Origin of the sequence: Streptomyces sp. Ru72, from assembly GCF_002920635.1 — a bacterium.
GTDB lineage: Bacteria > Actinomycetota > Actinomycetes > Streptomycetales > Streptomycetaceae > Streptomyces.
Genome location: NZ_PQSR01000040.1, coordinates 1 through 56,918 on the forward strand (window position 1 = coordinate 1; position 56,918 = coordinate 56,918).

Genomic DNA, 56,918 nt, shown 5'->3' on the forward strand with positions numbered 1-56,918 from the left:
CCATGCGGAGGCCCTTGAACACACGGCCCGGGGTGGCGCAGCCACCGATGGAGCCGGGGGAGCGGTGCTTGCGCTGGGTGCCGTGACCGGCGCCGAGGCCCTTGAAGTTGTGACGCTTCATGACACCGGCGAAGCCCTTGCCCTTGCTCTTGCCGGTGACGTCGACCTTCGTACCGGCCTCGAACACCTCAGCGGTGATCTCCTGGCCGAGCGTGTACTCGGAGGCGTCCGCGGTGCGGATCTCGACGAGGTGACGACGGGGGGTGACGTCGGCCTTGGCGAAGTGACCCTTGAGGGGCTTGTTCACCTTGCGCGGGTCGATCTCGCCGAAGGCGATCTGGACGGACTCGTAGCCGTCGACGTCGTTCGTACGGACCTGGGTGACGACGTTCGGCCCGGCCTTGACGACGGTGACCGGGACGACACGGTTGTTCTCGTCCCACACCTGCGTCATACCGAGCTTCTCGCCCAGGATGCCCTTGATCTGCTTAGCCATCTCTTCAGATCACCGGCCTCAGAGCTTGATCTCGATGTCGACACCGGCCGGGAGGTCGAGTCGCATCAGAGAGTCAACGGTCTTGGGGGTCGGGTCGAGGATGTCGATCAGGCGCTTGTGCGTGCGCATCTCGAAGTGCTCGCGCGAGTCCTTGTACTTGTGCGGCGACTTGATGACGCAGTACACGTTCTTCTCAGTGGGCAGCGGCACCGGGCCCGCGACCGACGCACCAGTGCGGGTCACCGTCTCGACGATCTTCTTCGCCGAGGAGTCGATGACCTCGTGGTCGTAGGCCTTGAGCCGGATGCGGATCTTCTGTCCCGCCATGGCTACTTCGTAGTCCTGTCTCTCTTACGCTCTGGAACCCGGTGTTCCCTGCCCTCGACCTCCGACCCACGCGGTCGGGCGTGTCGCACCCCCGCTGACACAGATGTCCCTTGTTCGAACATCCCTGCGGGATTGCGCACGGCCCTGCGAACCGCGCCGACCGGGACCGAAAGGCCCACCGGGTGCCTGGTCGGTGCCGCGCCCACGCTTCCCGGAAGATTCCCGTACGTCCGCCCCAGCGCTGCCGTGAGGCAGTTAGGGCGACGAGTACTGTGGGACTCGCTTCCGGTCCTCCCGGCGGGAGGCGCGCAGCATCAACACTCGACCGAGCAACTCCGACAGTCTGCCATAGGGGGCGGGGGGCTGGCCAATCGGGCCGGAGAGAATACCCGGAGGGTGACACAGGTCAAACCCGGGCGGGCGACCACCCAGGAGATGCCGGCGGTCCGGAAACGGACCACGACCGGGATCGGCGACGCGCTGGACGCCAGGGTACGGTGCCCAGCCTCGCCATCCCCGGGGTGACCCGTCTCTCCGAGCGCCGGGACTTCATGGAGAGGCTGTCGTGCCGGTGGCGTCCGGGCGACGGATCGTCCCCCTGAAGGAGGCGACGGGCGGGCGCGACAGCGCCGCCGACACGCCGACCGCACCGAGGGCCGCCACGCTCGGGCCGCGCCGAGCAGTCCCTCGCCGGGGTGGGTCCTGACGTCCACCGATCCCGTCAGGGTCTGTGCCGTGTCCGCTGTCACTGAGCCCGCGCCCGCTCACACCTTGCGCCCCGCGATGCCGCACTGGGCTTCGTACGCAGCCGCGAAGGATTCAAGCCGGCGCTTTGAGCGGTCGCCGGCATTGCACGGAGCGGATCCCCTGCTGGACCCTCGCGTTCATGTTTGTGAATAAGAATCAAGTACACGCCCATTGACGCGTCCACGGCAAGCGCTTACGTTCACTGGAGAAAGCGCTTTCTCTTGCACGGAACCGCTGGTCACGGAAACCCCACATGAACCCGGAGGCAGCACCATGCAAGTGAGACCCGTCATCGCGTGTGTCAGCATGCTGGCCGGCGCACTGGTCGCGCTGTCCGGCCCGACCGCGCAGGCCGCACCCACGGCGAGCACCACGCTCTACGTGTCGCCGAGCGGCAGTGACAGCGCGGCCGGCACACAGTCGGCCCCCACGACCCTCACCTCGGCGATCAGCCGCATCGCCCCCGGCGGAACGATCTACGTACGCGGCGGGACGTACAAGTACTCGTCGACGATCACCATCCCGCAGGGCAGCAACGGCACCTCCAGTGCCCGCACCAACCTGACCGCCTACCCGGGCGAGAAGCCGGTGCTGGACTTCTCGGGGCAGACCGAGAGCTCGTCCCACCGGGGCATCCAGCTGAACGCCAACTACTGGCACCTGTACGGCCTGACCGTCCAGCACGCCGGTGACAACGGGATCTACGTCGGCGGCAGCAACAACGTCGTCGAGCGCACGGTCACTGCGTACAACCGCGACACAGGACTGCAGCTCGGCCGGATCTCCTCCAGCACACCGAGCAGCCAGTGGCCGTCCAACAACCTGATCGTGAGCTCGGAGTCGCACGACAACATGGACTCCACCGGCGAGAACGCCGACGGTTTCGCCGCGAAGCTCACCACCGGCACCGGGAACGTGTTCCGCTACGACGTGTCCCACCACAACATCGACGACGGCTGGGACCTCTACACCAAGACCGACACCGGTCCCATCGGTCCGGTGACCATCGAGTACTCCCTGTCCTACAACAACGGCACCCTGAGCAACGGCACCCAGAACAAGAACGGCGACCGCAACGGCTACAAGCTCGGCGGCGAGGACATCGCGGTCAACCACGTGGTCCGGCACGACATCGCCTACCGCAACGGCCATCACGGGTTCACGTACAACAGCAACCCCGGCAGGATGACCGTCTCGAACAACGCGAGTGTCGACAACGCCGAACGCAATTTCTCCTTCGACGCCGGCACCTCGGTGTTCCGGAGCAACACGTCATGCCGGTTCAGCGTCAGCGGGTCGAACGACAAGACCGTCGGCGACGCCGACAGCTCGAACCAGTTCTGGACCGGCTCCAACGGCTCCCGGTGCTCCTCGTACTCGGGCGCCCTGGGCTGGTCCTTCGCCTCCGACGGCTCGCTCGTGGTCACGTTCGGGGGCAAGGTCGTGACGCCGTAGCGATCGGTACTGCGTCAACGCGCCCCGCTCCCGGTTGCGATCGGGAGTGGGGCGCGTGGTGATTGGGGCGTCAGCTTCCGGACGCGTACATCACGAAGTCGGTCCAGGCACCCGGGGAGAGCGCGAGCTGAGGGCCACCCGGGGTCTTGGAGTCGCGGACGTGGATAGTGCGGGGGGCTATGGCGACTTCGACGCAGGAGTCGCCCTCGGTTCCGTCGCTGTAGCTGCTCTTGAACCACGCCAGCTCAGAGGTCTCTCCGGCGGAGGCTTCGGCGATCATGCTTCTCCTCGTACTTGCTCGATGAACGCGAGCGACTCTTCTGGCGTGAGAGCCTGGGCCCGGATGATGCCATAGCGCAGTTCGAGGATCCGGAGCTGTTTCGGGTCGGAGATCGGACGGCCGTTGAACGCACCGTCGGAACGCCCCACAGCCGTCCCGTCAACGAACTTCAACACCTCGATCTTGCCGTCCACGCCGGGGTGAGCATCGGTGTCCGTCGGCATCACCTGCAAGGTCACATTGCGCAGTTTCGCCACCTCCAGCAAATGTTCGAGTTGGCGGCGCCGGACCATTGTGCCTCCAACGCGGCGTCGCAGTAGGCCCTCTTCCAGCACGAAGCTGAGTGATGGGCCAGGAGAGCGTTCGAAAATCGCCTTTCGTGCCATACGAGCGGCCACCATGCGCTCCACCTCCTCCTCCGAGTAGGGAGGCTGGCGTGCCTCGAACAATGCTCTGGCGTGCTCTTCGGTCTGCAGCAGGCCGTGGACGCTCAACCCGACGTACACCCCGATCTCGACGGCCTGCGCCTCCAGCTTCGCCAGCTCCCGCACCTTCCTCGGGTACCGGACCTTGGCCACGTCCTCCTTCATCGCCGAGAGCAGTCCACCCGCCCCGAGCACCTCGTCCGCTCTGTCCAGATACTCGGGCCGCGGGATCCGCTTCCCGCCCTCGATCTTGTAGACCAGGTCCTCGCCGTACCCGACGGCCTTCCCGAAGTCGGCTGCCCGCATCCCCACCGCCTCCCGCCGCAGCCTCAGCTGCCGCCCGACGGTGGCGACGACGGCCACTCCCCACTCGTCGTCCGGATCCACCTCCCATCCCGACTCGTCGGCCTCGCCTTTGAGCCGACCCGCGTCACCGTCCACGAGCACCCCGCGCCCCTCCCTCTCCCGACAGCCCGGACACCACCGGACAAGCATCGGACAGTCACCGTACGCAACAGCGTCGTCACTGTTCACGTTAGGCAGGTGCGGCCACTCTGAGTGATGTGAATCAGGAAATCGCCGAACCCACCGACCAACTCGGCCGCGCCGTCCGGAACTTCAGCGTGCTGCTCTCCTCCACCCCGCGCGGAGCACGCCTCGCCCGTCTGCTCGCCACCGAACAACTGCGCACCTGGGGACTCCCGTTGGAGGCGCCGGGCCATGTCGTCGCCGAGCTGGCGGCCAACGCGGTCACCCACGGCCGTGTCCCGGGACGGGATTTCCGGCTCATGCTCTACGTGGTCGCCGACACCCTCCGCATCGAAGTGACCGACACCCGCTGCGAACGGCTCCCCCAGCTCCAGCACCCGAATCCCGGAGCCGAGTCCGGCCGTGGACTGCTCGTCGTGGACGCACTCGCGGACCGCTGGGGCGTAAGGGAGGACCGCTTCCCGCGCAAGACCGTATGGGCGGAACTGCGCTGCTCAGAGCCGGAACCCGCCCCCACGGGCTGCGGTGGCGAAGGCGATCTCCACTCAAAGAACTCGGGGACGAAATGACCCCGCCAAGCCCCACCGATCCGCCCGGGGCCCCCGCTCACTCGGGCGGGTGAACATCCCCGGCTCGGCTGGATTCCGAGGCCCCCGACTCCCCTACTCTCAGCGCAAACAACCGCACACATGCATCGGCCCCCGGCCGGGAGTAGCGATCCCGATCGAGGGCCTGGCCACCGAGGAAGGTAAGGACTTCCCGATGGGTACCGACGACCCTAGCGTGCCCCCGCACGCCCAGTCAGCCGTTGTCGCGAACGAACCCCACTCCCGGGCGAATCCACGCACGCGTGCCCGCCGCAGCGCTTACGGCGTCATCCACGAGAACACCCGCCACACCACCCGCTTCACGGTGATCGGCAACCACCTCGCCCAGCACCCGGAGCTGTCGCTGGTCGCCATCGCGCTGGCGGTGCACATCCAGTCCCTGCCGAGCAACGCCCCCGTGGACATCAGGACGCTCGCCGAGCGCTTCCCGGAGGGCCGCGACCGCATCGCCGCCGGGCTGCGTGAGCTGGAGGTCCACGGCTACCTGCGCCGCGTACGCGAACGCACCCCCGCCGGCCGGATCGTCACCCGCACGATCAGCTGCAACCAGCCGAAGGCCCCGCGCCACCAGGAGTCCGGCCACGCACCGGTTCCGGTCGTTCCCCCGGGGGTGGTGGACCCACCGAACTGCAACACTCCCGGGAAATGTGTCGCACCGGCGGACTCGGCCCCCGAGGAGCCCACCTCCCGCAGAAAGCCCCGCGAACCCCGCAGGAAGCACCCCCTCCCGCCCGTTCCCCAGCCGGCGCATCCCTCCCCCGCTCTCCTCCGGACGGCCACCGACCTCCTTGCCGGTCTGCACCACCAGGACCCCCGCCTGCTGCTCAGCGCCTGCGACACGGCCCACCTCGCCCCCGGCGTCGCCGCCTGGCTGCAACGCGACGTGTCCCCGGCCGCCGTACACCACGCCCTGACCACCGACCTCCCGCCCGAGGGCCCGCGCCGCCCGGCCGCCCTCCTGGCCCACCGCCTCACCGCCCAGCTGCCGCCCCCACCCCCGTTCCGCGCACCGACCGAGCCCTCACCCGTCCGGCACCCCCTGCGCAACTGCGACGGCTGCGATCGCGGCATCCGCGCCCCCGAGCCCGGAGCCCTCTGCCGCGACTGCCGCCCGGCAGCCTCCGCCCACGCCTGAAACCGCAAGGAACTCCATGGTCAGCCCGCCCCACGAGGCGATGCACCGCATCTTCCAGCAGCGGGCCGCCCCAACTGCCCACCCTCACCACACACACGCTGCCGACCCAGCCGTCGAAGCGATACCGAACGCCCTGTCCGCAGCACAATTCACCGCACAGGGTCTGGGCAACCGCCCGGCCAAGCACCTCTGGAGGAACCTGGTGGCCGTGGACCTCTCCTTCTACAAGTCCTACATCTCCGAAGAGATCCGCGACGAGGGCCGTGCCCAGGGCCGTGCCGAGGACATCCTGGTCGTCCTGGAACTACGTGGCCTCGACGTCTCCGGGGACGTTCGCCGGCGCATCACGGACTGCACCGACCCGGACGTCCTCCGCCGCTGGCTCATCCGCGCCGTCACCGCTCCGAAGGCCGAAGAGATCTTCGAAGACGAGTGACCGAACTCGTTCCCCGCGCCGAGCAGTCCCCGGACAGCACACCTAGCCTCCCGCCAACCTCTCCCCCAACCAGTCGAACACCACTTCGCAGTGCTGCTGCGGAGCCATCGGTGAGCAGTGCAGTTGGGCGCCCGTCGCCGCCGTGAGCTTCACGTAGTCCTTGGGGGCCCTCAGCCTGTCGTACATCTGGGGTGCCTGGCCCGGATAGAACTGCTCGTCCTGGTAGTCGAGGACCAGGGTGGGGGCCTTGATACGGCCCACGACGTCCGTGATCCTCAGCGACCGGACGAGGCTCGCCGGGGTGTGGAAGTCCGTGAACATCCTGCCCTTGCGGGCCGCCAGCATCGCCGGGGCCGAGAACGGTTCGAAGCGTTTCTTCAGCGTCGCCGCGTCGGCCGGGGACAGCTCCGGTACGACCTCCTTGTTCCAGACGGCGTTGGTCTCCGCCCTGTTCGGGGTGAGGATCTTCCGCAGCTCCGGGGGGAAGCCGAGCCACGGCTCCAGGCAGCCGGGCATCGCCACCAGGGCCGCGATCCGCCGCTCGAAGGCCGCCGCGCGGGGAGCCAGGCAGCCACCCATGCTCAGCCCCGTGAGGGCGATTCTGCGGGTGTCGACGTCGGAGCGGGCGACCAGCCAGTCGACGAGCGGCCTGACCACGTTCTCCCAGCGCGGTGTGAACACCACCCGTTCGATGAAGATCAGCTGCCCCTGGCCCGGCCCCTCGTAGACCAGGGCGTTCCACCCCCGGACCAGGGCGGCGGACACGCCGTACGTCCACATGTCGACGTTCTGTCCGTCGCTGCCGTTGGTGAGGATCACGGTGGGGCGAGCTCGTCCCGACGCGTCCGGGCGGAAGAGCCACACGGGCAGCCCGGTCCTCCCGTACGGGACCTTCGCCGTCACCGGCGCCGGGTCGCACAGCCGGCAGAAGGTGTCCCAGGCGCCGCGCCCGGCCCTGTACAGCGCCTCCTCGCTGTCGGGGTCGTTGGAGCCGAGGACGAAGAACAGTGCCTGGGCGTAGTACTGCGAGGCCCGAAGGGCACGGAAGCGCCGGGTCGCCCGGTCGGGTCCGCCGCCCTCCGGCGCCTTCATCAGCTGGTCGCCGAGGTTTCTGAAGGTCTGGACGTACGTCTGCGCGGACAGGCCGGCCTTGTTGATCGCGTTCACGGCGGTGAGCACCTCGCCCACCTCGCTGCTGCGCTGACCGGCCGCGCCGAGCGCCAGGAGCCCGCTGAAATTGAACTCCGGGTTGTCGAAGAGCGTCATCGCACCGGGGGCCGGGGCGGCTGCCGTCGCGGAGGCCGATGCTCCGGCCACCGGCCCGCGCCCCGGCGAGGTGTCCGTGGCCGTGCATCCGGCGGCCAGCAGGGCCCCGGCGGCACCGGCGAGCCCGGCCAGGGTGCTGCGCCTGCTGGGTCCGGTCCCCGGGGCAGCCGTTGGGTTCTCCATGCCGCAGGAAGGTAGGACCGCGCCCGTCCCGCCTCTTCGCACGACACCTGCCGTTCCCCCGAACAGCCTCGGGGATCAGCTCGGCCAGGGCACCATCGAGGCGAAGACGAGCACGGAGAGCACGACGGTGCCGGGTGCGAGGGCGGCGAGGACCCAGCGGGGGACGACGTTCCGTTCGGTCCGGGGCAGGCACCAACTGATCAACAGGAGCACGAATGCGGCGGTGAGGCCGGCGTGCAGGACCGTGTGGGCGCTGTTGAAGCCCCTGGTGAAGCGCTCGGCCTCGGCTCCGTCGCAGGTGTCGCAGGCCATGGGCGCGAGCCCGCCGAAGACGAAGGCGAAGAAGGCCCCGGGAAGGGTGAGCACGGTCGCGATCAGCGGTCCGGCCCACGCGCGCCGCGCGGGCCCACCCTGTGTGGTGTCCAGCATGGGACCACCCCATCGCAGTGCGGGCGGTACGCACATGAGCGCTCGTACTCAGTGAAGCGGGGGCTCTGGTAGGTCGGCGTACCGACAACACGAAGAGGCCCGCACGACCGAAGTCGTGCGGGCCTCTTCAGGTCAGCTGACCCAGGGGGTCAGACCCTCAAGCAAGCGGAACTTACTTGACGATCTTGGTGACCTGGCCGGCGCCCACGGTCCGACCACCCTCACGGATGGCGAACTTGAGGCCCTCCTCCATGGCGACGGGCTGGATGAGCTCCACCTTCATCTCGGTGTTGTCACCCGGCATGACCATCTCGGTGCCCTCGGGGAGGGTCACGACGCCGGTCACGTCCGTCGTACGGAAGTAGAACTGCGGGCGGTAGTTGTTGAAGAACGGCGTGTGGCGGCCACCCTCGTCCTTGGACAGGATGTAGGCCTGCGCCTCGAACTCGGTGTGCGGGGTGACCGAGCCCGGCTTGATGATGACCTGGCCGCGCTCGACGTCCTCGCGCTTGATGCCGCGAAGCAGCAGACCGACGTTCTCACCGGCCTGGCCCTCGTCGAGCAGCTTGCGGAACATCTCGATGCCGGTGACCGTGGTGGAGGTCTTCTCCGGCTTGATGCCGATGATGTCGACCGTCTCGTTGACCTTCAGGACACCGCGCTCGATACGGCCGGTGACGACCGTACCGCGACCGGTGATCGTGAAGACGTCCTCGATCGGCATCAGGAACGGCTTGTCGACGTCACGCTCGGGCTCCGGGATGGAGGTGTCGACGGCGTTCATGAGGTCGAGGACCGACTGGGTCCACTTCGGGTCGCCCTCGAGCGCCTTCAGAGCGGAGACCTGGACGACCGGAACGTCGTCGCCCGGGAACTCGTACTCGGTGAGGAGCTCACGAACCTCGAGCTCGACGAGCTCCAGGATCTCCTCGTCGTCCACCATGTCGGCCTTGTTCAGGGCGACGACGATGTACGGCACGCCGACCTGGCGAGCCAGGAGCACGTGCTCCTTGGTCTGCGGCATCGGGCCGTCGGTGGCGGCGACCACCAGGATGGCGCCGTCCATCTGCGCCGCACCGGTGATCATGTTCTTGATGTAGTCCGCGTGACCCGGGCAGTCGACGTGGGCGTAGTGACGCGACTCGGTCTGGTACTCGACGTGCGCGATGGAGATGGTGATACCGCGCTGGCGCTCCTCAGGAGCCTTGTCGATGTTGTCGAACGGGGTGGCCTCGTTCAGGTCCGGGTACGCGTCGTGCAGCACCTTGGTAATGGCGGCCGTGAGGGTCGTCTTACCGTGGTCGATGTGACCGATGGTGCCGATGTTGACGTGCGGCTTAGTCCGCTCGAACTTCGCCTTCGCCACTGGGGTCCTCCTGTGGAGTGGTTCTGTACGCCTTACTCATCGGCGCCAGGTGATCTTTGCTGGGGTGCCGGCCGCCGGGGTCGCTCCCACCCGGGTGAAACGGGGGTTTGAAACCCCGGCGGTCGGTGTCAAGCCTAAAGCGTGTGAACGGGGTGCGTTACTCGCCCTTGGCCTTCGCGATGATCTCCTCGGCGACGTTCCGCGGAACCTCGGCGTAGGAGTCGAACTGCATCGAGTAGCTCGCGCGACCCGACGTCTTGCTGCGGAGGTCGCCGACGTAGCCGAACATCTCCGACAGCGGAACCAGGCCCTTCACGACACGGGCGCCGGCACGCTCCTCCATGGCCTGGATCTGGCCACGGCGGGAGTTGATGTCACCGATGACCTCGCCCATGTAGTCCTCGGGCGTGGTGACCTCGACGGCCATCATCGGCTCGAGCAGCACGGGCTTGGCCTTGCGCGCGGCCTCCTTGAAGGCCTGCGAACCGGCGATCTTGAAGGCGAGCTCGGAGGAGTCGACCTCGTGGTAGGCACCGTCGAGCAGGGTGACGCGGACGCCGGTCATCTCGTAGCCCGCGAGGATGCCGAACTGCATCGCCTCCTGGCAGCCGGCGTCGACCGAAGGGATGTACTCCTTCGGGATGCGACCACCGGTCACCTGGTTCACGAACTCGTACGACATGTCGCCGCTCTCGATCGGCTCGACCGAGATGATGACGCGACCGAACTGACCGGTACCACCCGTCTGCTTCTTGTGGGTGTACTCGACCTTCTCGACCTTCTGGCGGATGGTCTCACGGTACGCGACCTGCGGCTTGCCGACGTTGGCCTCGACCTTGAACTCACGGCGCATACGGTCGACCAGCACCTCGAGGTGAAGCTCGCCCATACCGCCGATGACGGTCTGGCCGGTCTCCTCGTTGGTGTGCACCTGGAAGGAGGGGTCCTCCTCCGCGAGACGCTGGATGGCGACACCCAGCTTCTCCTGGTCACCCTTGGACTTGGGCTCGATCGCGACCTCGATGACCGGCGCCGGGAAGTCCATGGACTCCAGGATGACCGGGTTCTTCTCGTCGCAGAGCGTCTCACCGGTGGTGGTCTGCTTCAGGCCCATGACGGCGACGATGTCGCCGGCGCCCACCGACTCGATCTCCTCACGCTTGTTGGCGTGCATGCGGTAGATCTTGCCGATGCGCTCCTTGCGGCCCTTGACGGAGTTCAGCACGGCGGTGCCGGACTCCAGGCGGCCGGAGTACACGCGGACGAAGGTGAGCTTGCCGAGGTGCGGGTCGCTCATGATCTTGAACGCCAGCGCGGACAGCGGCTCTTCGTCGGACGGCTTGCGCTTGACGACCGTCTCCGGGTCCTTGACGTCGTGGCCCTCGATGGCCTCGATGTCGACCGGGGACGGCAGGTAGCGCACGACCGCGTCGAGCAGGGGCTGAACGCCCTTGTTCTTGAACGCGGTACCACAGAACACCGGGGTGACGGTGGTGCCGGTGCCCTTGCCGGACGCGATGGTGATACGACGGATCGCCGCGTACAGCTGCTCCTCGGTGGGCTCCTCGCCCTCGAGGTACAGCTCCATCAGCTCCTCGTCGTTCTCCGCGACGGCCTCGAGCAGCTTGCCGCGCCACTCCTCGGCGGCCTCGGTGTGCGTGGCCGGGATGTCGACGACGTCGTACATCTCGCCCTTGGTCGCCTCCGCGGACCAGACCAGGGCCTTCATGCGGACCAGGTCCACAACGCCCTTGAAGTCGGCCTCGGCACCGATCGGCAGCTGCATGACCAGCGGCTGCGCGCCCAGACGGTCGGAGATCATGTCGACGCAGCGGTGGAACTCGGCACCGGTGCGGTCGAGCTTGTTGACGAAGCAGATGCGCGGAACGCCGTAGCGGTCCGCCTGACGCCACACCGTCTCGGACTGCGGCTCAACGCCGGCAACGCCGTCGAACACCGTCACGGCACCGTCGAGCACGCGCAGGGAGCGCTCCACCTCGACCGTGAAGTCGACGTGGCCCGGGGTGTCGATGATGTTGATGGTGTGGTCGACGTTCTCCAGCGGCCAGTGACAGGTGGTGGCAGCAGAGGTGATCGTGATGCCACGCTCCTGCTCCTGCTCCATCCAGTCCATGGTGGCAGCGCCGTCGTGGACTTCACCGATCTTGTAGGAAACGCCGGTGTAGAACAGGATCCGCTCGGTGGTGGTCGTCTTGCCCGCGTCGATGTGGGCCATGATGCCGATGTTGCGCACCCTGGCCAGGTCAAGCGAAGTGGTAGCCATAAGGCTTCAGTCTTCTCTCGGTTCTCGATGGGGTAGCGACTACCAGCGGTAGTGCGCGAAGGCCTTGTTGGACTCGGCCATCTTGTGCGTGTCCTCGCGCTTCTTCACAGCGGCGCCGAGGCCGTTGGACGCGTCGAGGAGCTCGTTCAGCAGACGCTCGGTCATGGTCTTCTCGCGACGGGCGCGGGAGTAACCGACCAGCCAGCGCAGCGCCAGGGTGTTGGCACGGCCGGGCTTGACCTCGACCGGGACCTGGTAGGTGGCGCCACCGACACGGCGGGACTTGACCTCGAGGGTCGGCTTGATGTTCTCGAGAGCGCGCTTGAGCGTGATGACCGGGTCGTTGCCGGTCTTCTCGCGCAGGCCCTCCATGGCGCCGTAGACGATGCGCTCGGCGGTGGAGCGCTTGCCGTTCAGCAGCACCTTGTTGATCAGGGAGGTCACCAGAGGAGAGCCGTAGACCGGGTCGATGATGACCGGACGCTTCGGGGCGGGGCCCTTACGAGGCATTCTTACTTCTCCTTCTTGGCGCCGTAACGGCTGCGGGCCTGCTTGCGGTTCTTGACACCCTGGGTGTCGAGGGAGCCGCGGATGATCTTGTAGCGAACACCCGGCAGGTCCTTCACACGGCCGCCGCGCACGAGCACGATGGAGTGCTCCTGCAGGTTGTGTCCCTCACCCGGAATGTAAGCGGTGACCTCGATGCCGCTGGTCAGACGCACACGCGCGACCTTGCGGAGGGCCGAGTTCGGCTTCTTCGGGGTGGTCGTGAACACACGCGTGCAGACGCCGCGGCGCTGAGGGGAACCCTCGAGTGCGGGCGTCTTGTTCTTCTCGACCTTGTCCTGCCGGCCCTTGCGGACCAGCTGCTGGATCGTAGGCACTACTTCTCCGGTTTCTGTGTGCCGATGGGTACAGCTAACCTGGAACGTCGCCGACCCACGCGGTCGGGTGTGTCGAATCCCGCAGACTCCCGCCGCTAGGCGAAAAGGGCGCAGATTACGGTGGCCGGTCGCGGCTCCCGGTGCGGTGTGAAGGCACGCACGAGAGCCAGGGCACACCCCAGGCACAAGGTCTGAGCGTACCTATCGCATTCGCTCCGGTCAAAACAAATGGGGTGGGCTGCGACACGCCGCCCTTGACAGGTCCGGGCTTCAGCCCCCCGGGTGCGCCAGGTAGTCACGGATCAACTTGATGTCTTCTTGATCCTTTTCCCTACCCAGCCTCTCCTTCCAGCTCAGGACCTCCCGGAGAGGAGAGAACGGGATCCCCTGCACCCATTCCGCAGCCTCGATCATCTCATCGGGTCCGGGAGACCCCGGGAGCCAGCGGTCGAAGACCTCTATGTCTCCGTCGAAGAGCGACACAAGGCGACCGCACCCGGAGGGTGGCGTTTCGGGATTGCCGAGCTGCAGGACGGTCTTCCAGGCATCCCCGCGGGCGACGATGTCGAGATCATGCACGACCCTGCGCAGGCCGTGCGCGAGAAGCGGGCCGCTGCCTGCCACCACATAGTCGACGGTGGACAGCTCGAGTGAGCAGAGCTCACGGATCAGAGGGTGCCCGGCCAGCTCCAAGGCATCTCCCCGGCTCTCAGAGGACAGGCAGCCCGATCGCCGAGCGTGCCGCCATGCTCATCGTCAACGCTGCTATGACACTGGCCAGCGTACCGATCAGAAAGTATTCGGACGCGTGCTTGCCGTGTTCGGCGCTCGGAACCCGGGCCAGGGACTTCGCTGCCAGGACCAGAGCGGCCGCTTCCGGCTGACCTGCCGCCAGGAAGGCGAACAGAAGCCCCCGTTCGAGTCGGCCGATGGCCGGCCCGCCATTCATGAATTCCATCGCGGCCGATCGTTGCGGCCCCTCCTGGAGCGCCTCTATCTCACGCCGCACCGGCCGTGTGGCGGCCTTTGCGAGCGTACCGCCGCCGAAGACCGCGATGAGCAGCGCGGAGACGAACACGGCGGTGCGGTCACTTCTCAACAACTCCAGCAGCAGGGACCACGTCCTTTCACCGGCGGTCCAGGCGGACAGGAGCAGGGCCGCTCCAAGAGCGCCCAGACCGAACCGCCTGCGCGCGGCGAGCGCTCCGGAGGCCCAGGGCCGTAGGTCCGGGAATCCCGGACTCCAAGTGCCCTCTGGACGGTGCCAGAGCATGGCGCCCAGGGCCACAAGAGCGGTGGCACAGAGTGCGATCCACGGCCGCGCGCGATCCATGTAGGGGAAGACCGCGTATGCGCTCCAGGCAAGCACCACAAGGGCTGTCGGGCCGGGCCGCGTACGGTGCCAGTCCATGCCCAGGGGCACCACCAGGGCGGCCGTCAAGCCGAAGAAGACACGCGCCGTCTCCACCAGATGCTCCCCCAACACCTTTGTTCCACCGGTCAGTTGACCGTGCGGAACATAGTGCCCCAACACGCCGAAGGGCGGCCACCCACTCGGGGTGACCGCCCTTCGGCTCATGCTGCTCGCTTACTGGTTGTACGGACCGTAGTCGTAGTCCTCCAGCGGCACGGCCTGGCCGGAGCCAGTGCCGAACGGCGAGTAGTCGATGTCGTCGTAGCCCACGGCCGAGTACATCGCGGCCTTGGCCTCCTCGGTCGGCTCGACCCGGATGTTGCGGTAGCGGGCGAGGCCCGTACCGGCCGGGATGAGCTTACCGATGATGACGTTCTCCTTGAGGCCGATCAGGGAGTCGGACTTGGCGTTGATCGCCGCGTCCGTGAGGACCCTGGTCGTCTCCTGGAAGGACGCCGCCGACAGCCAGGACTCGGTCGCCAGCGAGGCCTTGGTGATACCCATGAGCTGCGGACGACCGGAGGCCGGGTGACCGCCCTCCTGGACCACACGACGGTTCTCCTGCTCGAACTTCGAGCGCTCGACCAGCTCGCCGGGCAGCAGCTCGGCGTCGCCGGACTCGATGATCGTCACACGGCGGAGCATCTGCCGGATGATGATCTCGATGTGCTTGTCGTGGATCGACACACCCTGCGAGTTGTACACCTTCTGGACCTCGCCGACCAGGTGGACCTGGACGGCACGCTGGCCCAGGATGCGCAGCACGTCGTGCGGGTTGGTGGCACCCACGGTGAGCTTCTGGCCCACCTCGACGTGCTCGCCCTCGCTGACCAGGAGTCGGGCGCGCTTCGAGATCGGGTAGGCCGTCTCGTCGCTGCCGTCGTCCGGCGTGATGACGATCTTCTTGGTCTTCTCGGTCTCCTCGATCCGGACGCGGCCGGAGGCCTCGGAGATCGGGGCGACACCCTTCGGGGTACGGGCCTCGAAGAGCTCGACGACACGCGGCAGACCCTGGGTGATGTCGTCACCGGCCACACCACCGGTGTGGAAGGTACGCATCGTCAGCTGGGTGCCGGGCTCACCGATGGACTGGGCGGCGATGATGCCGACCGCCTCACCGATGTCGACCAGCTTGCCGGTGGCCAGCGAACGGCCGTAGCACATGGCGCAGGTACCGACCGCGGACTCGCAGGTCAGGACCGAACGGGTCTTGACCTCCTCGACGCCGCGCGAGACGAGCTCCTCGATGAGCACGTCGCCCAGGTCGGTGCCGGCCGGGGCCAGGACCTGACCGTCGACGACGATGTCCTCGGCGAGGCAGCGCGCGTACACGGACGTCTCCACGTTGTCCGCCTTGCGCAGCACGCCGTCGGCGCCGCGCTCGGCGATGTGGAGCTTGAGGCCGCGCTCCGTGCCGCAGTCCTCCTCGCGGATGATGACGTCCTGCGACACGTCCACCAGACGACGGGTCAGGTAACCCGAGTCGGCGGTACGCAGAGCGGTGTCCGCGAGACCCTTACGGGCACCGTGCGTGGAGATGAAGTACTCCAGCACGGACAGACCCTCACGGAACGACGCCTTGATGGGCCGCGGGATGGTCTCGTTCTTCGCGTTCGACACCAGACCACGCATACCGGCAATCTGACGCATCTGCATCATGTTGCCTCGTGCACCCGAGTTCACCATCATGAAGATCGGGTTGGTCTTCGGGAAGTTCTCGTTCATGGCCTCGGCGACCTCGTTGGTCGCCTTGGTCCAGATCGCGATCAGTTCCTGGGTGCGCTCGTCCTTGGTGATCAGACCGCGCTCGTACTGCTTCTGGACCTTCTCGTCCTGCGCCTCGTAGCCGCGGACGATCTCCTTCTTCGCCTCGGGAACGACGACGTCGGAGATGGCGACGGTGACGCCGGAACGGGTGGCCCAGTAGAAGCCGGCCGTCTTCAGGTTGTCGAGCGTGGCCGCCACGACGACCTTCGGGTAACGCTCGGCGAGGTCGTTGACGATCTCGGAGAGCTGCTTCTTGCCGACCTCGTAGTCGACGAACGGGTAGTCCTCGGGCAGCAGCTCGTTGAAGAGCGCGCGGCCCAGCGTGGTCTTCAGCGTGAAGCTGTCACCCTGCTGCCACTCCGGCTCGCCCTCCTCGCGGACCGGCGGGGTCCAGCCGCGCGGCGGGATGGTGCCCACCGGGAAGCGGATGTCCACGCGCGACTGCAGCGAGAGCTCGCCGGCGTCGAACGCCATGATCGCCTCGGCCACGGACGCGAACGAGCGGCCCTCGCCCTTCACGTCGCGCATCTCGCCGTCGGTGGTGAGGAAGAACAGACCGAGGACCATGTCCTGGGTCGGCATCGTCACCGGACGGCCGTCGGCCGGCTTGAGGATGTTGTTCGAGGACAGCATCAGGATGCGGGCCTCGGCCTGCGCCTCCGCGGACAGCGGCAGGTGCACGGCCATCTGGTCACCGTCGAAGTCCGCGTTGAACGCGGTGCAGACGAGCGGGTGGATCTGGATGGCCTTGCCCTCGACCAGCTGCGGCTCGAAGGCCTGGATGCCGAGGCGGTGCAGGGTGGGCGCACGGTTCAGCAGAACCGGGTGCTCGGCGATGACCTCTTCGAGGACGTCGTACACGACCGTGCGGCCGCGCTCCACCATGCGCTTGGCCGACTTGATGTTCTGCGCGTGGTTCAGGTCGACCAGGCGCTTCATCACGAACGGCTTGAACAGCTCCAGCGCCATCGCCTTCGGCAGACCGCACTGGTGCAGCTTCAGCTGCGGACCGACGACGATCACGGAACGCGCCGAGTAGTCGACACGCTTGCCGAGCAGGTTCTGACGGAAGCGGCCCTGCTTGCCCTTCAGCATGTCGCTGAGGGACTTCAGCGGGCGGTTACCGGGACCGGTCACCGGGCGGCCGCGACGACCGTTGTCGAAGAGGGCGTCAACGGCCTCCTGAAGCATGCGCTTCTCGTTGTTGACGATGATCTCCGGGGCACCGAGGTCCAGGAGCCTCTTCAGACGGTTGTTGCGGTTGATGACACGGCGGTACAGGTCGTTCAGGTCGGAGGTCGCGAAGCGGCCACCGTCCAGCTGCACCATCGGGCGGAGGTCCGGCGGGATGACCGGGACGCAGTCCAGGACCATGCCCTTGGGGCTGTTGGACGTCTGCAGGAACGCGGAGACGACCTTCAGGCGCTTGAGGGCACGGGTCTTCTTCTGGCCCTTGCCGGTACGGATGATCTCGCGGAGCTTCTCCGCCTCCTCCTCGAGGTCGAAGGACTCCAGGCGCTTCTGCAGCGCCTGGGCACCCATCGAGCCGTCGAAGTACGTGCCGAAGCGGTCGCGCAGCTCGCGGTAGAGCAGCTCGTCGCCCTCGAGGTCCTGGACCTTGAGGTTCTTGAACCGGGTCCACACCTCGTCGAGGCGGTCGATCTCGCGCTGCGCACGGTCGCGCAGCTGCTTCATCTCGCGCTCGGCACCCTCGCGCACCTTGCGGCGCACGTCGGCCTTGGCGCCCTCGGCCTCCAGCTCGGCGAGGTCCGCCTCGAGCTTCTTGGCGCGGGCCTCCAGGTCGGCGTCGCGGCGCTGCTCGATCTGCTGACGCTCGACGGAGACGTGGGCCTCCAGCGAGGGCAGGTCGCGCTGACGGCGCTCCTCGTCGACGTACGTGATCATGTACGCCGCGAAGTAGATGACCTTCTCCAGGTCCTTCGGAGCGAGGTCGAGCAGGTAACCCAGGCGCGACGGGACGCCCTTGAAGTACCAGATGTGCGTGACGGGCGCGGCCAGCTCGATGTGGCCCATCCGCTCACGACGCACCTTCGCGCGCGTGACCTCGACGCCACAGCGCTCGCAGATGATGCCCTTGAAGCGGACGCGCTTGTACTTGCCGCAGTAGCACTCCCAGTCCCGGGTGGGGCCGAAGATCTTCTCGCAGAAGAGGCCGTCCTTCTCGGGCTTGAGGGTGCGGTAGTTGATGGTCTCGGGCTTCTTGACCTCGCCGTGGCTCCACTGACGGATGTCGTCAGCGGTGGCCAGGCCGATCCGGAGCTCGTCGAAGAAGTTGACGTCGAGCACTATGCGTCAATCCCTCTCAGGGTCGTTAAGTCTTTGGTCTGAAACGGGGGCCTGGGGGTCGGCGGGCCTCCTGGTCAGGAGGCCCGCCGGACTCCCGTCAGACCTCTTCGACGCTGCTCGGCTCGCGCCGGGACAGGTCGATGCCGAGCTCCTCCGCAGCGCGGAAGACGTCCTCGTCGGTGTCGCGCATCTCGATGGACATACCGTCGCTGGACAGCACCTCCACATTCAGGCAGAGCGACTGCATCTCCTTGATGAGCACCTTGAAGGACTCGGGGATGCCGGGCTCGGGGATGTTCTCGCCCTTGACGATGGCCTCGTAGACCTTCACGCGGCCGGTGACGTCGTCGGACTTGATGGTCAGCAGCTCCTGGAGGGCGTACGCGGCGCCGTAGGCCTCGAGGGCCCACACCTCCATCTCGCCGAAGCGCTGGCCACCGAACTGGGCCTTACCACCCAGCGGCTGCTGGGTGATCATGGAGTACGGACCGGTCGAGCGGGCGTGCAGCTTGTCGTCGACCAGGTGGTGCAGCTTCAGGATGTACATGTACCCGACCGAGATCGGGTCCGGGAACGGCTCACCGGAGCGGCCGTCGAACAGCCTGGCCTTGCCGGACGGGAGGACCATGCGGTCGCCGTCGCGGTTCGGCAGCGTGTGCTGCAGCAGACCGGCCAGCTCGTCCTCGCGGGCACCGTCGAACACCGGGGTGGCGACGTTGGTGCGCGGCTCGACCTGGTCGGCGCCGATCGCCTGCAGGCGCTGCGCCCACTCGTCCGCCAGGCCGGAGACGTCCCAGCCCTGGCTGGCGAGCCAGCCGAGGTGGATCTCCAGGACCTGTCCCGGGTTCATTCGGGACGGCACACCCAGCGGGTTGAGGATGATGTCGACCGGGGTGCCGTCCTCCAGGAACGGCATGTCCTCGATCGGCAGGATCTTCGAGATGACGCCCTTGTTGCCGTGACGGCCGGCGAGCTTGTCACCGTCGGTGATCTTGCGCTTCTGCGCCACGTAGACGCGGACCAGCTGGTTCACGCCCGGCGGCAGCTCGTCGCCCTCCTCGCGGTCGAAGACGCGCACGCCGATGACCTTGCCGGTCTCGCCGTGCGGCACCTTCAGCGAGGTGTCACGGACCTCACGGGCCTTCTCACCGAAGATCGCGCGCAGCAGGCGCTCCTCGGGGGTCAGCTCGGTCTCACCCTTCGGGGTCACCTTGCCGACGAGGATGTCGCCCGCGATGACCTCGGCACCGATGCGGATGATGCCGCGCTCGTCGAGGTCGGCGAGGACCTCCTCGGAGACGTTCGGGATGTCCCGGGTGATCTCCTCGGGGCCGAGCTTGGTGTCACGGGCGTCGACCTCGTGCTCCTCGATGTGGATCGAGGAGAGGACGTCGTCCTGGACCAGGCGCTGGCTGAGGATGATCGCGTCCTCGTAGTTGTGGCCTTCCCAGGGCATGAAGGCGACCAGCAGGTTCTTGCCGAGCGCCATCTCGCCGTTCTGGGTGGCCGGACCGTCGGCGAGGACCTGGCCCTCGATGACGCGGTCGCCCTCGTTGACGATGACCTTCTGGTTGACCGAGGTGCCCTGGTTGGAGCGGGCGAACTTGGCCAGGCGGTACGTGATGTACGTGCCGTCGTCGTTGGCGGTGGTGATGTAGTCCGCGGAGACCTCCTGGACCACACCGGCCTTCTCGGCCTTGACGACGTCGCCGGCGTCGACGGCGGAGCGGTACTCCATGCCGGTGCCGACGAGCGGGGCCTCCGACTTAATCAGCGGAACGGCCTGGCGCATCATGTTCGCGCCCATGAGCGCGCGGTTGGCGTCGTCGTGCTCGAGGAAGGGGATCATGGCGGTCGCGACCGACACCATCTGGCGCGGCGAGACGTCCATGTAGTCGACGTCCTCGGGGCTGACGTAGTCGACCTCGCCGCCACGGCGGCGGACGAGCACGCGGTTCTCCTCGAAGCGGAGGTCGCTGGTCAGCGGCGCGTTGGCCTGCGCGATGACGAAGCGGTCCTCCTCGTCGGCGGTCAGGTAGTCCACCTCGTCGGTGACCTGGCCGTCGATGACCTTGCGGTACGGGGTCTCGACGAAACCGAACGCGTTGACGCGGCCGTAGGAGGCGAGCGAGCCGATCAGACCGATGTTCGGGCCTTCGGGCGTCTCGATCGGGCACATGCGGCCGTAGTGCGAGGGGTGCACGTCACGGACCTCGAAGCCGGCCCGCTCACGGGACAGACCACCCGGACCAAGAGCCGACAGACGGCGCTTGTGGGTGAGACCCGACAGCGGGTTGTTCTGGTCCATGAACTGCGACAGCTGGCTGGTGCCGAAGAACTCCTTGATGGAGGCGACGACCGGCCGGATGTTGATCAGGGTCTGCGGCGTGATCGCCTCGACGTCCTGGGTCGTCATGCGCTCGCGGACGACACGCTCCATACGCGCCAGACCCGTGCGGACCTGGTTCTGGATGAGCTCGCCGACGCTGCGCAGACGACGGTTGCCGAAGTGGTCGATGTCGTCGGTCTCGACCACGACCGTCTCGCCGTTGTCACCGGTGGTCTCGGTCTCGCCGGCGTGCAGCTTCACCAGGTACTTGATCGTCGCGATGATGTCCTCGACGGTCAGGATGCCCGCGTCCAGCGGGGTGTCCGTACCCAGCTTCTTGTTGACCTTGTAGCGGCCGACCTTGGCGAGGTCGTAGCGCTTGGGGTTGAAGTAGAGGTTCTCGAGCAGCGTCTGCGCGGCCTCACGCGTCGGGGGCTCGCCCGGGCGCAGCTTGCGGTAGATGTCGAGCAGCGCGTCGTCCTGGCCCTGGGTGTGGTCCTTCTCCAGGGTGGCGCGCATGGACTCGTACTCGCCGAACTCCTCGAGGATCTGCTCGGTGGTCCAGCCGAGCGCCTTCAGGAGGACGGTGACGGACTGCTTGCGCTTGCGGTCGATGCGCACACCGACCATGTCGCGCTTGTCGATCTCCATCTCCAGCCAGGCACCCCGGGACGGGATGATCTTGGCGGAGAAGATGTCCTTGTCGGACGTCTTGTCGATGGTGGAGTCGAAGTAGACACCGGGGGAACGGACCAGCTGCGACACCACGACACGCTCGGTGCCGTTGATGACGAAAGTGCCCTTGTTCGTCATGAGCGGGAAGTCGCCCATGAAGACGGTCTGGGACTTGATCTCACCGGTCTCGTTGTTGGTGAACTCGGCCGTGACGAAGAGCGGCGCGGCGTAGGTGAAGTCGCGCTCCTTGCACTCGTCGATCGAGTTCTTCGGCGGCTCGAAGCGGTGGTCCCGGAACGTCAGCGACATCGACCCGGAGAAGTCCTCGATCGGGGAGATCTCCTCGAAGATCTCCTCGAGGCCGGACTTGGTGGGGACGTCCTGACCGTTCTCCAGAGCCTCCTCGACGCGAGCCTTCCACGCGTCGTTGCCGAGCAGCCAGTCGAAGCTCTCGGTTTGCAGCGCGAGAAGGTTCGGAACCTCGAGGGGCTCCTTGATCTTTGCAAAGGAGATGCGCAGCGGGGCGGTGCTGGCGCCGTTGTTCGTATTCGCGGTCGAGGCGTTGCGCGAGGCGGCCAAGAGGGGGTCCTTCCGAGGGCTCGGACTCACTACGCGCGTCCCGGTCCCGGCCGGGCACAGAGATGGAAAGCCTCAGGTCAGAGACTCCATATGCTCGGTGCTCAAGCGTGGGGCGTGCTCCTGGTGACGGGCAGGAGGCAGCTAACAGGCAGCGCAAAGGGTCAGTGTAGCCACAAGGCACACTGATGTCCAGTGCGGGTTTTCAGGCTTCCGCTGGAGGCCCTCGTTGTCCCTCAACACCTGCGGCACGCCACGCCTTCGATGCACATCGATACTGCCCTCTTCGTCGTCGATCCATGCCTCGGATCCGGATCGTAGTGACGACGCGTCCTGAGAATTGCGCGCTGCGTGCGGTTCGTCAAGGCCCCCCTTGCCCAAACCGGGTGCTGCCATCGTCACGTTCGACCTGTCACCGGGGCCCTCGGGAGGCACGACCGAAGATCACCATACCCCCCACGGCGACGCACGCAAGGCAGCCGCCACCGGACCCCCCGGAACGCCGAAGAGCGACCACCCGGATGGATGATCGCACCTCGCCGCGTTCGCGTTACAGCCTTGAGGGTGAGGCGTTCGGGAGATCGGGGACGAGGCGTTACGGCGTCCGGGTGATGGCGTTCGGAGGGGCTCGGCGAGAGCGCCACCGCATCCGGGTGGGCATCAGGGCGGCCCGGGCCCCCGGCCCAGGCACCGCCGGGCAGAGGCCCCGGGCGCCCGGCTCCGGGGCCGGAGCAGAGCCGGGCGGCGCCCGTTGGTGCCGGGTGTGCCCCGACGGAGCCGGGCGGTGGCCGCCCCGCTTCCGCGCCACCGACCCGGCCGGGCGCCGGCAGCCGTCGCCGCCGGCGGGCTCCACCGGCCGCAAAGGGTGTCGGCACATGCGAAAGGGGGCCGTACGGAGCATCGCTCCGTACGGCCCCCTCGGGTCCTGTACGGACCCGGAGTCCTGGTGGACCCGCGGGAGGTCTTACTTGACCTCGACCGAGGCGCCGGCGCCCTCGAGGGACTCCTTGGCCTTGTCCGCGGCCTCCTTGTTGACCTTCTCGAGAACCGGCTTCGGCGCACCGTCGACCAGGTCCTTGGCCTCCTTCAGGCCCAGGGAGGTCAGCTCGCGCACGACCTTGATGACCTGGATCTTCTTGTCGCCGGCACCGGTGAGGATGACGTCGAACTCGTCCTTCTCCTCCTCGGCCTCGGCAGCGGCGCCACCAGCGGCACCACCGGCGACGACGACCGGCGCGGCAGCGGCGGCGGTGACGTCGAACTTCTCCTCGAAGGCCTTCACGAACTCGGAGAGCTCGATGAGGGTCATCTCCTCGAACTGGGCAAGCAGCTCGTCCTGGGTGAGCTTCGCCATGATGGCGGTCCTTCCACTCAAATCGGCAGGTGCCGGATGTACTGGATAAGGCGGGCGTACGTCGGCCCGCTGCGACCCTCGCCGCGTCAGACGGCCAGGATCAGAAAGCGAGCCGAGTTACTCGGCACCGCCCTGCTCGGCCTGCTTGGCGCGCAGCGCGTCCACGGTGCGGACGAGCTTCGACGGCAGCGCCTGGAAGACGGAGGCAGCCTGGGACTGCTTCGCCTTGAAGGCACCGGCCAGCTTGCTGAGCAGAACCTCGCGGGACTCGAGGTCCGCAAGCTTCTTGATCTCGTCGGCGGACAGCGCCTTGCCGTCAAGGACACCGCCCTTGATGACGAGATTCGGGTTGTCCTTGGCGAAGTCACGGAGACCCTTCGCCGACTCCACCGGGTCACCGGTGACGAAGGCGACGGCCGTCGGACCAGCGAAGAGCTGGTCGTCCAGCGTGATCCCGGCCTCGTTGGCCGCAATCTTGGTCAGCGTGTTCTTCACCACGGCGTACTGGGCGTTCTCACCGAGCGACCGGCGCAGGTTCTTGAGCTGCGCCACGGTGAGACCGCGGTACTCGGTCAGCACGGCGGCGTTGGAGCTGCGGAACTTGTCCGTCAGCTCCGCAACCGCGGCAGCCTTGTCGGGCCTCGCCATAGAGCCTCGGCCTCCTTCCGGGTGATTCGGACCGCGCGGACCCGAAGGAGGACTGGGGAAAACGAAACGCCCCGGCGCAGGCGCACGGGGCGGACTCGACCGGCCGTACGCACGTCACGACGCACGCACTCCGGGAGCTCTTCCACTGTCACCTGCGCGGGTCGTCCGCAGTTCAGCGGATCCTTCGGCCACCGCGCCCTCGTTCGAGCGCACGGCAACGACCAGCGGTCTTTGGCTTCTGTAGGAGAGTACGGGAACGGATCGCCGCCAAGCAAATCGGCTCCCGCGGTTCAGCTCCGTGCACGGTCTCCCGTCATGAGCCCTGGGTCTTCATCAGGTCCTTGAAGTCGGCCGTGTCCGCCGCCGGCGGCTTCGTCGTCGAGATCTTCGTGCCGTAGTCCCGGTAGTACGCCGTCGAGGACATCCGGCCGCTCGACAGCTCGCCCCGCTCGGTCTTCTTGACCAGCAGATCGTGGTCGTCGACCCAGACGTCGACCGTCTCCTCGGTGACACCGGCCTGCTCCAGTTGCTCCCTGAGGCCGCCCGTGAGGGACGCCGGAGTGACCGTGCCCGAGTAGTGCGTGGTACGGCGGCCGCGCACCGTCTCCTCGCCGACCCTGCGCACGTCCCCGGCGGCCAGCAGCAGCCTGACCGGCTGCAGCGGCGCGGTGTTGCGCAGCTGGTCCGTGAGATACGCCCCCGAGCCGCCCGGCAGGGACGCCAGGTCGTCGTAGGCGTACCTGATCCAGTGCCGGCCGTGCAGGCGCCGCGCGAACGCGTCGCCCACCTTCGCGTAGTAGGCGTCCGGCAGCAGCCGGGCCTCCATCGACGTACTGCCCAGCGCGCGCATCGTCTCGGCGAGCTGCCCGCCCGTGTAGGTGATCCGGAGCGTGCCCACCGACTCGCCGGCCCAGCCGAGCAGGCCGCCCGTCTCCAGGGCGAGCATGCCGCCCATGGACGTCGTGGACTCCACCCGCGCGGAGCCGGCCTTCTCGGTGGCCTTCTCGACGGCTCGCAGGGCCGCCAGTGACCGTGGGTCCACGTGGGCGGCCCGGCCGCCGGACGGCTCCGCGGAGGGCCGGGATGAGTCACCGTCTCCGAAGTGGCCGCACGCCGTCAGTGCGAACAGGGCGAGGGCCACCGAGACGGGGAGGACCCCACGCCTGAAGATGCCGTCCTTCATACGTTCCCCCCTGGTGCGCTCAGTGATCTTCACGCTAACTCCGGCCCAGGGGGTTCGGCACGCACCTCCGGCGAAACGGCATGTGCCCCATGTCTCAGACGCCGACGGGCCCCGCACCTCGAAGGTGCGGGGCCCGTGACCGACTGGGTGAGCCTTAGGCTCAGACCGCGGCCGGGTCCTCCTCGACGAGGAGGTTGCGGGTGCGGTTCGGGTCGACCGGGATGCCGGGGCCCATCGTGGTGCTGACCGCGGCCTTCTTGATGTAGCGACCCTTGGCGGCGGACGGCTTCAGACGGAGGATCTCCTCCAGCGCCGCGCCGTAGTTCTCCACCAGCTTGGTGTCGTCGAAGGACGTCTTGCCGATGATGAAGTGCAGGTTCGAGTGCTTGTCGACGCGGAACTCGATCTTGCCGCCCTTGATGTCGTTGACGGCCTTCACGACGTCCGGGGTCACGGTGCCGGTCTTGGGGTTCGGCATCAGACCACGGGGACCGAGCACGCGGCCGAGGCGGCCGACCTTGCCCATGAGGTCCGGGGTGGCGACGACGGCGTCGAAGTCCAGACGGCCCTTCGACACCTCGTCGATCAGCTCGTCGGCGCCGACGATGTCGGCGCCCGCGGCACGAGCGGCCTCGGCACGGTCACCGGTCGCGAAGACCAGGACCCGGGCGGTCTTACCGGTGCCGTGCGGGAGGTTCACGGTGCCACGGACCATCTGGTCGGCCTTGCGCGGGTCGACACCCAGACGCAGGGCGACCTCGACGGTGCCGTCGAACTTGGTCGTGGAGGTCTCCTTGGCGAGACGGACGGCCTCGAGCGGGGCGTACAGCTTCTCCCGGTCGATCTTGGCGTCCGCAGCGCGGAGAGCCTTGCTGCGCTTGCTCACAACTGCTCCTGTGGGTTCTGAAGGAGTCGTGGTACGGGCCGAGCAGGCCCTGCCACGTGCGGCTGTGGCCGCATGGTTCTACGAAGGTGGGGGTCAGCCCTCGACCGTGACGCCCATGGAGCGCGCGGTGCCGGCGATGATCTTCGCGGCAGCGTCCAGGTCGTTCGCGTTGAGGTCGGGCATCTTGGTCTGGGCGATCTCGCGGACCTGCGCCTCGGTGATCTTGGCGACCTTGGTCTTGTGCGGCTCGCCGGAGCCCTTCTCGATGCCCGCGGCCTTGAGGATCATCTTCGCGGCCGGCGGAGTCTTGGTCACGAAGGTGAAGGAGCGGTCCTCGTAGACCGTGATCTCCACCGGGATGACCCAACCGCGCTGCGACTCGGTCGCGGCGTTGTAGGCCTTGCAGAACTCCATGATGTTGACGCCGTGCTGACCCAGCGCCGGACCGACCGGCGGGGCCGGGTTGGCGGCACCGGCCTGGATCTGGAGCTTGATGAGCCCCGTGACCTTCTTCTTCTTGGGAGGCATAGCTCTCTCCGGGTCCTTAGTGAGAGTTTTCCGCCGCCATCCTTGGGCGTGATCGCCCGGATCACCGTGGGCGCGATCGCCCGGATCATCCGGATGGAGGCATACCGCACAACGATAACGGGTACTGTTGCGCGGCCAAAAACCGACAGGTCAGACGGCCCCCAGGGGGAGCCCGTCCGACCTGACCGGTGGCTGGTGCGGCAGTGGAGCCAGACGGAACCAGACGGAACTAGTTCTTCTGGATCTGGTCGAAGGAGAGCTCGACCGGCGTCTCGCGGCCGAAGATCTCCACCAGGCCCTTGACCTTCTTCGAGTCGGGGTTGATCTCGTTGATGGTCGCCTGCAGCGTGGCGAACGGGCCGTCGGTGACGGTGACCGAGTCGCCGACCTCGAAGTCCAGCACCTGGACCTCGACCTTGCGCTGCGGGGCCGGCTTGCCCTCGGCCTCGGCTGCCTCGCGGGCGGCCTTGGCCTCGGCCTCCGGGGCGAGCATCTTGACGACCTCGTCGAGGGACAGCGGGTAGGGGTCGTAGGCGTTGCCGACGAAGCCCGTGACACCGGGCGTGTTGCGGACGACGCCCCAGGACTCGTTCGTCAGGTCCATACGGACGAGCACATAACCGGGCAGCTTGTTCTGCTTGACGGTCTTCCGCTCGCCGTTCTTGATCTGGACGATCTCTTCCTCGGGGACCTCGGCCTGGTAGATGTACTCCTCGACGTTCAGCGTGACGGCACGCTGCTCCAGGTTCGCCTTCACCCGCTTCTCGTAGCCGGCGTAGGTGTGGATCACGTACCACTCGCCGGGCAGCGAGCGCAGCTCCTCGCGCAGCTTCTCGACCGGGTCGAGCTCGGGCTCCGGCTCGGCCTCGGCGTCCTCGGACGCGGCCTCGTCCTCGCCCTCCACGTGCAGGGCGGTCTCCTCGGCCGGCTCGCCCGCGGCGGCTTCGGCAGCCTCGGCCTCGTCGACCTCGTCCGCGCCCTCGACGATGTCGAGCTCGTCATCCACGGACTCGACGGCCTCCCCGCGAGGCTCCATGGCGTCGTTCAGGTTCGGGTCAGACACGGTGGCTGCTTCTTCCTGGATACATAGGGGTGGAACATGCGAAAGGGACGCCGGGCACGACGGCGTCCTTCGCTCTCGGCTCAGCCGAAGACGTACTTGGCGGCGTGGTTGAGCCCATAGTCAATCAGGGTCACCAGGGCGATCATGATCGCGACGAAGAAGATCACCACGGTGGTGTACGACGTCAGCTGGTTACGGGTCGGCCAGACGACCTTGCGGAGTTCCGCGATGATCTGGCGGTAGAAGAGGGCAAGGCGCTTCAGCGGGCCCTTCTTGGCTCGCTTGCCACCCTTACGGGCCTTCTTCTTCGACTCCTGCACCTCATCCTGGGCGTCAGGCATGTCGATGGAGCCCACGGCGTCCGTCACTCGTCCTCACCTGATTCCCGGGTCGTGGCCGTGCCGCGCCCGGTGGAGCCGCACGGCGAGTGCAATACGTACGTACTGTGCGCACACTTCCTGGTGAAGGAGTGTGTAGCAGGGCCGGAGGGACTTGAACCCCCAACCGCTGGTTTTGGAGACCAGTGCTCTACCAATTGAGCTACGACCCTTTGTGTGTACCCCAACGTACCGCATCCAGCCGGGTGCTCGGTGTGCACCGCCCGGTAGCGACCGCTGAAGGCCAACGAGGTGAGAGTGTACGTGTTCCACGGCCGGGCGTCGAACAGAAAGCGCCGGTAGGTGTCTTGCCCGTGAAAGATCGGCCGGTTGGGGGCGCGAATCCGGACACTTGTTCAGCCGTCGATCCGTTGCCGTTCAGTCTGTGAAACCCGCGTGCCGGGCGCGTTTCCCGTCTGAAACCATGGACCTCATGAGCGCTGCAACCCCTCCCACCGAGCGCCGGGTCTCCGCCCGGATCGGGGCGATCTCCGAGTCCGCCACCCTCGCCGTTGACGCCAAGGCGAAGGCCCTCAAGGCCGCCGGGCGCCCGGTGATCGGCTTCGGCGCCGGTGAGCCCGACTTCCCGACGCCGGACTACATCGTCGAAGCGGCCGTCGAGGCCTGCAAGAACCCGAAGTACCACCGCTACACGCCGGCCGGCGGCCTGCCCGAGCTGAAGGCCGCGATCGCCGCCAAGACGCTGCGTGACTCCGGCTACGAGGTGGATCCCTCGCAGATCCTCGTCACCAACGGCGGCAAGCAGGCCATCTACGAGGCCTTCGCCGCGATCCTCGACCCCGGGGACGAGGTGATCGTCCCGGCGCCGTACTGGACGACGTACCCGGAGTCGATCCGGCTGGCCGGCGGTGTCCCGGTGGAGGTCGTCGCGGACGAGACGACCGGCTACCGCGTCTCCGTCGAGCAGCTGGAGGCGGCCCGCACCGAGAAGACGAAGGTCGTCCTGTTCGTCTCCCCCTCCAACCCGACCGGCGCGGTCTACACCGAGGCCGAGACCGAGGCGATCGGCCGCTGGGCCGTCGAGCACGGCCTGTGGGTGCTGACGGACGAGATCTACGAGCACCTGGTGTACGGCGACGCGGCCCGCGTGTCGCTGCCCGCGCTCCTGCCGGAGCTGCGCGACAAGTGCGTGGTCGTCAACGGCGTGGCGAAGACGTACGCGATGACGGGCTGGCGGGTCGGCTGGATCATCGGCCCGAAGGACGTCGTGAAGGCGGCGACGAACCTGCAGTCGCACGCCACGTCGAACGTGGCGAACGTCTCCCAGGTGGCCGCGCTGGCCGCCGTGTCGGGCGACCTGGACGCGGTCGCGAAGATGCGCGAGGCCTTCGACCGGCGCCGCAAGACCATCGTGCGGATGCTGAACGAGATCGACGGCGTGGTGTGCCCGGAGCCCGAGGGCGCGTTCTACGCGTACCCGTCGGTGAAGGCTCTGATCGGCAAGGAGATCCGCGGCAGGCGCCCGAAGGACACGGTGGAGCTGGCCGCGCTGATCCTGGAGGAGGCCGAGGTCGCGGTGGTCCCGGGCGAGGCGTTCGGCACGCCGGGCTACCTGCGGCTGTCGTACGCGCTCGGGGACGAGGACCTGGTCGAGGGCGTGAGCCGGATCCAGAAGCTGCTGGCGGAGGCGCGGGACTGACGTCCCCCGCGTCCTTCACGCGCATGTGCGGGCCGTTTCCCTTCGGGGAGGCGGCCCGTTCGCGTGTGCGAGCAAGACCACGTTCGGGGAAAGCGCTACCGGGGCGGCGGGGGCGTACGGCAGGATCCTGGAATGGAGCACGTACGTGATGCTGCTGAGCGTGATCTCTCTCGGCTGCCGAAGGCCCATCTGCACCTGCACTTCACCGGATCGATGCGGCCCGCCACCCTGCTGGAACTGGCCGACAAGTACGGCGTGCGTCTGCCCGAGGCGCTCACCGAAGCCCTGACCAGCGGGGAACCGCCGAGACTGCGGGCGACGGACGAGCGGGGCTGGTTCCGCTTCCAGCGGCTTTACGACGCGGCGCGCTCGTGCCTGCGGGAGCCCGAGGACATCCAGCGGCTGGTGCGCGAGGCCGCGGAGGAGGACATCAAGGACGGCTCCGGCTGGCTGGAGATCCAGGTCGATCCGACGTCGTACGCGCCCCGCCTCGGCGGCCTGATCCCGGCGCTGGAGATCATCCTGGACGCGGTGGAGACGGCGATGCGGGAGACGGGCCTCGGCATGCGGGTCCTGGTCGCCGCGAACCGTATGAAGCACCCTCTGGACGCGCGCACGCTGGCCCGCCTGGCGGTCCGCTACCACGACCGGGGCGTGGTCGGCTTCGGCCTGTCGAACGACGAACGGCGGGGCATGGCGCGGGACTTCGACCGCGCCTTCGCCATCGCCCGCGACGGCGGCCTGCTCTCCGCCCCGCACGGGGGCGAGCTGACGGGCCCGGCCTCGGTGCGCGACTGCCTGGACGACCTGCACGCGAACCGTGTGGGCCACGGCGTACGGGCCGCGGAGGACCCGCGCCTGCTCCGGCGCCTCGCCGACAGGGGCGTGACCTGCGAGGTGTGCCCGGCGTCGAACGTGGCCCTCGGGGTGTACGAGAAGCCGGAGGACGTCCCGCTGCGGACGCTCTACGAGGCGGGCGTCCCGATGGCCCTGGGCGCCGACGACCCCCTGCTCTTCGGCTCCCGCCTGGCGGCCCAGTACGAACTGGCGCGCCGCCACCACGCCTTCACGGACGAGGAACTGGCGGAACTGGCCCGCCAGTCGGTACGGGGCTCGGCGGCCCCGGAGGACGTGAAGGTGAAACTGCTGGCGGGGGTCGACGACTGGCTGAGCACGCCGGGGCCGTCCGGCGCCTGAGCACCCGGCCCGGTCGCAGGGCGGGGGCGGCGGCGATCACCTTGCCGAGCCATTCGGCCCCGGGCCACTCGGCCCCGGGCCGCCCGGCTCCGGGCCGCTCCTCCCCGGCTACTCCCCTGGCGCGATGCCGTTCAGCAGGGTGCGCGCCAGGCGGTGCGCGAAGTCGTCCACCGGCGGCCGTTCCTCCGCCGCCTCGTAGGCGAACGCCCGCTGCGCGCACGCGCCCAGCAACAGCGACGCCGCCGCGAACGTGTCGGCCTCCGTACGCACCCGCCCCGCCGCCTGCTCGGCCCGCAGGTACGTGTCCAGCAGCCGTATCGGCATGTGCGGCCCCGCCCCCATCTGCCGCAGTGCCTCGTCGTGGCGCCTCTTGAGCTGTGTCTCGGCGTACAGCGACGCCGCGATCGGAAAGCTCTGCTCGTAGAAGAGAGCCGCCTGACGGGCGATGGCGGTGAGGTTCTCCTCGAGGGTGTGGCCCCCCCGGCTCGGCCACAAGGCGGCTGATCAGCGGTGTCAGCTGCGGCAGCCGCTCCGCCAGCACCCCGATGAACAGTTCCTCCTTGCTGGCGAAGTGTTTGTAGAGCGCAGCCTCGGAACAGCCCGCCGCCTTGGCGATCTCCTTGGTCGTGGCCCGGGCGAGCCCCACCGTGAGCATGAGCTCGTGCGCGGCGTCGAGGATCCGGACCCGCGTCGGCGCGGTCTGCGCTGCCGTCTGCGCGCTTCTGTGCTGCATGGGGCCCAAGGATTCCACGGCCTGCCCGATGGAGGCTTGACGGGTGGGTGCGTACTTACTCACTCTAGAGGCCAGCTGGTGAGTGAACATTCACCCACCAGATCGACCAGGGGAGACGAAAGCCATGAGACTCACCGTTTTCGGCGCCACCGGGGGCATCGGCCAGGAGATCGTCAAGCAGGCCCTGGCGACTGGCCACCAGGTCACGGCCGTCGTACGGGACCCAGCCCGGCTCACCGTGACCGGCACGGCTCTGGACGTGGTCCGGGCCGACCTGACCGACGCGGAGGCGCTACGTCCGGCGGTGAGCGGCCGGGGCGCGGTGCTGTCGGGACTCGGTGCGCGAAGCCGCAAGGACGCGGGGGTCGCCACCCGCCTGACCCGTACGGTCCTGCGTGCCATGGAGGCCGAGGCGGTGCGGCGCCTGGTCGTGGTGAGCGCGGCTCCGATCGGTCCCGAAGCCGAGGGTGACGGACCGCTCGACCGCGCGGTACGCGGACTGGTCTCCCTGCTGCTGAAAGACGTGTACGCCGATCTCAGGGAGATGGAGGAGGAACTGGCCCGCAGCACCACGGACTGGACGGTCGTCCGCCCGCCGCGCCTGCAGAACAAGCCGCTCACCGGCGCGTACCGCACGGTCGTCGGCGGGAATCCCCCCAAGGGCCGTTTCATCGCCCGCGCCGACGTCGCCCACGCGATGTTGCGGATGATCGACGACCCGGCCACGGTCAAACAGGGAGTAGGCGTGGCTTACTAGAGGACCTGCGGCGGCCGACCTGCGGCGGCCGGCCACAGGTCGGGGCCGAGCCCGACCTGTGGCCGGCCGGCTGGGTCAGAGGCTGACGCCGACCGTCACCGGCTCGTTCACCAGCGTGATCCCGAAGGCCTCGCGTACCCCCGCCACGACCTCGCGGGCCAGCGCGAGCAGGTCCTCGGTGGTGGCGCCGCCCCGGTTGGTGAGGGCCAGGGTGTGCTTGGTGGAGATACGGGCGGGCCCGGTGCCGTACCCCTTGGTGAAGCCCGCCCGGTCGATCAGCCAGGCCGCCGATGTCTTGGTGTGCCCCTCCCCCGCCGGGTACGCGGGCGGCTCCGCTTCCTCGCCCAGCCGCTCCTTCACGCGGGTGCGGAACGCGGCGAAGTCCCGGTCCGTGAGGATGGGGTTGGTGAAGAAGGAGCCCGCCGACCAGGTGTCGTGGTCCTCCGGGTCCAGGACCATGCCCTTCCCCGAACGCAGCTTCAGCACGGTCTCGCGGGCGTCGGCCAGCGGCACACGGTCGCCGGGCTCCACGCCGAGGGCGCGGGCCGTCTCGGCGTACCGGATGGGCGCGGACAGTCCGTCCGCGTCCTGAAGCTCGAAGCGGACCCGCAGGACGACATGGCGGTCGGGGTCGGCCTTGAAGCGGCTGTGACGGTACGAGAACGCGCACTCGGCGTTCGGGATCGTGACCGTCTCGCGGGTCCTGCGGTCGTAGGCGATCACCTCGGTGATCGTGGAGGAGACCTCCTGGCCGTACGCCCCGACGTTCTGGATCGGGGTCGCGCCCGCGGAGCCCGGGATTCCGGCCAGGCACTCGATACCGGCGAGCCCGGCCTCGACCGTGCGGGCGACGGCGTCGCTCCACACCTCGCCCGCGGCCAGCTCCAGCTTCGTGCCGTCGAGGGAGAAGCCCTTCGTCGCGATGCGCAGGGCGGTGCCGTCGAAGCCCTTGTCGCCGATGACCAGGTTGGATCCGCCGCCGATCAGCAGCAGCGGCGTACCCGAGTCGTCGGCCTCGCGGACGGCTTCGATCACCTCGGCGTCGGTGGTGGCGGTGATCAGGCGGTGCGCGGGGCCGCCCAGTCGGAAGGTGGTCAGCGGGGCGAGCGGGGCGTCGTGGAGTTCCTGCACGCGCCCAAGACTACGAGACGGCACCGACAGCCCCGGCACGACGTAAGGGGCGCCCGCAATGGCGAGCGCCCCTTACCGAAAGCCCCGACCGCGGGTCAGGCCAGCCGTACGAGCGCTCGCGACATGCCCAGCACCTTCTGGCCGCCGCTGGTCGCCGTGAGGTCGACGCGGACCGTGTTGTCGTCGAGCTTTGCCCCGACCTTGCCGCTCACCTCGACGAGGGCGCCCTGGTCGTCGTTGGGGACGACGACGGGCCTGGTGAAGCGGACGCCGTACTCGACGATCGCGCCGGGGTCGCCCACCCAGTCGGTCACCACACGGATCGCCTCGGCCATGGTGAACATGCCGTGCGCGATGACGTCCGGCAGGCCGACCTCCTTGGCGAACTTCTCGTTCCAGTGGATCGGGTTGAAGTCCCCGGAGGCGCCCGCGTAGCGCACGAGTGTGGCGCGGGTCACGGGGAAGGTCTGAGCAGGCAGTTCGGCGCCGACCTCGACGGTGTCGTACGCGATCTTCGCGGTCATCCGGGTCACTCCCCCTCTTCCGGCGCCCTGGCGACGAGCTTGGTCCAGGCGGTCACCACGTGCTCACCGACCTCGTCGTGGACCTCGCCTCGGATGTCCAGGACGTCGTTGCCGGCCAGGCTCTTGATCGACTCGATGGTCGAGGTGACGCTGAGCAGGTCGCCGGCGCGGACCGGGCGGGTGTAGACGAACCTCTGGTCACCGTGCACGACCCGGCTGTAGTCGAGGCCGAGCTGCGGGTCCTCGATGACCTGGCCCGCGGCCTTGTACGTGATCGCGAACACGAACGTCGGCGGGGCGATCACATCGGGGTGACCGAGCGCCTTGGCGGCCTCCGGATCGGTGTAGGCCGGGTTGGCGTCCCCGATCGCCTCCGCGAACTCACGGATCTTCTCCCGGCCGACCTCATAGGGATCGGTGGGCGGGTAGGACCGCCCCACGAAGGACTGGTCGAGCGCCATGGGCTCGGCACCTCCTGGTGTGTGCTGTGGTTGACCGCGCTGGACGACCCGCCCGGTCCGAGGACGGTCCGGGCCTGCGGACCGCCCACATCGTCGCATCTGACAACGAACGAGCGATGCGCGGGCCGCAACGACACGAGGCCGCCCCCTGCTGTAGGGGACGGCCTCGCTGATGAGTCCGGATCAGCGCGTCTCGCGGTGCGCGGTGTGCGCGTTGCAACGCGGGCAGTGCTTCTTCAGCTCAAGACGATCCGGGTTGTTGCGCCGGTTCTTCTTGGTGATGTAGTTCCGCTCCTTGCACTCCACGCAGGCCAGCGTGATCTTCGGGCGGACGTCGGTGGCAGCCACGTGAGTGCTCCTTGACGAACGGGTAGACGAAATTAACGCAAGAAAGAGTAGCCGATCGAAGGACCGACCCCGCAATCGGCTACTGTGAGTAGCGGTGACCGGACTTGAACCGGTGACACAGCGATTATGAGCCGCTTGCTCTACCGACTGAGCTACACCGCTGCGATGCGATCGGGCCCTGCCTCGCGGCGGGAACCTCTCCCATCAGAGCCCCAATACGGAATCGAACCGTAGACCTTCTCCTTACCATGGAGACGCTCTGCCGACTGAGCTATTGGGGCGAGCGATGAAGACATTACACGGTCGCCTGCCGTTCGCCCAAATCCGTTTCGCCGCACCCCGTCCGTACTGTTCCCGGTGCCCCCGCGCACCACACCCCCGGTACGACTATTGCGCTCCTCCCCGCCCCGGCCGGGCCGCAACCCTAGGCTCGAGTCACCCTGCGTGATCTTGCCTTTGGTGCCGTGGACCACAGGAGCGCGATGCCCGACAGCCGACCGCAGCCGCCCCGCTTCCCGCCCTCGCCGTCGGACCCCGCCGACTCCGCCACCCTGCTGCTGTGCGGGGCCCGGCTCACCGACGGCCGGACGGTGGACGTGCGGCTCGGTGGTGGTCGTATCGAGGCCGTCGGCACACCCGGCAGCCTGGCGACCGGTGCCGTCGGCGCCCGCGTCGACCTGCGCGGCTATCTGCTCCTGCCGGCCCCCGCCGAGCCGCACGCCCACTGCGACACGGCCCTGTCCGCCGACGGCACGGGCGACTCGCGGGGTTCGGGCGGCCCCGGACCACAGGCGCCCCCTCCGGAGGAGGTCCAGCGTCGCGCCACCGAGGCCGTGCTGCTGCAACTCGGGCACGGCGCGACGGCCCTGCGCTCCCACGTGCGCATCGGTGAACCGGGGCTGGACGCGCTGGGCGCCGTACTGAGGGCGCGGCGCTCGCTGCGCGGGCTCGCCGAGCTGACGGCTGTGGCGATGCCGGGAGTGCTGACCGGGGCCGCCGGCGCGGACGGGCTCGCGATGCTGCGGGACGCGGTGAAGATGGGCGCGACGGTGGTGGGCGGCTGCCCGGACGCGGACCCCGATCCCGCCGGGTACGTGGAGGCGGTCCTGCAGATCGCCTCGGAGTTCGGCTGCCCGGTCGACCTGCACACGGACACCCGCGATCCGGTGCGGCTGTCCCGGCTCGCGGCGATGGCGGCCGGTCTGCGGCCCGGGGTGACGCTCGGTCCGTGCGGCGGCCTCGGGCGCCTCACGGCGGGGACGGCCGCCCGCGTCGCGGACCGGCTCGCCGCTGCCCGGGTCACCGTGGTGTGCCTGCCACAGGGCGGCTGCGGCGCCATCGGCCGGCGCGGCACGGCTCCGGTGCGCCTGCTGCGGTCGGCCGGGGTGCGGGTCGCGGCGGGCAGCGGGGCACTGAGGGACCCGGCGAACCCGGTCGGGCGCGGAGACCCGCTGGAGGCGGCCTACCTGCTGGCCTCGCGGTACGGGGTGTCCACCGAGGACGCGTACGACATGGTGAGCGCGTCGGCGCGGGCGGCGCTCGGGCTGCCTGAGGTGCGCGTGGAGGCGGGTTTCCCGGCGGAACTGCTCGCGGTGCGCGCCGACGGGCTGGCCGGCGCGCTGTCGCTGGCCTACAGCCGGGTGGTGATCCACCGGGGGCGCCTGGTGGCTCGTACGAGCGCGGTGCGGGAGTACTGCGACTCGGCCGCGGTGGCGCTGGAGCTGCCACGGCAGGGCCGGGCGGAGCCGTCGTGACGGCCGGGGACAACTCGGCCCTGACGTGCGGTCGTTGCGCGGGGCGGGAAGGCGCGCTCCGCTGTGCGTGAAGTCGTGGGAGTCGTGGGGCAAAAGGCCCCGTCGGGGCGTACGGTCGGAAACATGCGCATTGTCATCGCTGGAGGTCATGGTCAGATCGCGCTGCGGCTGGAGCGGCTGCTCGCCGCGCGCGGCGACGAGGTCGCGGGGGTCATCCGCCGGGCGGAACAGGCCGACGATCTACGGGAGGCGGGCGCCGAGCCGATCGTGTGCGACCTGGAGTCGGCGTCGGCGGAGGAGGTCGCCGCGCATCTGCGGGGAGCCGACGCGGCCGTCTTCGCGGCGGGTGCGGGCCCGGGCAGCGGCGCGGAGCGCAAGCACACGGTGGACCGGGACGCGGCGATCCTGTTCGCGGACGCGGCGGAACGGGCGGGCGTGCGCCGGTTCGTCGTCGTGTCGTCGATGGGCGCCGATCCGGAACGCCCGGGCGACGAGGTCTTCGACGTGTACCTGCGCGCCAAGGGCGAGGCCGACGCCTATGTACGCGCCCACAAGTCCCTGGACTGGACGATCCTGCGCCCCGGCTCCCTGACGGACGACGCCGGCAAGGGCCTGGTCCGCCTGGAGGCGCACACGGGGCGCGGCGCCATCCCGCGCGACGACGTGGCGGCGGTTCTGGCGGAACTCGTCGACACACCCGCGACGGCCGGTCTGACGCTGGAGCTGATCAGCGGTTCGACCCCGGTGTCCGTGGCGGTGAAGTCGGTGGCCGGGAACTGAGCGGGGCGGGGATGCCGGAGGGGATTCCGCCGTCGCGGGCGGCGTTGCTGACGCGGATGTACGAGGTGTTCGCCACGGACGAACGGGACGCGTTCGTCCTGCACTGCCTGTCCCCGGACGTCGACTGGCCGAACGTCCTCGACGGCGTACGGTTGCGCGGCCGCGAGGAGGTACGCGCGTACTGGGCACGCCAGTTCGCCTCCGGCCACCCGCTGGTACGCCTTGAGGGGCTGCGCCCGGAGGACGACGGCGAGGCGGTCGTCGCCACCGTGCGGCCCGGCAGACGCACGCGGACGGGCGACGAGTGGGCTGCGGACACCGTCGAGCATGTGTACCGCTTCGACGCGGAGGGCCTGGTGAGCCGGATGGACGTCCGGCGGCCCTGACGGCTCGTCGGTCGGCGGACGGGTTCGGAGCGCCCCTGGAGACCGCCCTCAGAACAGCGGAAGCTGACCGGGGAACTCCGGTACGGCATACCCGTCGAGGGTGGGCTGCGCGGCGTCGGCCTGCGCGAGCCGACGGGACCCGGGACAGGAGACGAGCGTCCCGCCGCTCCGCGTCCCCGGCGGATCGTGGCGCGCGAACCGCCCCGCGACGACGGCGATGTCCCGCCGGCACTGGGGGCAGGTCCTGCGGGGCGACGACATGGGTTCAGCGTACGAGAACCGGCTCGGCGGGGAGAGGAAACGGCCGGTGGCCGTCAGAGACACGGGAGGGGCGTCGGGGCTGGTACGCGTGATCAAGGTCATGGCGGACGCCATGCGCGTGCCAGGACGAGCAGGGGCCACGGGGAACCACAGTGCCGGGCAGTAGGCCCGAACGAGATCGGCCCCCGACCAGACTTGCTGGTCAGGGGCCGATTCCCACTAGCGTGGCGGCGCCAGGATTCGAACCTGGGTAGGCATAGCCGACAGATTTACAGTCTGCTCCCTTTGGCCGCTCGGGCACACCGCCGGGGATTGCTGCCCTGGAGGCCGCTTTTCGGCGGTGCTCCCTGGCAACGACGTAAACGATACCTGATGCGCAGGGGTGCTTCGCCACCCGATAGATCGGGACCGGACCGGAGGGGGTGACTAGGCTTATGCGGATGCGGCCCGGCTCGACGCCGGGCCGGGCGCCCGCGCTCCCGCACGCCGATCCGCAGCCCGTTCCATCCCGATACAAGGAGCCACAGGACATGGCCGACTCCAGTTTCGACATCGTCTCGAAGGTCGAGCGGCAGGAGGTCGACAACGCCCTCAACCAGGCCGCCAAGGAGATCTCCCAGCGCTACGACTTCAAGAACGTCGGCGCCTCGATCGCCTGGTCCGGCGACAAGATCCTGATGCAGGCCAACTCCGAGGACCGGGTGAAGGCCGTCCTCGACGTCTTCGAGACCAAGCTGGTCAAGCGTGGCATCTCGCTGAAGGTGCTGGAGGCCGGTGAGCCGCAGCTCTCCGGCAAGGAGTACAAGATCTTCGCGTCGATCCAGGAGGGCATCACCCAGGAGAACGCGAAGAAGGTGGCGAAGATCATCCGTGATGAGGGTCCCAAGGGCGTCAAGGCCCAGGTGCAGGGCGACGAACTGCGCGTCAGCTCCAAGAGCCGGGACGACCTCCAGACCGTGATCGCGCTGCTCAAGGGCAAGGACTTCGACTTCGCCCTGCAGTTCGTGAACTACCGGTAGGCCCCTTCCACGACGCAGGGTGGGCACCCCGGGCGCGGGGTGCCCACCCTTCTGTGCCGCTGGCTGCGGCTTCGGTGGCGCGCTCAGCGGCGGGAGTCGCCGAACAGGATGCGGTAGATGATCAGCAGCACGAGCGAGCCGCCGATCGCGGCCGCCCAGGTGGCGCCGTCGTAGAAGTGCTTGCTGATCGGGTGGTGCAGCCAGCGGGCGGAGATCCAGCCGCCGATGAAGGCACCCGCGATGCCGATGAGGGTCGTCCCGATGAAGCCGCCGGGGTCCTTGCCCGGCAGCAGGAACTTGGCGATGGCGCCTGCCAACAGCCCCAGGATGATCCAGCTGACAATGCCCATGCCGTGAACCTGCCTCTCCGCGCTGTGCCTGTGCTGTGTTTCTGCTCCGGCCAGGCTGTGTCATGCGTCGACGTGTGTGATTCCGCTGGTCACGCGCTCGTTCAAGAGTTCGTGGCGCGTCGTTGTCGGGGAGGACGCCTCCGCGGCGGCCGCCGGTTGCACGGCTCAGTAGGGTTCGGTCCATGACACAGTCCGGGGAACAGACGTCCGGTGACGTGGGGCTGCGACGGACCCTCGGGGTGGGGGACGCCGTCGTCATCGGGCTCGGATCGATGGTCGGGGCGGGGATCTTCGCGGCCCTGGCGCCCGCGGCGCGTGCCGCCGGGTCGGGGCTGCTGGTGGGGCTCGCGGTCGCCGCCGTGGTCGCCTACTGCAACGCGACCTCCTCGGCACGCCTGGCCGCTCTGTATCCCGCCTCGGGCGGCACGTATGTGTACGGGCGCGAGCGGCTCGGGGCGTTCTGGGGCTATCTGGCGGGCTGGTCGTTCGTCGTCGGCAAGACGGCTTCCTGCGCGGCGATGGCCCTGACCGTGGGCGCGTACGTCTGGCCGGGGCAGGCGCACGCGGTGGCGGTCGCGGCCGTGGTGGCACTGACCGCCGTCAACTACGGAGGCATGCAGAAGTCGGCCCTGCTGACGCGGCTGATCGTGGCGGTGGTCCTGGCCGTCCTCGCATCCGTGGTCGTCGTCTGTCTCGGGTCCGGTGCGGCCGACGCCTCACGGCTGGACACGGGCGGCTTCGGCGGAGCCGGCGGGGTGCTGCAGGCGGCGGGGCTGCTGTTCTTCGCGTTCGCGGGGTACGCGCGGATCGCCACCCTCGGCGAGGAGGTGCGGGACCCGGCACGCACCATCCCGCGCGCGATCCCGCTGGCGCTCGGCATCACGCTGGTGGTGTACGCGGCGGTGGCTGTCGCTGTGCTTTCCGTGCTGGGTGCCGACGGGCTGGGGCGCACCGCGGCACCGCTGACCGACGCGGTGCGGGCGGCGGGCGTGCCCGGTCTCGTGCCGGTGGTGCGGGTGGGTGCCGCGGTGGCCGCGCTGGGTTCGCTGCTGGCGCTCATCCTGGGCGTCTCCAGGACCACGCTGGCCATGGCCCGCGATCGGCATCTGCCGGGCGTCCTGGCCGCCGTCCACCCGCGGTTCCAGGTGCCGCACCGGGCCGAGCTGGCCGTAGGTGCAGTGGTGGCCGCGCTCGCCGCGACGGTGGACGTGCGGGGCGCGATCGGGTTCTCCTCCTTCGGGGTGCTGGCCTACTACGGGATCGCCAACGCGTCTGCGTGGACCCTGAGTTCGGCGCCGGCTTCGCGCGTCGTACCGGCGGTCGGGCTCCTCGGCTGCGTCACGCTGGCGTTCGCGCTGCCCGGGGTGTCGGTGGGCGCGGGGGCGGGTGTGCTGGGTCTGGGCGTGGTGGCGTACGGCGTACGGCGGTGGATGGCCGGGCGGTGACGACCGGCCGGCTCGCGGGCGGTGGCGAAGGTGACGACCGGCCGGGTCGCGGGCGGTGGCGGAGGTGACGACCGGCCGGCTCGCGGGCGGTGGCGAAGGTGACAACAGGCCGGGCCGCCGGGGGGAGGCGGGCGGTAGTGATCAGCCGGGCCGCGGGCGGCGGCCACCGGCCCGCGTCGCAGACGGGCGCTCCGGAGCCCGCTGCTGCGCCCGCGCGTCCCTCAGCGCGCCGCGAAAGGCTGGTCCGTCGGCACGATCTCGCGGCCCAGCGGCAGCAGCGAGACCGGGATCAGCTTGAAGTTCGCGATGCCGAACGGGATGCCGATGATCGTGACGCACAGGGCGATGCCCGTGACGATGTGGGCGAGGGCCAGCCACCAGCCGGCCAGAACCAGCCACAGGACGTTGCCGATGCAGGACGGGGCGCCCGCGTCCCGGCGCTCGACCGTCGTGTAGCCGAAGGGCCACAGCGCGTAGAGGCCGATGCGGAAGGCCGCGATGCCGAACGGAATCCCGATGATCGTGACGCAGAGCAGCACGCCCGCGAACAGGTAGCCGAGGAACAGCCAGAAGCCGCTCAGTACGAGCCAGACGACGTTCAGGATTGTCTTCACCGGTGGCGACCTGCCATCTGTTCGAGCCGGGCGATGCGCTCCGCCATCGGCGGGTGGGTGGAGAACATCTTGGACAGCCCCTGACCGGGACGGAAGGGGTTGGCGATCATCATGTGGCTCGCCGTCTCGATCCGCGGCTCGGAGGGGAGCGGCAGCTGCCGTGTGCCGGTCTCCAGCTTGCGCAGGGCGCTCGCGAGGGCCAGGGGGTCGCCGGTGAGCTGGGCGCCGGACGCGTCCGCCTCGTACTCACGGGAGCGGCTGATGGCGAGCTGGATGAGGGATGCGGCGAGCGGGCCCAGGAGCATGATCAGCAGGAAGCCGAGCAGGCCCGGGCCGTCGTCGTCGTCCGAGCGGCCGACCGGGATCAGCCAGGCGAAGTTCACCAGGAACATGATCACCGAGGCGAGGGCGCCGGCGACCGACGAGATGAGGATGTCGCGGTTGTAGACATGGCTGAGTTCGTGGCCGATGACGCCGCGCAGCTCGCGCTCGTCGAGGAGCCGGAGGATGCCCTCGGTGCAGCACACGGCCGCGTTGCGCGGGTTGCGGCCGGTCGCGAAGGCGTTCGGCGCTTCCGTCGGCGAGATGTAGAGGCGGGGCATGGGCTGGCGGGCCTGGTTGGACAGCTCGCGGACCATGCGGTAGAGCGCGGGGGCCTCGAACTCGCTCACCGGGCGCGCGCGCATCGCGCGTAGAGCCAGTCTGTCGCTGTTCCAGTACGCGTACGCGTTCGTGCCGATGGCGACGAGGAGCGCGACGACCAGGCCCGTACGCCCGAAGAAGCTGCCGATGACGATGATGAGTGCGGACAGTCCCCCGAGGAGTACTGCGGTCCTGAGCCCGTTGTGCCGGCGGTGCACGGTACGCCCTCCAAGTGGTGCGGCAGGGGAACCCTTTGTCTGCGAACTGCTTGTCGACTCCACTTCTCAGTGGACCTTCCCGCACTGGTCAACGCCAGGCGGGCGGCGCTAGTTCCCTGGTGCGGGACCCGGAGTCCGTGGGCCGTCCGGGTGAGGAGGCGGCATCCGGCACGCGCGTGTGCCGGATGCCGGATGCCCGCACGCGTGGGGGCGCCGGTCAGAAGAGTGCGGTGGCCGCGAAGCGGAGCACCAGCTGGGGGGCTCCCGACAGGGCGACGCCCAGCACGGCCGTCAGGGTGAGGGCGGCCGTGAGCGGAGCCGGGACGCGGTGCTTCTCCGGCTCGCCCTCGGGGGCGCGGAAGAGCAGGGCCGTCCACTGGAGGTAGTAGAAGAGCGCGATCACCACGTTGACCGCCATGACCACGGCGAGCCAGCCGAGCCCGGCGTCGACGGCCGCGGAGAAGACGGTGACCTTCGCGAAGAGGCCGATGATGCCCGGCGGCAGGCCTGCCAGGCACAGCAGGAAGAAGGCCAGGAGCAGCGCGGCCAGGGGGTTCGAGGCGTGGAGGCCGCGGTAGTCGGTGATGCGGTTCAGGGTCCTGGTACGGCCCACGAGTGCGGCCACGGCGAAGGCGCCGAGGTTCACCGCGGCGTACATGAGGGCGTACGCCACGGTGGAGCCGATCGCCTTCTGGGCGTCCTTGGAGTAGGCGGCTGCCGCGATCGGCACCAGGAGGTAGCCGGCCTGGCCGACGGAGGACCAGGCGAGCAGGCGTACCGCGCTGTACGCGCGCGTGGCCTGCTGTCGCAGGGCGCCGACGTTGCCGACGGTCATGGTGAGGGCGGCCAGTGCGGCCAGTGCCGGGCCCCAGGCGTCGGAGTAGGACGGCAGGGCGACGACGGTGACGAGGATCAGGCCGGAGAAGCCGACCGCCTTTCCGACGACGGACAGGTAGGCGGCGACCGGGAGGGGCGCGCCCACATAGGTGTCGGGCACCCAGAAGTGGAACGGGACGGCGGCCGTCTTGAAGGCGAAGCCGACGAGGGTGAGGACGACGCCCGTCTGGGTGAGCGTGTGGAGTTGTCCGCTCACGTGCTGGATCCGGTCGGCGACCTGGGTGAGGTACAGGGTGCCGGTGGAGGCGTACACGAAGCTGATGCCCATGAGGCTCACCGCCGTCGCGGTGACGGACGACAGGAAGAACTTCAGGGCGGCTTCGGAGGATTTCTTGTCGCCGTGCCGGATGCCGACGAGGGCGAACGCGGGCAGGGAGGCGACCTCCAGGGCGACGACGAGGGTGGCCAGGTCGCGGGAGGCGGGCAGCAGGGCGGCACCGGCGGCGGAGGACAGCAGCAGGAACCAGAACTCCCCTTCGGGGACGTCCTTCCGGGCGTCCTGGAGCGCGGTGACCGACAGCAGGGCGGCGAGGAGGGCGCCGCCGAGGACGAGGAACTGGATGACGAGGGTGAAGCGGTCCGCCGTGTAACTGCACACCTGCGGGCTGCCGGTCAGGCAGAAGGTGGCGCGCTCGCCGTCCAGGAGGGGCAGCAGCATGAGGCTCGCCGCGGCCAGTCCGGCGATGGACGCCCAGCCGAGGAGGGCCTTGTGCCGTTCGTCGAGGAAGAGGTCGGCGACCAGGACGAGGAGTCCGACGGCCGCCGCGATGGTGGGCGGTGCGATCGCCAGCCAGTCGACGGACTGGACGAGGGAGCTCATCGGATGCCTCCTGCGAGGAGCTGCTGCACGGCCGGGTCGGTCAGGCCGAGGAGTGCCCTCGGCCACAGGCCGGCGAGGACGGTGAGGACGACGAGCGGCGTCCAGGCCGCGAATTCGTACGTGTGGACGTCGGCGAGCTCGGGGGTCTCCTGGGGTACGGCCCCCATGCACACGCGCCGCACCACGATCAGCATGTACGCGGCGGTGAGCAGCGTGCCGAAGGCGGCGATCGCCATGAAGGTGAGGAAGGCGGGGCGGCTGAGGTCGGCGGCGGGCTTGAACGCGCCGAACATCGCGAGCATCTCGCCCCAGAACCCGGCGAGGCCCGGCAGCCCCAGCGAGGCGACGGCGCCGAAGGCCAGGAGGCCGCCGAGGCGGGGCGCCTTGCCGTAGAGGGCGGCACCCGTCTCCTCGGCGAGGGCGTCGAGGTCGGTGGTGCCGGTGCGGTCCTTCAGCGCGCCGACCAGGAAGAACAGCAGGCCGGTGATGAGGCCGTGGGCGACGTTGGCGAACAGCGCGCCGTTGACGCCGGTCCGGGTGGTCGTCGCGATGCCGAGCAGTACGAAGCCCATGTGGCCGACGGAGGAGTAGGCGATGAGCCGCTTGAGGTCGCCCTTCGCGCCTCGCTTGGCGAGGGCGAGGCAGGCGAGGGATCCGTAGATGATCCCGACGACGGCGAAGGCGGCCAGGTACGGCGCGAAGGTGTGGAAGCCGTGGGGCGCGGCGGGCAGCAGGATGCGCACGAAACCGTAGGTGCCCATCTTCAGCAGGACGCCGGCCAGCAGGACCGAGCCGACGGTCGGTGCCGCGGTGTGGGCGTCGGGCAGCCAGCTGTGCAGCGGCCACATCGGTGCCTTGACCGCGAGCCCGATCCCGACCGCCAGAACCGCGATGACCTGCACGGATGTGGTGAGCGACCGGCCGTTGTCAGTGGCGAGTGCCACCATGTCGAACGTGCCCGCCTTGAGTCCGATCAGGAGCAGGCCGAGCAGCATGACGACGGAGCCGAGCAGCGTGAAGAGGATGAACCGCCACGCGGCCCGGGTCCGGCCCTCACCGCCCCAGCGGGCGATGAGGAAGTACATCGGGATGAGGACCATCTCGAACGCGAGGAAGAACAGCAGCAGGTCGAGGACGGCGAAGGTCGCGAGGGTGCCGGACTCGAGGACGAGCAGCAGGGCGACGAAGGCCTTCGGGGACGGGCCCGAGGGCATCTTGAAGTACGAGTAGAGCGCGCAGAGGAAGGTCAGCAGCGCGGTCAGCACCAGAAGGGGGAGGGAGATGCCGTCGATGCCGAGGTGGATCCGCACGTCGAGTGCGGGGATCCAGCTGATGTCGGTCGTGGCCTGCATCCTCGACGGGTGGTCGTGGTCGAAGCCGAGCGCGAGGGCGATCGCGGCGATGAGCACGGCGCCGGTGACGGTCACGCCGTGCCGCAGCACGGCCTGCTCGGGTGACGTCCCCTTCAGTCCGGGCGGGGCCGGGAGGAGGGCGGCGAGCGCGCCGAGGAGCGGCGCGACGACGACGAATGCCAGAAGGAACTGCATCACGGACTCGCTGATATCGATCACGCCGGCTCACGCTCCCGTGGCGACGAGGAGGGCGGCGACCGCCAGGACGACGGTGCCGGCGAGCAGCGCGCTCACATAGGTCTGCACGTTGCCGGTCTGGGCGCGCCGCACGGCGGCCCCGAGCAGGCGGGGCACGGCGCCCGCGCCGCGCACGTAGGTCTCGACGACCTCCCGGTCCAGGAACTGCACGAGGCTCGCTCCGGCCCTGACCGGGCGGACGAAGAGCCAGTCGTACACGGCGTCCAGGTGGAAGCCCTCGGCCGCGTGGCGGTGCAGCGGGCCGAGCAGGAGGCGCCCCGGGTCCGCCGGGTCGGGCGCGTAGGCGATGTCGCCGTACGCGGGCACGTGGCTTGCGATGGCCTCGGCCTCGACCAGGCCGGCGTCCGCCTCGGGGTGGGCCGCGACGGCACCCAGCGGGACGCGGCCGGCGAGTGCGGTGGTGTGCCGCCAGGCGCCGTAGGTCACGAGTGCGCCGACCAGGGCGAGGCCGGTGCCGAGGACGGAGGTGGTGAGCGTCGGCGTCAGGGAGCGTCCGTCGAACCAGTCGGGCAGGACGCGGTAGGCGAGGCCGAACGCGATCGACGGCGCGGCGAGCACCCACAGCACGGCGTTCATGACCAGCGGCTGCCTGCCGTGGTCGGGGGCCTGGGTTCCGTGCCCGTGAAAGGCGAGCAGCCACAGCCGGGTCGCGTACGCCGCGGTGAGCAGGGCCGTGACCAGGCCGGCGACGAGGACGATCCAGCCCGCGACGCCGGGGGCGTGCTCGGTGTGGCCGGTGGCGACGTGCTCGGCGGCGCCGAGGACGGACTCCTTGGAGAAGAAGCCGGAGAACGGGGGGATCGCGGCGAGCGCGAGGAGCGCCACGGTCATCGTCCAGAAGGCGTCGGGGATGCGGTCGCGCAGGTCCCTCATGCGGGACATGGCGGCCAGCGAGTTGGTTCCGGCGGCGTGGATGATCACGCCGGCGGCGAGGAACAGCAGCGCCTTGAAGGCGCCGTGGGACAGGAGGTGGAAGACGGCGGCACCGCGGTCGCCGACGGCGAGGGCGCCGGTCATGTAGCCGAGCTGGCCGATCGTCGAGTAGGCGAGGACGCGCTTGATGTCGTCCTGGGCGAGCGCGGCGAGCGCCGAGCCGGCCATGGTCACCGCGGCCATCACGGCGAGGACGACCATGGCGGCCGACGAGGCCTGGAAGACCGGGAGGAGACGGGCGATGAAGTAGACACCGGCGGCGACCATCGTCGCGGCGTGGATCAGCGCGGAGACGGGCGTCGGGCCCGCCATCGCGTCGGGGAGCCAGGTGTGCAGCGGGAACTGTGCCGACTTGCCCGCCACGCCGGCCAGGAGCAACAGGGCGACCAGGGTCGGGTGGTGCAGCCCGCCGCTCACGACGGCACCGAGGACGTGGGTGATGCGGAAGGAGCCGGCATCGGTGCCGAGCGCGAACAGGCCGATCAGGAAGGGCACGTCGCCGAGCTTGGTGACCAGGAAGGCCTTCAGGGAGGCGGCGCGGGCCTCCGGGGTCTCCCAGTAGTGGCCGACGAGGAAGTAGGAGCAGATGCCCATGACCTCCCAGCCGACCAGCAGCACGATCAGGTCGCCCGAGTAGACGACGAGGAACATCGCGGAGGTGAACAGGGAGACGAGCGCGGCGTAGGAGGGGTAGCGCGGGTCGTCGCGCAGGTATCCCGTCGAGTAGATCTGCACGCAGGTGGCGACGGTGCCGACCAGGACGGCGACGAGGGCGGCGAAGCCGTCGATGTGCAGGGCGAGTTCGATCGGGACCGAGCCGGTGGGCGTGAGCTCGGTGGCGGCGTCGAGGGCCCGGCCTCCGCCCTGGCGGGCTGCTACCAGCACGGCGAGGACGAGCGAGGCGAGGGTCGGCAGGACGGCGAGCGGGCGGACGAACCCGGGGACCGTGCGGCCGAGGAGCAGGCCTGCCGCGGCGCCGAGGAACGGAAGGAGGGGTACGAGGACGGCGAGGGTGGTCGTGGTCACGCGGTGGCCTCAGCCTTCTCGGCCGCAGGGGTCTCGCCGTCGTGGCCCTCGGCGGTGTCGCGGAGCCGGTCGATGTCCGAGGTGCCGCGGTTGCGGTACACGGCGAGGACGATCGCGAGGCCGATGCCGATCTCGGCGGCGGCGATGGCGATGGTGAACAGGGTCAGGGCCTGTCCTGAGTGCAGCGTCTCGCGGGCGGCACGGCTCAGCCAGACGTCGAAGGCGACGAGGTTGAGGTTGACGGCGTTGAGCATCAGCTCGACCGACATCAGGACGAGGATCGCGTTGCGGCGGGCGAGGACGCCGTACAGGCCCGTGCAGAACAGGAGGGCGGAGAGCACGGCGGGGTAGGCGAGGTGCATCAGCGGACGCCTTCCTTCTCGCTCCGGGTGTCCGGGGTGGCCGGGGTTCTCGCGGTGGTGGCCGCCGCGTCCGCCTTCGCCTTGCGGGAGAGGACGATCGCGCCGACCAGTGCGGCGAGGAGGAGGACGGAGAGGGCCTCGAAGGGGAGGACCCAGTTCTGGAAGAGGCTCGCGCCGGTGACCTCGGTGGAGCCGGAGGCGGCGCCCCCGAGGTCGATCCAGGTCGTGCGGAAGGCGTCGACGACCACCCACACCAGGGCGGCCGCGGCGGCGACGGCCACGGTGAGGGCGGCCCAGCGGTTGCCGGAGTCGGCGTCCGGGGAGCGGCCGATGGGGGCCTTGGTGAGCATCAGACCGAACAGGAGGAGGACGACGACGGAGCCGACGTAGATCAGGACCTGGACCCAGGCGATGAACTCGGCGGTGAGCAGGAGGTACTCGACGGCGAGCCCACCGAGCGTGACCACGAGCCACAGGGCGGCGTGCACCAGCTGCCGGGTGGTCACGGTGACCAGGGCGGCGCCGAAGGTGACCAGACCGACGAGGAGGAAGGCGATCTCGACGCCGGTCGGGGAGAGGAAGCCGTGCGAGGCCGCGGCGGCGGCGGCCGGCGCGGCGGAAGGCGTGTTCACGACTCTCCTCCCTGTGGCTCGGCGGGCTCTGCGTGGTCTGCGGGCTCCGCCTGCGCGGCGGCCAGCTTCTCGGCGGTCTTGCGGGCTGCCGCCATCTCCTTCGGCTCCTCGGCGCCCGGGTCGAGGGCGGGCGGGGCGGGCACGGTCCACATCCACTCGCGGAGCTTGTCGCGCTCGTGGGTGAGGTCGCGGATGTCGGTCTCGGCGTACTCGAACTCGGGGGACCAGAACAGCGCGTCGAAGGGGCAGACCTCGATGCAGATACCGCAGTACATGCAGAGGGAGAAGTCGATGGCGAAGCGGTCAAGGACGTTGCGGCTGCGTTCGCGGCCGCCGGGCGCGGCGGGCGGGACCGTCTCCTTGTGGGAGTCGATGTAGATGCACCAGTCCGGGCACTCGCGGGCGCACAGCATGCAGACCGTGCAGTTCTCCTCGAACAGGCCGATGACACCGCGGCTGCGGGGCGGCAGGGCGGGCTGGGCGTCGGGGTACTGCTCGGTGACGGACTTCTTCGTCATCGTGCGGAGGGTGACGGCGAGGCCCTTGGCGAGACCGGAGCCGGGAATCGACAGGCGGGGCCGCTCGGCGGGCGTCGTTGCGGGGTGGCGGTCGGGCGACGGGCGGGACACTAGGAGATCACCACCTTGACGATGCCGGTGAGGGCGATCTGGGCGAGGGAGAGGGGGATGAGGACGGTCCAGGAGAGCTTCTGGAGCTGGTCCTCGCGCAGTCGCGGGTAGGTGACGCGCAGCCAGATGACGACGAAGGCGAGGATCGCCGTCTTCAGCAGCGTCCAGAGCCAGCCGAGGCCGTCGGCGCCCCAGGGGCCGTGCCAGCCGCCCAGGAACAGGACGGTGGTCAGTCCGCACAGGACGATGATCCCGGCGTACTCGGCGAGCAGGAACAGGGCGAAACGGAGACCGGTGTACTCGGTGTACGCACCGAAGATGATCTCCGAGTCGGCGACGGGCATGTCGAAGGGCGGGCGTTGCAGCTCGGCGAGGCCGGCGACGAAGAAGACGATCGCGCCGACGATCTGCCAGGGCAGCCACCACCAGTGGAAGGCGTCGAGGATGCCGGGGAGCGACACGGTGCCCGCCGCCATGGCCACCGAGGCGGCCGCCAGCAGCATCGGGAGTTCGTAGGCGAGGAGCTGGGCGGCGGTGCGCAGGCCGCCGAGGAGGGAGAACTTGTTGGCGGAGGCCCAGCCGGCCATGAGGGAGCCGAGGACGCCGACGCCCATGACGGCGAGGACGAAGAAGATTCCCGCGTCGACGACCTGGCCGACGGCACCCTCGCTCGGGCCGATGGGGATGGCGAGGAGGACGAGGAGGTACGGCAGCAGGGCCACGGCGGGGGCCAGCTGGAAGATACGGCGGTCCGCGCCCGCCGGGACGACGTCCTCCTTCTGCGCGAACTTCACGCCGTCGGCGACGAGCTGGGCCCAGCCGTGGAAGCCGCCCGCGTACATGGGGCCGAGGCGGCCCTGCATATGGGCCATGACCTTGTGCTCGGTCTGACCGACGATCAGAGGGAAGGTGAGGAAGACGACGAACACGACGAGGAGTCGCAGGGCGACGTCGAGAGCGCCGTTCACCGCGTGCCTCCTGGGGGGTCGTCGGGGTCGGGGGACTTCTTCGGGGACTTCGGGATCTGCTGCGCGCCGTCGCTCCGGGTGCCTCCGGGACGGGTTTCGCCACGCTGGGCTTGACCGCCGGTCGCGTCGGGCTCCGCCGCGGGAGCGGTGTCGGCTTCCGCGGCTTGGGGCGCGGGGCTCGCAGGTTCGGTCGCGGGCTGCGCCGGTTCCGTCGCGGATTCGGTCGCGGGCTGCGCCGGTTCCGTGGCGGGCTCGGTCGCGGGCTGCGCCGGTTCCGTCGCGGGCTCGGTCGCGGGCTGCGCCGGCTCCGTCGCAGGCTCGGTCGCGGGCTGCGCCGGCTCCGTCGCAGGCTCGGTCGCGGGCTGCGCCGGTTCCGTCGCGGGCTCGGTCGCGGGCTGCGCCGGGCTTTCCGGAGCGGCGGGCCCGGACTCGTCGAAGGCCGGGCGGGCGTGGTGCCAGGGGGCGTCCGAGCTGCGGGGGGCGACGCCGGGCCTCCGGGGCGTGCCCTCGGCTGCCGGACCCTCGGCGCGCTGGGAGGCCGAACCCTCCGAGACACTACGCGCACGGCGCGGACCGGCGGAAGGCGCCGCCGGCTCGGCATCGCCCTCGGCCCGTTGCGACGCCGAGCCCTGCGACGCGCTGCGGGTACGCCGTGGACCTGTCGGCGCCGTCGCCGTGTCCTCAGCCGCGCGCTGCGAGGCAGAACCCTGCGACGCGCTCCGCGCACGCCGTGGCGGCGCCGCCGTCTCCGTGGGCTCGCCTCCCGCGGGGGCCTGGCTCGCGGAGCCCTCCGCTGCCGTGCGGGTGCGGCGTACGGGGCGTTCGCCCGCCGCTCGGCCTGCGGCGCGGGCCGGGCGGGCGGGGGCCGGAGGAAGCTGGCCCTTGAGGGGGCCCCACTCGTTCGGGTCGGGGACGCCCGGGGGCAGCATCTGGCGGCGCTTGGGGCCACCGTGGTCGGACTCGCCCGGCTCCTTCGCTCCGGGCCATGCCTTGGCGACCCGGGCCGCCAGCACGAAGTCCTTGCGCAGCGGGTGTCCCTCGAAACCCTCGGGCAGGAGCAGGTGCTCCAGCGCGGGGTGGCCCTCGAAGGTGATGCCGAACATCTCGTGGGTCTCGCGTTCGTGCCAGGCGGCGCCCGCGTAGACGTCCACGGCGGACGGCAGGACCGGGGCCCCGTGCGGGACGGTGGTACGGACGAGGAGGCGGCGGACCGGGGACAGGGCCACCACATGGGCCGAGACGCGCAGGCCCGTGCCCGGCTCGTCGACCGCGCTCAGCCAGTCGAAGTACGTGCAGCCCAGCTCGTCGCGCGCGACCCGGAGCGCCTCGGTCCAGGCCGTCGGGGTCACGTCGACGGTCAGGACCTCGTACGACTCCTCGGCCGTGGCCTCAGGGCCGAAGAGTTCCTCGACGGACGCGGGCAGCCAGCCGACGGCGGTCATCGCTCCTCCCGCTGATCCGGTTCGGGCGCCGAGGACGGCGGCTGGACCAGGCCGCTCTGCAGGGCCGCGGTGGACGGCCGCGAGGACCCGTACCGCTCCCCCAGCGACTCGCGCGCGATCTTCTCCTGGAGCTTGAGGATGCCCTGGAGCAGCGCCTCGGGACGCGGCGGGCAGCCGGGGACGTACACGTCCACCGGGATGATCTGGTCGACGCCCTTGGTGACGGAGTAGGAGTCCCAGTACGGGCCGCCGCAGTTGGAGCACGCGCCGAAGGAGATGACGTACTTCGGCTCGGGCATCTGCTCGTAGAGGCGTTTGACGGCCGGGGCCATCTTGTCCGTGACCGTGCCCGACACCACCATCAGGTCGGCCTGGCGCGGGCCCGGCGCGAACGGGATGACGCCGAGGCGGATGAAGTCGTGGCGGGCCATGGACGCGGCGATGAACTCGATCGCGCAGCAGGCGAGGCCGAAGTTGAAGACCCAGAGCGAATAGCGGCGTCCCCAGTTCAGGATCACCTTCATCGGCTCGGGGGCGAGGCGGGCCAGTGCGCCCAGCCTCTTGGGCTCCGGAAGCAGCACGGGGCCGGTGGCCTCGGTGGTCGAGGGGTTCACGTCCATGTCAGGACCCCCTTCTTGTACGCGTAGAGCAGTCCCACGGCCAGGAAGCCGAGGAAGACGAACATCTCCACGAGGGTGGTGGCTCCGTACCGCGGATCGGCGAAGACCGTGGCCCACGGGAAGAGGAAGATCGAGTCGACAGCGAAGATCACGTACAGGAACGCGTAGACGTAGTAGCGGACCTGCGTATGGGCCCAGCCCTCGCCGACGGGGTCGACACCGCACTCGTACGTCAGCAGCTTCTCCGGCGTGGGCACGACGGGGCGCAGCAGCCGGCCCGCGCCGAAGGCGACGGCGACGAAGAGCACGCCGACGACGGCGAGCAGCCCGACTACGGAGTAGGACTGGAAGTAGTCCGCCGCCACGACAGCGACGGCGGTCGGATGCGGCACGTCAGCCCCTCGCTCCCTGACCTCGTGACCCTGGTGAATCCTGCGATTCGACGATCTGTACGCACGGGAGTCTAGGCCCTGCTAAAGAGAGGGTAAGCAGCCCGTCGCACCGTGAGATGCCCTGGTACACGCATCACTCGCCGTCCGGCTCGCTTCACGTACCCAGGGCACGGCTCGGATCACCTCTCGCACCGGCCGGACCGGCGGAGGATGGGGACACCCCGAGGAAGTCCTGGCGGTCGGCTTCATGGTGCGGCGGCGCGGGGCGCGGCAGGCTGGCGGACATCACCGCACGAGGCCGGAGTCGGGGAGCCATGAACGAACGGGGTCGGGGGGCCATGAACGAACGGGGTCGGGGGGCCATGAACGTAGGCCGTACGAGCCAGGGCGTGCTGGACGGCGAGCGGCCGCCGCCCGTACGCCTGGCGCTGGAGGGGCACACCTGGCGGGAGATCGCGCATCTTCTGGCGAACCTGCCGATGTCGCTGATCGGGTTCACCTACGTGGTCACGGTGCTGTCCACGGGTGGGGCGCTGACGGTGACGGCGATCGGTGTCCCGCTGCTCGCGGTCGGCCTGCTGGGCGCGCGGCAGCTGGGCAAGCTGGAGCGGGCGCGGGCCAGGGTGCTGCTCGGGGTGCGGGTGGAGGAGCCGACTCCGCTGCCGTTGCGCAAGAGCGGCGGGGTGGTGCAGTGGCTGTCGATGACGCTGAAGGACCCGGTGGGCTGGCGGACTCTCCTGTACGACTTCGTCCGGCTGCCCTGGGGGATCCTGAGCTTCACGGTGACCTTGACGTCATTGTTCGTGCTGTGGCCGGTTCTGCCGTTGCTCGCACGCGGGCTCAGCAATGTGGACCGGGCGATGGTGCGCGGTCTGCTGTCCCCCTCCGACGAGCTGGAGCGGCGTATCGCCGAACTGGAGTCCGACCGTGGGGTGGTGGTGGACACGGCGGCGGCCGACCTGCGGCGCATCGAGCGCGATCTGCACGACGGAGCGCAGGCGCGCCTGGTGAACCTGGCGATGGGGCTGGGCCTCGCCAAGGAGAAGCTGCTCGAGGACCCGGACGCGGCGGCGGCGATGGTCGAGGAGGCGCACGGCGAGGTCAAGCTGGCGCTGCAGGAGCTGCGGGACCTCGCCCGCGGCATCCATCCGGCGGTCCTCACCGACCGCGGCCTGGACGCCGCGCTGTCGTCGGTCGCCGCGCGCTGCACGGTGCCGGTGAAGGTGACCGTCGACCTCGGTGCGAGGCCGGCCGCGGCGATCGAGGGCATCGCCTACTTCACGGTCTCGGAGCTGTTGCAGAACGTCAGCAAGCACAGCCGGGCCAGGTCCGCCTCCGTGGAGGTGTGGCGGACGGACGAACGACTGCTCGTCCAGGTGTGGGACGACGGCCGCGGAGGCGCGCGCCTCGACAGCGGCACGGGCATGGCGGGGCTCGCGGAACGGCTGGATGCGGTCGACGGCCTGTTCGTCGTCGACTCGCCGGTGGGCGGCCCGACGACGATCACGGCGGAGCTGCCGTGGCGGGACCGCGGAGACGAGGGACGGCGGCGGAGCTAGTGCCGCGCCCGCAGAGGGTCACCGGCTCGCGACGCCCGGCGCGGCACTGGTGGAGAGCCGGTCCCGGGCGTGCCCGGGGTGGGGAAAACCCCCGGTTGGAGACGCCGACGCGCTGCATGGCCGGGCGGGCGCGGACACAGCAGGGTGGAGGGACGAAGCGGGGTGGACGACTAGCAGAACGGACGAGCCGATGGCCACGCAGTACGGGCAGGGGTACGGAGAGTGGGGCGGCCCTGGATCCCAGGGCGCCGGGGGACGGCCGCACCGGCTTCCGGTGGCGCTGCGGGCGCCGATCGAGGCGCGCAGCTGGGGCGAGTTCTGCTACGTGCTGCTGAGCCTGCCGATCGGGATCGCGATGTTCGCCTACAGCGTCACGATGTTCTCGGTCGGGGCCGGGCTGCTGGTGACGTTCCTGGGCATCCCGGTGCTCGCGGCCGCGCTCGCCGGGTGCCGTGCCTTCGGGGTGCTGGAGCGGACCCGGGCGCGGGGGCTGCTGGGGCTGGAGGTGGCCGACCCGGAGCCGCTGCGGACGAACGGGCGCGGGGCGATGGCGTGGATGGGGGCGATGCTCAAGAGCGGGACGTCGTGGCGGCACATGCTGTACACGGTGCTGCGGTTCCCGTGGGCGGTGTTCTCGTTCTCGGTGGGGGTGAGTTTCTGGACGTGCGGGTGGGCGCTGCTGACGTATCCGCTGTGGTTCTGGGTGTTCCCGGTGTACGCCGGTCAGGGCGGGATCCAGCTGTACGGCGACGAGACACACCACGTGTACGTCGACAGCCCGTTCGAGATCACGGTGACCGCGCTGATGGGGCTGCTGATCACACTCGCCACGCCCTGGATCGTCCGGGGGCTGACGACCGTGGACCGGCTGCTGGTCCACGGGCTGCTCGGGCCGTCGCGGCTGGCGACCCGGGTGGTGGAGCTGGAGTCGGACCGCGGGGCGGTGGTGGACACGGCGGCGGCGGATCTGCGGCGCATCGAGCGCGATCTGCACGACGGGGCGCAGGCCCGGCTGGTGGCGTTGGCCATGGATCTGGGGCTGGCGAAGGAGAAGCTCGCGGAGGATCCGCAGGCGGCGGCGCGGATGGTGGAGGACGCGCACGGCGAGGTGAAGACGGCACTGCAGGAGCTGCGGGACCTGGCCCGTGGGATCCATCCGGCGGTCCTCACCGACCGCGGCCTCGACGCGGCGCTGTCGGCGGTGGCCTCGCGGTGCGCCGTGCCGGTGGAGGTGGAGGTGGACCTGCCGTCCCGGCCGGCCCCGGCGATCGAGGGGATCGCGTACTTCACGGTGTCGGAGCTGCTGCAGAACGTGAGCAAGCATGCGCGGGCGTCCCGGGCGACGGTGGATGTGTGGCGGGCCGAGGACCGGCTGCTGCTGCAGGTGTCCGACGACGGGGTCGGGGGCGCCGACGCCTCCGGCGGCTCGGGGCTGGCGGGGCTTGCGGGACGGCTCGACGCGGTGGACGGCGTGCTGGTGGTGGATTCGCCGGTCGGGGGGCCTACGCGGGTCACGGCCGAGTTGCCCTGGCGGGCATAGCCTCCGGCGGTGCGGCACCGGATATCCGCCCCGCCCCCCACCCGTACCCTCCCCGGGAGCTCGCCCCCGGGGAGGTCCGCCGTTCCCGACCTCTGAAGCGAGCCGGGCCCACCCATCCGCCTGACACACCCCTCTTTCGCCCCCGCAGCGGCCCCGCCCAGGCCGCGATCCTGAAATGCTGGAGCCCGTGGTACGGGACGAAGACAGGTTGTGGGGGGCCGGGGGATCGTGGAGGACAGGGTGCGGGTCGTCATCGCCGAGGATTCTGTGCTGCTCAGGGAGGGACTGACCCGGCTGCTGACCGACCGTGGGCATGACGTCGTCGCCGGTGTCGGGGACGCGGAGGCGCTGATCGGGACCGTCACCGAGCTGGCGGACCACGGCGAGTTGCCCGATGTCGTCGTCGCCGACGTGCGGATGCCGCCGACCCACACGGACGAAGGTGTCCGGGCCGCCGTCCAGCTGCGCAGGGCGCATCCCGGACTCGGTGTGCTCGTGCTGTCGCAGTACGTGGAAGAGCGGTACGCCACCGAACTGCTGGCCGGTTCCAGTCGCGGCGTCGGCTATCTGCTCAAGGACCGGGTCGCCGAGGTGCGCGAGTTCGTGGACGCCGTCGTGCGGGTCGCCGAGGGCGGCACCGCTTTGGACCCCGAGGTGGTCGCACAGTTGCTCGGGCGCAGCCGCAAGCAGGACGTGCTGGCGGCGCTCACCCCGCGGGAGCGGGAGGTCCTCGGGCTGATGGCCGAGGGACGGACGAACTCCGCGATCGCCCGGCAGCTGGTCGTCAGCGACGGAGCCGTCGAGAAGCACGTCAGCAACATCTTCCTGAAGCTCGGTCTGTCCCCGAGTGACGGGGATCACCGGCGTGTTCTGGCCGTGCTCACCTATCTCAACTCCTGAACAGCTGAGACTGTGTCAGGCGGCGCCGGATCCGGACACCACCGGGCTCCGGTGCCGCGTCCAGTCAGGCCCGAGGACGAGCAGGGAGCCTTTTCACGAGCAGCACCCGGGGGGCGAGGGAACGAATGATGACTAATCGGGGCGCCGGACCGTCTCACGATGGTGTCCATCATGCGAACGGCCGAGGGAAGGCGACCCTTACCGACGTAGGGTTGATCCTGGGAGAGCCGGTGGGACGGCCGCTCCCGGACAGCCGCCTCGAGGGAGGTCCAGTTCAGTGACCAGCCAGGTCAGCAGTCCAGCGGGACAGGCGGACGGTGCCGTCGTAGGAGAACAGCGCAAACCGGCGGGCACGAAGGACGTGCGCCGGCTCGACCGGGTGATCATCCGT

General features: G+C 69.6%; 54 protein-coding genes, 4 tRNA genes and 2 pseudogenes (1 of these 60 running past the window's edge). 16 read left to right on the top strand and 44 right to left on the bottom strand.

Translation table 11 applies throughout. The features are described 5' to 3' along the window. The coding region (gene rplC / locus C3488_RS19645) for a 50S ribosomal protein L3 (protein ID WP_103841169.1) at positions 1–496 on the bottom strand (496 nt) is incomplete at its 3' end. 18 nt (positions 497–514) lie between these two features. Further along, a complete protein-coding gene (gene rpsJ, locus C3488_RS19650; RefSeq protein ID WP_003948644.1) occupies positions 515–823 on the bottom strand; it encodes a 30S ribosomal protein S10 in 309 nt (102 codons plus the stop codon). A 1,113-nt stretch (positions 824–1,936) separates the two neighbouring features. Between rpsJ and C3488_RS19655 the strand changes: the two are divergent. Next, positions 1,937–3,025, top strand: a pseudogene (locus tag C3488_RS19655) (right-handed parallel beta-helix repeat-containing protein); the annotation flags it as partial. A 70-nt stretch (positions 3,026–3,095) separates the two neighbouring features. Here the strand turns inward: C3488_RS19655 and C3488_RS19660 are convergent. Further along, positions 3,096–3,305: a DUF397 domain-containing protein gene (locus tag C3488_RS19660; protein ID WP_103841173.1), complete on the bottom strand. Its 210-nt coding sequence runs from the start codon at positions 3,303–3,305 to the stop codon at positions 3,096–3,098. Then, positions 3,302–4,177, bottom strand: coding sequence for a helix-turn-helix transcriptional regulator (locus tag C3488_RS19665; protein WP_308460677.1), 876 nt, complete (start codon positions 4,175–4,177; stop codon positions 3,302–3,304). Before C3488_RS19665 ends, C3488_RS19660 begins: the two co-directional genes overlap by 4 nt. A gap of 116 nt (positions 4,178–4,293) precedes the next feature. On the opposite strand from C3488_RS19665, the gene C3488_RS19670 reads away from it, so the two are divergent. The 3 genes from C3488_RS19670 (at position 4,294) to C3488_RS19680 (ending at position 6,398) form a co-directional block, all read left to right on the top strand. Then, positions 4,294–4,788: an ATP-binding protein gene (locus C3488_RS19670; RefSeq protein WP_103841177.1), complete on the top strand. Its 495-nt coding sequence runs from the start codon at positions 4,294–4,296 to the stop codon at positions 4,786–4,788. Positions 4,789–4,981: 193 nt separating this feature from the next. After that, entirely contained in the window at positions 4,982–5,962 is a 981-nt protein-coding gene (locus tag C3488_RS19675; protein WP_181139092.1) for a helix-turn-helix domain-containing protein, read from the top strand. A 16-nt stretch (positions 5,963–5,978) separates the two neighbouring features. Then, positions 5,979–6,398, top strand: coding sequence for a hypothetical protein (locus C3488_RS19680; protein ID WP_374955439.1), 420 nt, complete (start codon positions 5,979–5,981; stop codon positions 6,396–6,398). Between the two features lie 42 nt (positions 6,399–6,440). Here the strand turns inward: C3488_RS19680 and C3488_RS19685 are convergent, their stop codons facing one another. The 18 genes from C3488_RS19685 to C3488_RS19775 all read right to left on the bottom strand — a co-directional run bounded on the left by C3488_RS19685 (position 6,441) and on the right by C3488_RS19775 (position 28,090). Then, positions 6,441–7,847: a S9 family peptidase gene (locus tag C3488_RS19685; protein ID WP_103841179.1), complete on the bottom strand. Its 1,407-nt coding sequence runs from the start codon at positions 7,845–7,847 to the stop codon at positions 6,441–6,443. A 75-nt stretch (positions 7,848–7,922) separates the two neighbouring features. Beyond that, entirely contained in the window at positions 7,923–8,276 is a 354-nt protein-coding gene (locus tag C3488_RS40615) for a hypothetical protein (RefSeq protein WP_103841181.1), read from the bottom strand. A 172-nt stretch (positions 8,277–8,448) separates the two neighbouring features. Beyond that, positions 8,449–9,642, bottom strand: a complete 1,194-nt coding sequence (tuf, locus tag C3488_RS19695) for an elongation factor Tu (RefSeq protein WP_103841183.1) — start codon at positions 9,640–9,642, stop codon at positions 8,449–8,451. Between the two features lie 157 nt (positions 9,643–9,799). Continuing rightward, positions 9,800–11,926 carry an elongation factor G gene (gene fusA / locus C3488_RS19700; protein ID WP_103841185.1) on the bottom strand — a complete coding sequence of 709 codons (2,127 nt, stop codon included), beginning with the start codon at positions 11,924–11,926 and terminating at the stop codon, positions 9,800–9,802. A 39-nt stretch (positions 11,927–11,965) separates the two neighbouring features. Next, complete coding sequence (rpsG, locus tag C3488_RS19705) at positions 11,966–12,436, bottom strand: 30S ribosomal protein S7 (protein ID WP_003998848.1); 471 nt, start codon at positions 12,434–12,436, stop codon at positions 11,966–11,968. A 2-nt stretch (positions 12,437–12,438) separates the two neighbouring features. Further along, complete coding sequence (gene rpsL / locus C3488_RS19710; RefSeq protein WP_003948652.1) at positions 12,439–12,810, bottom strand: 30S ribosomal protein S12; 372 nt, start codon at positions 12,808–12,810, stop codon at positions 12,439–12,441. Between the two features lie 270 nt (positions 12,811–13,080). Continuing rightward, positions 13,081–13,503: a hypothetical protein gene (locus tag C3488_RS19715; protein ID WP_103841187.1), complete on the bottom strand. Its 423-nt coding sequence runs from the start codon at positions 13,501–13,503 to the stop codon at positions 13,081–13,083. Between the two features lie 16 nt (positions 13,504–13,519). Next, positions 13,520–14,278 carry a hypothetical protein gene (locus tag C3488_RS19720; protein WP_146067894.1) on the bottom strand — a complete coding sequence of 253 codons (759 nt, stop codon included), beginning with the start codon at positions 14,276–14,278 and terminating at the stop codon, positions 13,520–13,522. Positions 14,279–14,398: 120 nt separating this feature from the next. Next, the gene (locus tag C3488_RS19725; protein WP_103841191.1) at positions 14,399–18,298 is read right to left on the bottom strand and encodes a DNA-directed RNA polymerase subunit beta'; all 3,900 of its coding nucleotides are present in this window, start codon (positions 18,296–18,298) and stop codon (positions 14,399–14,401) included. Between the two features lie 97 nt (positions 18,299–18,395). Next, entirely contained in the window at positions 18,396–21,881 is a 3,486-nt protein-coding gene (rpoB, locus tag C3488_RS19730; protein WP_103841193.1) for a DNA-directed RNA polymerase subunit beta, read from the bottom strand. A gap of 961 nt (positions 21,882–22,842) precedes the next feature. Continuing rightward, the gene (gene rplL / locus C3488_RS19740) at positions 22,843–23,232 is read right to left on the bottom strand and encodes a 50S ribosomal protein L7/L12 (RefSeq protein ID WP_103841195.1); all 390 of its coding nucleotides are present in this window, start codon (positions 23,230–23,232) and stop codon (positions 22,843–22,845) included. Between the two features lie 117 nt (positions 23,233–23,349). Continuing rightward, entirely contained in the window at positions 23,350–23,880 is a 531-nt protein-coding gene (rplJ, locus tag C3488_RS19745) for a 50S ribosomal protein L10 (protein WP_103841197.1), read from the bottom strand. A gap of 313 nt (positions 23,881–24,193) precedes the next feature. Then, positions 24,194–25,063, bottom strand: coding sequence for a hypothetical protein (locus C3488_RS19750; protein ID WP_103841199.1), 870 nt, complete (start codon positions 25,061–25,063; stop codon positions 24,194–24,196). Positions 25,064–25,223: 160 nt separating this feature from the next. Continuing rightward, positions 25,224–25,949 (bottom strand): 50S ribosomal protein L1, encoded by a 726-nt coding sequence (rplA, locus tag C3488_RS19755; protein ID WP_103841201.1) that lies wholly within the window; start codon positions 25,947–25,949, stop codon positions 25,224–25,226. A gap of 93 nt (positions 25,950–26,042) precedes the next feature. Then, the gene (gene rplK / locus C3488_RS19760; RefSeq protein WP_023547415.1) at positions 26,043–26,477 is read right to left on the bottom strand and encodes a 50S ribosomal protein L11; all 435 of its coding nucleotides are present in this window, start codon (positions 26,475–26,477) and stop codon (positions 26,043–26,045) included. Between the two features lie 229 nt (positions 26,478–26,706). Beyond that, complete coding sequence (gene nusG / locus C3488_RS19765; protein ID WP_103841203.1) at positions 26,707–27,540, bottom strand: transcription termination/antitermination protein NusG; 834 nt, start codon at positions 27,538–27,540, stop codon at positions 26,707–26,709. An 80-nt stretch (positions 27,541–27,620) separates the two neighbouring features. After that, a complete protein-coding gene (gene secE, locus C3488_RS19770; protein WP_055493151.1) occupies positions 27,621–27,908 on the bottom strand; it encodes a preprotein translocase subunit SecE in 288 nt (95 codons plus the stop codon). A 109-nt stretch (positions 27,909–28,017) separates the two neighbouring features. Next, a tRNA-Trp gene (locus C3488_RS19775) sits at positions 28,018–28,090 on the bottom strand. A gap of 260 nt (positions 28,091–28,350) precedes the next feature. Here C3488_RS19775 and C3488_RS19780 point away from each other — a divergent pair. Together C3488_RS19780 and C3488_RS19785 are read left to right on the top strand one after the other, a co-directional pair. Further along, positions 28,351–29,577 carry a pyridoxal phosphate-dependent aminotransferase gene (locus C3488_RS19780; protein WP_103841205.1) on the top strand — a complete coding sequence of 409 codons (1,227 nt, stop codon included), beginning with the start codon at positions 28,351–28,353 and terminating at the stop codon, positions 29,575–29,577. A 132-nt stretch (positions 29,578–29,709) separates the two neighbouring features. Then, positions 29,710–30,774, top strand: coding sequence for an adenosine deaminase (locus C3488_RS19785; RefSeq protein ID WP_103841207.1), 1,065 nt, complete (start codon positions 29,710–29,712; stop codon positions 30,772–30,774). 108 nt (positions 30,775–30,882) lie between these two features. Here C3488_RS19785 and C3488_RS19790 read toward each other — a convergent pair. After that, a pseudogene (locus tag C3488_RS19790) lies at positions 30,883–31,507 on the bottom strand (TetR/AcrR family transcriptional regulator). 124 nt (positions 31,508–31,631) lie between these two features. Here C3488_RS19790 and C3488_RS19795 point away from each other — a divergent pair. Continuing rightward, positions 31,632–32,264: an NAD(P)-dependent oxidoreductase gene (locus C3488_RS19795; protein WP_103841209.1), complete on the top strand. Its 633-nt coding sequence runs from the start codon at positions 31,632–31,634 to the stop codon at positions 32,262–32,264. A gap of 75 nt (positions 32,265–32,339) precedes the next feature. Here the strand turns inward: C3488_RS19795 and C3488_RS19800 are convergent, their stop codons facing one another. The 6 genes from C3488_RS19800 to C3488_RS19825 all read right to left on the bottom strand — a co-directional run bounded on the left by C3488_RS19800 (position 32,340) and on the right by C3488_RS19825 (position 35,009). Next, entirely contained in the window at positions 32,340–33,395 is a 1,056-nt protein-coding gene (locus C3488_RS19800) for a UDP-N-acetylmuramate dehydrogenase (RefSeq protein WP_103841211.1), read from the bottom strand. A gap of 95 nt (positions 33,396–33,490) precedes the next feature. Next, a complete protein-coding gene (locus C3488_RS19805; RefSeq protein ID WP_103841262.1) occupies positions 33,491–33,919 on the bottom strand; it encodes a MaoC family dehydratase in 429 nt (142 codons plus the stop codon). A gap of 5 nt (positions 33,920–33,924) precedes the next feature. Next, positions 33,925–34,380 (bottom strand): MaoC family dehydratase N-terminal domain-containing protein, encoded by a 456-nt coding sequence (locus C3488_RS19810; protein WP_103841213.1) that lies wholly within the window; start codon positions 34,378–34,380, stop codon positions 33,925–33,927. A 183-nt stretch (positions 34,381–34,563) separates the two neighbouring features. Further along, positions 34,564–34,728, bottom strand: coding sequence for a 50S ribosomal protein L33 (gene rpmG / locus C3488_RS19815; protein ID WP_067397031.1), 165 nt, complete (start codon positions 34,726–34,728; stop codon positions 34,564–34,566). An 89-nt stretch (positions 34,729–34,817) separates the two neighbouring features. Then, positions 34,818–34,890 (bottom strand) — tRNA-Met (locus tag C3488_RS19820). Positions 34,891–34,936: 46 nt separating this feature from the next. Beyond that, positions 34,937–35,009 (bottom strand) — tRNA-Thr (locus C3488_RS19825). Between the two features lie 201 nt (positions 35,010–35,210). On the opposite strand from C3488_RS19825, the gene C3488_RS19830 reads away from it, so the two are divergent. The 3 genes from C3488_RS19830 to C3488_RS19840 all read left to right on the top strand — a co-directional run bounded on the left by C3488_RS19830 (position 35,211) and on the right by C3488_RS19840 (position 37,648). Continuing rightward, positions 35,211–36,482: an amidohydrolase family protein gene (locus tag C3488_RS19830; protein ID WP_103841217.1), complete on the top strand. Its 1,272-nt coding sequence runs from the start codon at positions 35,211–35,213 to the stop codon at positions 36,480–36,482. Positions 36,483–36,605: 123 nt separating this feature from the next. Continuing rightward, on the top strand, positions 36,606–37,262 hold the full coding sequence (locus C3488_RS19835; protein ID WP_103841219.1) for an SDR family oxidoreductase: 657 nt from the start codon (positions 36,606–36,608) through the stop codon (positions 37,260–37,262). Positions 37,263–37,273: 11 nt separating this feature from the next. Next, complete coding sequence (locus C3488_RS19840) at positions 37,274–37,648, top strand: nuclear transport factor 2 family protein (RefSeq protein ID WP_258053517.1); 375 nt, start codon at positions 37,274–37,276, stop codon at positions 37,646–37,648. A 48-nt stretch (positions 37,649–37,696) separates the two neighbouring features. Here the strand turns inward: C3488_RS19840 and C3488_RS19845 are convergent, their stop codons facing one another. Then, positions 37,697–37,909, bottom strand: coding sequence for a hypothetical protein (locus C3488_RS19845; RefSeq protein ID WP_103841266.1), 213 nt, complete (start codon positions 37,907–37,909; stop codon positions 37,697–37,699). Positions 37,910–38,134: 225 nt separating this feature from the next. After that, positions 38,135–38,216: transfer RNA gene (locus tag C3488_RS19850), tRNA-Tyr, on the bottom strand. Positions 38,217–38,439: 223 nt separating this feature from the next. Between C3488_RS19850 and C3488_RS19855 the strand changes: the two genes are divergently transcribed. After that, complete coding sequence (locus C3488_RS19855; RefSeq protein WP_103841221.1) at positions 38,440–38,928, top strand: YajQ family cyclic di-GMP-binding protein; 489 nt, start codon at positions 38,440–38,442, stop codon at positions 38,926–38,928. An 83-nt stretch (positions 38,929–39,011) separates the two neighbouring features. On the opposite strand, the gene C3488_RS19860 is transcribed toward C3488_RS19855, so the two are convergent. Then, positions 39,012–39,278: a GlsB/YeaQ/YmgE family stress response membrane protein gene (locus C3488_RS19860; protein ID WP_103841223.1), complete on the bottom strand. Its 267-nt coding sequence runs from the start codon at positions 39,276–39,278 to the stop codon at positions 39,012–39,014. Between the two features lie 182 nt (positions 39,279–39,460). Here C3488_RS19860 and C3488_RS19865 point away from each other — a divergent pair, with 182 nt between their 5' ends. Further along, entirely contained in the window at positions 39,461–40,723 is a 1,263-nt protein-coding gene (locus tag C3488_RS19865) for an APC family permease (protein WP_103841225.1), read from the top strand. 221 nt (positions 40,724–40,944) lie between these two features. Here C3488_RS19865 and C3488_RS19870 read toward each other — a convergent pair whose 3' ends face one another. From C3488_RS19870 to C3488_RS19925, 12 genes are all read right to left on the bottom strand, one after another. Then, positions 40,945–41,337, bottom strand: a complete 393-nt coding sequence (locus C3488_RS19870) for a YccF domain-containing protein (RefSeq protein ID WP_103841227.1) — start codon at positions 41,335–41,337, stop codon at positions 40,945–40,947. Then, entirely contained in the window at positions 41,334–42,197 is an 864-nt protein-coding gene (gene htpX / locus C3488_RS19875; RefSeq protein ID WP_103841228.1) for a zinc metalloprotease HtpX, read from the bottom strand. The genes C3488_RS19870 and htpX overlap by 4 nt, the downstream gene beginning before the upstream one ends. A 217-nt stretch (positions 42,198–42,414) precedes the next feature. Then, on the bottom strand, positions 42,415–43,914 hold the full coding sequence (locus C3488_RS19880; RefSeq protein WP_103841230.1) for an NADH-quinone oxidoreductase subunit N: 1,500 nt from the start codon (positions 43,912–43,914) through the stop codon (positions 42,415–42,417). Further along, positions 43,911–45,485: an NADH-quinone oxidoreductase subunit M gene (locus tag C3488_RS19885; protein ID WP_103841232.1), complete on the bottom strand. Its 1,575-nt coding sequence runs from the start codon at positions 45,483–45,485 to the stop codon at positions 43,911–43,913. The genes C3488_RS19880 and C3488_RS19885 overlap by 4 nt, the downstream gene beginning before the upstream one ends. Positions 45,486–45,491: 6 nt before the next feature. Beyond that, positions 45,492–47,483 carry an NADH-quinone oxidoreductase subunit L gene (locus tag C3488_RS19890; protein WP_103841234.1) on the bottom strand — a complete coding sequence of 664 codons (1,992 nt, stop codon included), beginning with the start codon at positions 47,481–47,483 and terminating at the stop codon, positions 45,492–45,494. Then, positions 47,480–47,845 carry an NADH-quinone oxidoreductase subunit NuoK gene (gene nuoK, locus C3488_RS19895; protein WP_103841236.1) on the bottom strand — a complete coding sequence of 122 codons (366 nt, stop codon included), beginning with the start codon at positions 47,843–47,845 and terminating at the stop codon, positions 47,480–47,482. The genes C3488_RS19890 and nuoK overlap by 4 nt, the downstream gene beginning before the upstream one ends. Further along, on the bottom strand, positions 47,845–48,477 hold the full coding sequence (locus tag C3488_RS19900; RefSeq protein ID WP_103841238.1) for an NADH-quinone oxidoreductase subunit J: 633 nt from the start codon (positions 48,475–48,477) through the stop codon (positions 47,845–47,847). Before C3488_RS19900 ends, nuoK begins: the two co-directional genes overlap by 1 nt. After that, positions 48,474–48,995, bottom strand: a complete 522-nt coding sequence (locus C3488_RS19905) for a 4Fe-4S binding protein (protein WP_103841268.1) — start codon at positions 48,993–48,995, stop codon at positions 48,474–48,476. Before C3488_RS19905 ends, C3488_RS19900 begins: the two co-directional genes overlap by 4 nt. A gap of 110 nt (positions 48,996–49,105) precedes the next feature. Continuing rightward, complete coding sequence (locus C3488_RS19910) at positions 49,106–50,074, bottom strand: complex I subunit 1 family protein (protein ID WP_103841240.1); 969 nt, start codon at positions 50,072–50,074, stop codon at positions 49,106–49,108. After that, positions 50,071–51,516 (bottom strand): NADH-quinone oxidoreductase subunit C, encoded by a 1,446-nt coding sequence (locus C3488_RS19915; protein WP_103841242.1) that lies wholly within the window; start codon positions 51,514–51,516, stop codon positions 50,071–50,073. The genes C3488_RS19910 and C3488_RS19915 overlap by 4 nt, the downstream gene beginning before the upstream one ends. Next, a complete protein-coding gene (locus tag C3488_RS19920; protein WP_103841244.1) occupies positions 51,513–52,136 on the bottom strand; it encodes an NADH-quinone oxidoreductase subunit B in 624 nt (207 codons plus the stop codon). The genes C3488_RS19915 and C3488_RS19920 overlap by 4 nt, the downstream gene beginning before the upstream one ends. After that, entirely contained in the window at positions 52,127–52,528 is a 402-nt protein-coding gene (locus tag C3488_RS19925; RefSeq protein WP_103841246.1) for an NADH-quinone oxidoreductase subunit A, read from the bottom strand. Before C3488_RS19925 ends, C3488_RS19920 begins: the two co-directional genes overlap by 10 nt. Before the next feature lie 362 nt (positions 52,529–52,890). On the opposite strand from C3488_RS19925, the gene C3488_RS19930 reads away from it, so the two are divergent. From C3488_RS19930 to C3488_RS19945, 4 genes are all read left to right on the top strand, one after another. Continuing rightward, positions 52,891–54,087 carry a sensor histidine kinase gene (locus C3488_RS19930; RefSeq protein ID WP_258053518.1) on the top strand — a complete coding sequence of 399 codons (1,197 nt, stop codon included), beginning with the start codon at positions 52,891–52,893 and terminating at the stop codon, positions 54,085–54,087. 190 nt (positions 54,088–54,277) lie between these two features. Beyond that, positions 54,278–55,627, top strand: a complete 1,350-nt coding sequence (locus C3488_RS19935; protein WP_103841250.1) for a sensor histidine kinase — start codon at positions 54,278–54,280, stop codon at positions 55,625–55,627. Positions 55,628–55,867: 240 nt separating this feature from the next. Beyond that, positions 55,868–56,527, top strand: a complete 660-nt coding sequence (locus tag C3488_RS19940; protein WP_308460678.1) for a response regulator transcription factor — start codon at positions 55,868–55,870, stop codon at positions 56,525–56,527. Positions 56,528–56,804: 277 nt separating this feature from the next. Then, positions 56,805–56,918, top strand: the 5' portion of a protein-coding gene (locus tag C3488_RS19945; protein ID WP_103841252.1) for a 2-oxoacid:acceptor oxidoreductase subunit alpha. 1,815 nt of this gene lie beyond the right edge of the window; 114 of the gene's 1,929 nt are visible here — the first part of the coding sequence; its start codon is at positions 56,805–56,807; its stop codon lies beyond the right edge, outside the window.

Bases quoted from the DNA above. Each gene is read 5' to 3' on its own strand.
- rpsJ (WP_003948644.1), bottom strand. From the start codon at position 823: ATGGCGGGACAGAAGATCCGCATCCGGCTCAAGGCCTACGACCACGAG.
- C3488_RS19660 (WP_103841173.1), bottom strand. From the start codon at position 3,305: ATGATCGCCGAAGCCTCCGCCGGAGAGACCTCTGAGCTGGCGTGGTTC.
- C3488_RS19675 (WP_181139092.1), top strand. From the start codon at position 4,982: ATGGGTACCGACGACCCTAGCGTGCCCCCGCACGCCCAGTCAGCCGTT.
- C3488_RS19680 (WP_374955439.1), top strand. From the start codon at position 5,979: ATGGTCAGCCCGCCCCACGAGGCGATGCACCGCATCTTCCAGCAGCGG.
- C3488_RS19685 (WP_103841179.1), bottom strand. From the start codon at position 7,847: ATGGAGAACCCAACGGCTGCCCCGGGGACCGGACCCAGCAGGCGCAGC.
- C3488_RS40615 (WP_103841181.1), bottom strand. From the start codon at position 8,276: ATGCTGGACACCACACAGGGTGGGCCCGCGCGGCGCGCGTGGGCCGGA.
- fusA (WP_103841185.1), bottom strand. From the start codon at position 11,926: ATGGCTACCACTTCGCTTGACCTGGCCAGGGTGCGCAACATCGGCATC.
- rpsG (WP_003998848.1), bottom strand. From the start codon at position 12,436: ATGCCTCGTAAGGGCCCCGCCCCGAAGCGTCCGGTCATCATCGACCCG.
- rplL (WP_103841195.1), bottom strand. From the start codon at position 23,232: ATGGCGAAGCTCACCCAGGACGAGCTGCTTGCCCAGTTCGAGGAGATG.
- rplJ (WP_103841197.1), bottom strand. From the start codon at position 23,880: ATGGCGAGGCCCGACAAGGCTGCCGCGGTTGCGGAGCTGACGGACAAG.
- C3488_RS19750 (WP_103841199.1), bottom strand. From the start codon at position 25,063: ATGAAGGACGGCATCTTCAGGCGTGGGGTCCTCCCCGTCTCGGTGGCC.
- rplK (WP_023547415.1), bottom strand. From the start codon at position 26,477: ATGCCTCCCAAGAAGAAGAAGGTCACGGGGCTCATCAAGCTCCAGATC.
- C3488_RS19780 (WP_103841205.1), top strand. From the start codon at position 28,351: ATGAGCGCTGCAACCCCTCCCACCGAGCGCCGGGTCTCCGCCCGGATC.
- C3488_RS19785 (WP_103841207.1), top strand. From the start codon at position 29,710: ATGGAGCACGTACGTGATGCTGCTGAGCGTGATCTCTCTCGGCTGCCG.
- C3488_RS19795 (WP_103841209.1), top strand. From the start codon at position 31,632: ATGAGACTCACCGTTTTCGGCGCCACCGGGGGCATCGGCCAGGAGATC.
- C3488_RS19805 (WP_103841262.1), bottom strand. From the start codon at position 33,919: ATGACCGCGAAGATCGCGTACGACACCGTCGAGGTCGGCGCCGAACTG.
- C3488_RS19810 (WP_103841213.1), bottom strand. From the start codon at position 34,380: ATGGCGCTCGACCAGTCCTTCGTGGGGCGGTCCTACCCGCCCACCGAT.
- C3488_RS19830 (WP_103841217.1), top strand. From the start codon at position 35,211: ATGCCCGACAGCCGACCGCAGCCGCCCCGCTTCCCGCCCTCGCCGTCG.
- C3488_RS19835 (WP_103841219.1), top strand. From the start codon at position 36,606: ATGCGCATTGTCATCGCTGGAGGTCATGGTCAGATCGCGCTGCGGCTG.
- C3488_RS19840 (WP_258053517.1), top strand. From the start codon at position 37,274: ATGCCGGAGGGGATTCCGCCGTCGCGGGCGGCGTTGCTGACGCGGATG.
- C3488_RS19845 (WP_103841266.1), bottom strand. From the start codon at position 37,909: ATGTCGTCGCCCCGCAGGACCTGCCCCCAGTGCCGGCGGGACATCGCC.
- C3488_RS19855 (WP_103841221.1), top strand. From the start codon at position 38,440: ATGGCCGACTCCAGTTTCGACATCGTCTCGAAGGTCGAGCGGCAGGAG.
- C3488_RS19860 (WP_103841223.1), bottom strand. From the start codon at position 39,278: ATGGGCATTGTCAGCTGGATCATCCTGGGGCTGTTGGCAGGCGCCATC.
- C3488_RS19865 (WP_103841225.1), top strand. From the start codon at position 39,461: ATGACACAGTCCGGGGAACAGACGTCCGGTGACGTGGGGCTGCGACGG.
- C3488_RS19880 (WP_103841230.1), bottom strand. From the start codon at position 43,914: ATGAGCTCCCTCGTCCAGTCCGTCGACTGGCTGGCGATCGCACCGCCC.
- nuoK (WP_103841236.1), bottom strand. From the start codon at position 47,845: ATGCACCTCGCCTACCCCGCCGTGCTCTCCGCCCTCCTGTTCTGCACG.
- C3488_RS19905 (WP_103841268.1), bottom strand. From the start codon at position 48,995: ATGACGAAGAAGTCCGTCACCGAGCAGTACCCCGACGCCCAGCCCGCC.
- C3488_RS19915 (WP_103841242.1), bottom strand. From the start codon at position 51,516: ATGACCGCCGTCGGCTGGCTGCCCGCGTCCGTCGAGGAACTCTTCGGC.
- C3488_RS19920 (WP_103841244.1), bottom strand. From the start codon at position 52,136: ATGGACGTGAACCCCTCGACCACCGAGGCCACCGGCCCCGTGCTGCTT.
- C3488_RS19930 (WP_258053518.1), top strand. From the start codon at position 52,891: ATGAACGTAGGCCGTACGAGCCAGGGCGTGCTGGACGGCGAGCGGCCG.
- C3488_RS19935 (WP_103841250.1), top strand. From the start codon at position 54,278: ATGGCCACGCAGTACGGGCAGGGGTACGGAGAGTGGGGCGGCCCTGGA.